This is a genomic window from Streptomyces sp. NPDC048383 (assembly GCF_040651775.1).
GTDB lineage: Bacteria > Actinomycetota > Actinomycetes > Streptomycetales > Streptomycetaceae > Streptomyces.
This window is the reverse complement of the sequence record NZ_JBEZKS010000055.1, coordinates 1-56,284: the sequence shown is the minus strand read 5'-3', so window position 1 is coordinate 56,284 and position 56,284 is coordinate 1. Positions and strand designations below refer to the sequence as shown.

At 73.4% G+C, this 56,284-nt stretch carries 52 protein-coding genes; 17 read left to right on the top strand and 35 right to left on the bottom strand.

From position 1 onward, the window contains the following. Positions 1-7 precede the first annotated feature (7 nt). The 4 genes from AB0D46_RS30295 to AB0D46_RS30280 form a co-directional block, all read right to left on the bottom strand. Positions 8-745 (bottom strand): ABC transporter permease, encoded by a 738-nt coding sequence (locus AB0D46_RS30295; protein WP_362882167.1) that lies wholly within the window; start codon positions 743-745, stop codon positions 8-10. Beyond that, positions 742-1,599, bottom strand: coding sequence for an ABC transporter ATP-binding protein (locus tag AB0D46_RS30290; RefSeq protein WP_362882166.1), 858 nt, complete (start codon positions 1,597-1,599; stop codon positions 742-744). The genes AB0D46_RS30295 and AB0D46_RS30290 overlap by 4 nt, the downstream gene beginning before the upstream one ends. An 82-nt stretch (positions 1,600-1,681) precedes the next feature. Further along, a complete protein-coding gene (locus AB0D46_RS30285; RefSeq protein WP_362882181.1) occupies positions 1,682-2,131 on the bottom strand; it encodes a hypothetical protein in 450 nt (149 codons plus the stop codon). A 305-nt stretch (positions 2,132-2,436) separates the two neighbouring features. Next, positions 2,437-2,739: a peptidase gene (locus AB0D46_RS30280; protein WP_362882164.1), complete on the bottom strand. Its 303-nt coding sequence runs from the start codon at positions 2,737-2,739 to the stop codon at positions 2,437-2,439. 106 nt (positions 2,740-2,845) lie between these two features. On the opposite strand from AB0D46_RS30280, the gene AB0D46_RS30275 reads away from it, so the two are divergent. Beyond that, positions 2,846-4,990: a serine/threonine-protein kinase gene (locus AB0D46_RS30275; protein WP_362882162.1), complete on the top strand. Its 2,145-nt coding sequence runs from the start codon at positions 2,846-2,848 to the stop codon at positions 4,988-4,990. Between the two features lie 31 nt (positions 4,991-5,021). Here the strand turns inward: AB0D46_RS30275 and ilvD are convergent, their stop codons facing one another. From ilvD to AB0D46_RS30255, 4 genes are all read right to left on the bottom strand, one after another. Beyond that, on the bottom strand, positions 5,022-6,872 hold the full coding sequence (gene ilvD / locus AB0D46_RS30270) for a dihydroxy-acid dehydratase (protein ID WP_362882160.1): 1,851 nt from the start codon (positions 6,870-6,872) through the stop codon (positions 5,022-5,024). Positions 6,873-6,999: 127 nt separating this feature from the next. Next, entirely contained in the window at positions 7,000-7,617 is a 618-nt protein-coding gene (locus AB0D46_RS30265) for a TetR family transcriptional regulator (protein ID WP_362882158.1), read from the bottom strand. Then, complete coding sequence (locus tag AB0D46_RS30260; protein WP_362882156.1) at positions 7,614-8,423, bottom strand: sugar phosphate isomerase/epimerase; 810 nt, start codon at positions 8,421-8,423, stop codon at positions 7,614-7,616. Before AB0D46_RS30260 ends, AB0D46_RS30265 begins: the two co-directional genes overlap by 4 nt. A gap of 202 nt (positions 8,424-8,625) precedes the next feature. Beyond that, on the bottom strand, positions 8,626-9,552 hold the full coding sequence (locus AB0D46_RS30255) for a Ppx/GppA phosphatase family protein (RefSeq protein ID WP_362882154.1): 927 nt from the start codon (positions 9,550-9,552) through the stop codon (positions 8,626-8,628). Positions 9,553-9,614: 62 nt separating this feature from the next. On the opposite strand from AB0D46_RS30255, the gene AB0D46_RS30250 reads away from it, so the two are divergent. Then, a complete protein-coding gene (locus tag AB0D46_RS30250) occupies positions 9,615-10,415 on the top strand; it encodes a hypothetical protein (protein WP_362882152.1) in 801 nt (266 codons plus the stop codon). A gap of 74 nt (positions 10,416-10,489) precedes the next feature. On the opposite strand, the gene AB0D46_RS30245 is transcribed toward AB0D46_RS30250, so the two are convergent. After that, positions 10,490-12,115, bottom strand: a complete 1,626-nt coding sequence (locus AB0D46_RS30245) for a hypothetical protein (RefSeq protein WP_362882179.1) — start codon at positions 12,113-12,115, stop codon at positions 10,490-10,492. A 478-nt stretch (positions 12,116-12,593) separates the two neighbouring features. Between AB0D46_RS30245 and radA the strand changes: the two genes are divergently transcribed. Together radA and disA are read left to right on the top strand one after the other, a co-directional pair. Further along, a complete protein-coding gene (radA, locus tag AB0D46_RS30240; RefSeq protein WP_362882150.1) occupies positions 12,594-14,009 on the top strand; it encodes a DNA repair protein RadA in 1,416 nt (471 codons plus the stop codon). Positions 14,010-14,275: 266 nt separating this feature from the next. Then, complete coding sequence (disA, locus tag AB0D46_RS30235) at positions 14,276-15,400, top strand: DNA integrity scanning diadenylate cyclase DisA (protein WP_362882148.1); 1,125 nt, start codon at positions 14,276-14,278, stop codon at positions 15,398-15,400. Positions 15,401-15,466: 66 nt separating this feature from the next. On the opposite strand, the gene AB0D46_RS30230 is transcribed toward disA, so the two are convergent. Next, positions 15,467-16,231, bottom strand: coding sequence for a hypothetical protein (locus AB0D46_RS30230; protein WP_362882147.1), 765 nt, complete (start codon positions 16,229-16,231; stop codon positions 15,467-15,469). Positions 16,232-16,454: 223 nt separating this feature from the next. On the opposite strand from AB0D46_RS30230, the gene AB0D46_RS30225 reads away from it, so the two are divergent. The 7 genes from AB0D46_RS30225 to AB0D46_RS30195 all read left to right on the top strand — a co-directional run bounded on the left by AB0D46_RS30225 (position 16,455) and on the right by AB0D46_RS30195 (position 22,896). Further along, the gene (locus AB0D46_RS30225; protein WP_362882145.1) at positions 16,455-17,060 is read left to right on the top strand and encodes a phosphatase PAP2 family protein; all 606 of its coding nucleotides are present in this window, start codon (positions 16,455-16,457) and stop codon (positions 17,058-17,060) included. 29 nt (positions 17,061-17,089) lie between these two features. Further along, a complete protein-coding gene (locus tag AB0D46_RS30220) occupies positions 17,090-17,995 on the top strand; it encodes an A/G-specific adenine glycosylase (RefSeq protein ID WP_362882143.1) in 906 nt (301 codons plus the stop codon). Between the two features lie 216 nt (positions 17,996-18,211). Continuing rightward, positions 18,212-18,772, top strand: a complete 561-nt coding sequence (locus tag AB0D46_RS30215; RefSeq protein ID WP_281209186.1) for a SigE family RNA polymerase sigma factor — start codon at positions 18,212-18,214, stop codon at positions 18,770-18,772. A 65-nt stretch (positions 18,773-18,837) separates the two neighbouring features. Beyond that, on the top strand, positions 18,838-19,491 hold the full coding sequence (locus AB0D46_RS30210) for a hypothetical protein (protein ID WP_362882141.1): 654 nt from the start codon (positions 18,838-18,840) through the stop codon (positions 19,489-19,491). A gap of 13 nt (positions 19,492-19,504) precedes the next feature. Next, positions 19,505-20,215 carry a two-component system response regulator CseB gene (gene cseB / locus AB0D46_RS30205; RefSeq protein WP_362882140.1) on the top strand — a complete coding sequence of 237 codons (711 nt, stop codon included), beginning with the start codon at positions 19,505-19,507 and terminating at the stop codon, positions 20,213-20,215. Continuing rightward, complete coding sequence (cseC, locus tag AB0D46_RS30200; protein ID WP_362882139.1) at positions 20,212-21,528, top strand: two-component system sensor histidine kinase CseC; 1,317 nt, start codon at positions 20,212-20,214, stop codon at positions 21,526-21,528. The genes cseB and cseC overlap by 4 nt, the downstream gene beginning before the upstream one ends. A gap of 108 nt (positions 21,529-21,636) precedes the next feature. Beyond that, positions 21,637-22,896 carry a LamG-like jellyroll fold domain-containing protein gene (locus tag AB0D46_RS30195; protein ID WP_362882137.1) on the top strand — a complete coding sequence of 420 codons (1,260 nt, stop codon included), beginning with the start codon at positions 21,637-21,639 and terminating at the stop codon, positions 22,894-22,896. Between the two features lie 87 nt (positions 22,897-22,983). Here the strand turns inward: AB0D46_RS30195 and AB0D46_RS30190 are convergent, their stop codons facing one another. After that, positions 22,984-23,604 carry a M23 family metallopeptidase gene (locus AB0D46_RS30190; protein WP_362882135.1) on the bottom strand — a complete coding sequence of 207 codons (621 nt, stop codon included), beginning with the start codon at positions 23,602-23,604 and terminating at the stop codon, positions 22,984-22,986. A gap of 1,104 nt (positions 23,605-24,708) precedes the next feature. After that, entirely contained in the window at positions 24,709-27,234 is a 2,526-nt protein-coding gene (locus AB0D46_RS30185; protein WP_362882134.1) for an ATP-dependent Clp protease ATP-binding subunit, read from the bottom strand. A 450-nt stretch (positions 27,235-27,684) separates the two neighbouring features. Here AB0D46_RS30185 and AB0D46_RS30180 point away from each other — a divergent pair, with 450 nt between their 5' ends. After that, positions 27,685-28,335, top strand: coding sequence for an SCO3374 family protein (locus AB0D46_RS30180; RefSeq protein ID WP_362882132.1), 651 nt, complete (start codon positions 27,685-27,687; stop codon positions 28,333-28,335). Here the strand turns inward: AB0D46_RS30180 and AB0D46_RS30175 are convergent. The 16 genes from AB0D46_RS30175 to AB0D46_RS30100 form a co-directional block, all read right to left on the bottom strand. After that, positions 28,317-28,652, bottom strand: coding sequence for an Lsr2 family protein (locus AB0D46_RS30175; RefSeq protein WP_281211103.1), 336 nt, complete (start codon positions 28,650-28,652; stop codon positions 28,317-28,319). The genes AB0D46_RS30180 and AB0D46_RS30175 overlap by 19 nt on opposite strands. A 165-nt stretch (positions 28,653-28,817) precedes the next feature. Beyond that, positions 28,818-29,348 (bottom strand): amino-acid N-acetyltransferase, encoded by a 531-nt coding sequence (locus AB0D46_RS30170; RefSeq protein WP_362882130.1) that lies wholly within the window; start codon positions 29,346-29,348, stop codon positions 28,818-28,820. A 9-nt stretch (positions 29,349-29,357) separates the two neighbouring features. Continuing rightward, complete coding sequence (locus AB0D46_RS30165; RefSeq protein WP_362882128.1) at positions 29,358-29,825, bottom strand: BlaI/MecI/CopY family transcriptional regulator; 468 nt, start codon at positions 29,823-29,825, stop codon at positions 29,358-29,360. Between the two features lie 135 nt (positions 29,826-29,960). After that, positions 29,961-30,128, bottom strand: coding sequence for a hypothetical protein (locus AB0D46_RS30160; RefSeq protein WP_362882126.1), 168 nt, complete (start codon positions 30,126-30,128; stop codon positions 29,961-29,963). Positions 30,129-30,233: 105 nt separating this feature from the next. Then, positions 30,234-30,869, bottom strand: coding sequence for a hypothetical protein (locus AB0D46_RS30155; protein ID WP_362882124.1), 636 nt, complete (start codon positions 30,867-30,869; stop codon positions 30,234-30,236). A gap of 191 nt (positions 30,870-31,060) precedes the next feature. Then, positions 31,061-31,255: a DUF397 domain-containing protein gene (locus tag AB0D46_RS30150; RefSeq protein WP_362882123.1), complete on the bottom strand. Its 195-nt coding sequence runs from the start codon at positions 31,253-31,255 to the stop codon at positions 31,061-31,063. 91 nt (positions 31,256-31,346) lie between these two features. Continuing rightward, complete coding sequence (locus AB0D46_RS30145) at positions 31,347-31,634, bottom strand: hypothetical protein (protein WP_362882121.1); 288 nt, start codon at positions 31,632-31,634, stop codon at positions 31,347-31,349. 156 nt (positions 31,635-31,790) lie between these two features. After that, positions 31,791-32,513: a GntR family transcriptional regulator gene (locus tag AB0D46_RS30140; RefSeq protein ID WP_362882120.1), complete on the bottom strand. Its 723-nt coding sequence runs from the start codon at positions 32,511-32,513 to the stop codon at positions 31,791-31,793. A 65-nt stretch (positions 32,514-32,578) separates the two neighbouring features. Continuing rightward, a complete protein-coding gene (locus AB0D46_RS30135) occupies positions 32,579-33,619 on the bottom strand; it encodes an ornithine cyclodeaminase family protein (protein WP_362882118.1) in 1,041 nt (346 codons plus the stop codon). Continuing rightward, on the bottom strand, positions 33,616-34,635 hold the full coding sequence (locus AB0D46_RS30130; RefSeq protein ID WP_362882116.1) for a proline racemase family protein: 1,020 nt from the start codon (positions 34,633-34,635) through the stop codon (positions 33,616-33,618). The genes AB0D46_RS30135 and AB0D46_RS30130 overlap by 4 nt, the downstream gene beginning before the upstream one ends. Then, entirely contained in the window at positions 34,632-35,636 is a 1,005-nt protein-coding gene (locus AB0D46_RS30125; protein ID WP_362882114.1) for a proline racemase family protein, read from the bottom strand. Before AB0D46_RS30125 ends, AB0D46_RS30130 begins: the two co-directional genes overlap by 4 nt. An 87-nt stretch (positions 35,637-35,723) precedes the next feature. Next, positions 35,724-36,650: a dihydrodipicolinate synthase family protein gene (locus AB0D46_RS30120; protein WP_362882112.1), complete on the bottom strand. Its 927-nt coding sequence runs from the start codon at positions 36,648-36,650 to the stop codon at positions 35,724-35,726. A gap of 89 nt (positions 36,651-36,739) precedes the next feature. After that, positions 36,740-38,209, bottom strand: a complete 1,470-nt coding sequence (locus tag AB0D46_RS30115) for an NAD(P)/FAD-dependent oxidoreductase (protein WP_362882177.1) — start codon at positions 38,207-38,209, stop codon at positions 36,740-36,742. 16 nt (positions 38,210-38,225) lie between these two features. Continuing rightward, the gene (locus tag AB0D46_RS30110) at positions 38,226-38,537 is read right to left on the bottom strand and encodes a (2Fe-2S)-binding protein (RefSeq protein ID WP_362882111.1); all 312 of its coding nucleotides are present in this window, start codon (positions 38,535-38,537) and stop codon (positions 38,226-38,228) included. Between the two features lie 256 nt (positions 38,538-38,793). Next, entirely contained in the window at positions 38,794-39,930 is a 1,137-nt protein-coding gene (locus tag AB0D46_RS30105; protein WP_362882109.1) for an FAD-dependent oxidoreductase, read from the bottom strand. A gap of 92 nt (positions 39,931-40,022) precedes the next feature. Next, entirely contained in the window at positions 40,023-42,437 is a 2,415-nt protein-coding gene (locus AB0D46_RS30100; RefSeq protein WP_362882107.1) for a collagenase, read from the bottom strand. Positions 42,438-42,605: 168 nt separating this feature from the next. Here AB0D46_RS30100 and AB0D46_RS30095 point away from each other — a divergent pair, with 168 nt between their 5' ends. Further along, positions 42,606-43,976, top strand: coding sequence for an aminopeptidase P family protein (locus tag AB0D46_RS30095; RefSeq protein ID WP_362882105.1), 1,371 nt, complete (start codon positions 42,606-42,608; stop codon positions 43,974-43,976). A gap of 45 nt (positions 43,977-44,021) precedes the next feature. Here AB0D46_RS30095 and AB0D46_RS30090 read toward each other — a convergent pair whose 3' ends face one another. Both AB0D46_RS30090 and AB0D46_RS30085 read right to left on the bottom strand, forming a co-directional pair. Further along, positions 44,022-44,420, bottom strand: coding sequence for a Rid family hydrolase (locus tag AB0D46_RS30090; protein ID WP_362882103.1), 399 nt, complete (start codon positions 44,418-44,420; stop codon positions 44,022-44,024). After that, the gene (locus AB0D46_RS30085; RefSeq protein WP_362882101.1) at positions 44,417-45,541 is read right to left on the bottom strand and encodes an acyl-CoA dehydrogenase family protein; all 1,125 of its coding nucleotides are present in this window, start codon (positions 45,539-45,541) and stop codon (positions 44,417-44,419) included. Before AB0D46_RS30085 ends, AB0D46_RS30090 begins: the two co-directional genes overlap by 4 nt. A gap of 127 nt (positions 45,542-45,668) precedes the next feature. Between AB0D46_RS30085 and AB0D46_RS30080 the strand changes: the two genes are divergently transcribed. The 3 genes from AB0D46_RS30080 (at position 45,669) to AB0D46_RS30070 (ending at position 49,018) form a co-directional block, all read left to right on the top strand. Then, on the top strand, positions 45,669-47,279 hold the full coding sequence (locus AB0D46_RS30080) for an AMP-binding protein (RefSeq protein ID WP_362882175.1): 1,611 nt from the start codon (positions 45,669-45,671) through the stop codon (positions 47,277-47,279). A gap of 4 nt (positions 47,280-47,283) precedes the next feature. Next, on the top strand, positions 47,284-48,084 hold the full coding sequence (locus AB0D46_RS30075; RefSeq protein ID WP_362882100.1) for a PaaX family transcriptional regulator C-terminal domain-containing protein: 801 nt from the start codon (positions 47,284-47,286) through the stop codon (positions 48,082-48,084). An 82-nt stretch (positions 48,085-48,166) separates the two neighbouring features. Continuing rightward, positions 48,167-49,018, top strand: a complete 852-nt coding sequence (locus tag AB0D46_RS30070) for a GNAT family N-acetyltransferase (RefSeq protein WP_362882098.1) — start codon at positions 48,167-48,169, stop codon at positions 49,016-49,018. A gap of 157 nt (positions 49,019-49,175) precedes the next feature. On the opposite strand, the gene AB0D46_RS30065 is transcribed toward AB0D46_RS30070, so the two are convergent. Next, complete coding sequence (locus AB0D46_RS30065) at positions 49,176-51,497, bottom strand: bifunctional salicylyl-CoA 5-hydroxylase/oxidoreductase (RefSeq protein ID WP_362882096.1); 2,322 nt, start codon at positions 51,495-51,497, stop codon at positions 49,176-49,178. Between the two features lie 4 nt (positions 51,498-51,501). Further along, positions 51,502-52,329: an enoyl-CoA hydratase family protein gene (locus AB0D46_RS30060; protein WP_362882094.1), complete on the bottom strand. Its 828-nt coding sequence runs from the start codon at positions 52,327-52,329 to the stop codon at positions 51,502-51,504. Positions 52,330-52,639: 310 nt separating this feature from the next. Between AB0D46_RS30060 and AB0D46_RS30055 the strand changes: the two genes are divergently transcribed. Then, a complete protein-coding gene (locus AB0D46_RS30055) occupies positions 52,640-53,089 on the top strand; it encodes an ATP-binding protein (protein ID WP_362882093.1) in 450 nt (149 codons plus the stop codon). On the opposite strand, the gene argF is transcribed toward AB0D46_RS30055, so the two are convergent. The 3 genes from argF to AB0D46_RS30040 all read right to left on the bottom strand — a co-directional run bounded on the left by argF (position 53,090) and on the right by AB0D46_RS30040 (position 55,954). Further along, positions 53,090-54,100 (bottom strand): ornithine carbamoyltransferase, encoded by a 1,011-nt coding sequence (gene argF / locus AB0D46_RS30050; protein WP_362882091.1) that lies wholly within the window; start codon positions 54,098-54,100, stop codon positions 53,090-53,092. Between the two features lie 104 nt (positions 54,101-54,204). After that, the gene (locus AB0D46_RS30045) at positions 54,205-55,431 is read right to left on the bottom strand and encodes an arginine deiminase (protein WP_362882089.1); all 1,227 of its coding nucleotides are present in this window, start codon (positions 55,429-55,431) and stop codon (positions 54,205-54,207) included. Positions 55,432-55,486: 55 nt separating this feature from the next. Beyond that, a complete protein-coding gene (locus AB0D46_RS30040; RefSeq protein WP_362882088.1) occupies positions 55,487-55,954 on the bottom strand; it encodes a hypothetical protein in 468 nt (155 codons plus the stop codon). Between the last annotated feature and the right edge of the window lie 330 nt (positions 55,955-56,284).

Below are 56,284 nucleotides of genomic sequence, written 5' to 3'. Positions count from 1 at the left end.
GGGCCGGTTACGGGGTGCGGCGGCGGAGGGTGGCCGCGCCGAGGGCGAGGACGAGCAGGGCGCAGCCGGCGACGACGAGGACGTCACGGACGAAGTCGGCGGTCATGTCGGTGTGGGTGAGGACCTGGGTCATGCCGTCGACGGCGTAGGACATGGGCAGGACGTCGGAGAGGCCTTCGAGGACGGGGTGCATGGTCTCGCGGGGTGCGAAGAGTCCGCACAGGAGCAGCTGCGGGAAGACGACTGCCGGCATGAATTGGACGGCCTGGAACTCGGAGGCGGCGAAGGCGGAGACGAACAGGCCGAGGGCGGTGCCGAGGAGCGCGTCGAGGAGGGCGACGAGGAGGAGCAGCCAGGGGCTGCCGATGACGTCGAGGTCGAGGGCCCAAAGGGCGAGTCCGGTGGCGAGGAGGGACTGGACGACGGCGACGGCGCCGAAGGCGAGGGCGTAGCCGGCGATGAGGTCGCCCTTGCCGAGGGGCATGGCGAGGAGGCGTTCCAGGGTGCCGGAGGTGCGTTCGCGGAGGGTGGCGATCGAGGTGATCAGGAACATGGTGATGAGGGGGAAGATCCCGAGGAGGCTCGCGCCGGTCGTGTCGAAGGTCTGCGGGCTGCCGTCGAAGACGAAGCGCAGCAGGGTCAGCATCAGGACGGGGACCAGCAGCATCAAGGCGATGGAGCGCGGGTCGTGGCGGAGCTGACGCAGGACGCGGGCGGCGGTGGCGAGGGTGCGGGCGCCGTTCATCGGAGGGTTCCTTCGGCGGTGGGGGCGGTCGCGGGGGCGGGGGCCGTCGCGGGGGCGGGGGCCGTCGCGGCGGCTTCGTCGACGAGGCGGAGGAAGGCCTCTTCCACGGTGGCGGAGCCGGTGCGGGTGCGCAGGGCTTCGGGGGTGTCCTGGGCGAGGATCCGGCCGTCGCGCATGAGGAGCAGGTCGTGGCAGCGCTCGGCCTCGTCCATGACGTGGGAGGAGACGAGGATGGTGGCGCCGCGGCGGGCGGTGAGGTCGTGGAAGAGGTTCCACAGGTCGCGGCGCAGGACCGGGTCGAGGCCGACGGTGGGTTCGTCCAGGACGAGGAGTTCGGGGGTGCCGAGGAGGGCGACGGCGAGGGAGACGCGGCTGCGCTGGCCTCCGGAGAGGTTGCCGGCGAGGGCGTCGGCGCGGGTGGTGAGGTCGACGTCGGCGATGGCGCGGGTGACGGTTTCGGCGCGGCGGCCGGCGGCGGCGCGGCCGGGGTCGAGGACGGCGGCGAAGTAGTCGAGGTTCTGCCGGACGGTGAGGTCGTCGTAGACGGAGGGCGCCTGGGTGACGTAGCCGATCCGGGCGCGGAGGTCCGGGTGGCCGGCGGGGCGGCCGAGGACGTCGAGGGTGCCGGTGACGTGGGCCTGGGTGCCGACGACGGCGCGCAGGAGGGTGGACTTTCCGCAGCCGGAGGGCCCGAGGAGGCCGGTGATGCGGCCGCGGGGGACGTCGAAGGCGAGGGCGTCGAGGACGGTACGGGGGGTGCGGCCGGTGCCGCGGCGGACGGTGAGGTCGCGGGCGTGGACGGCGGGGGTGTCGGTGGTGAGGGAGACCGTTCCCTCCGGCAGTTTATTCATCATGTGATGAATAATGCTCCTGGCGGTGCCGGGGCGTCAATCGGCCGGGCACCGCGGGTTCGGGCGGGCTGGTGGGGAGGTGCCGCTACTTCTTGCGCTTGGGGCGGCGGGCGGCGGGGTTGCCCGTACGGGAGCTGCGGCGCCGTGCGAACTCGGCGACGGCACGCTCGTACTCGGCCCGGTGCAGCTTCTCGCCGGGGGCCTCGATCAGGCAGCGCAGGAAGTACGCGATGAGGGAGCCGATGAAACCGATCGCTTTCAGCCCCTTGAGGGCGGCCTCGTCGGAGGACGGGGCGGCGCGGCGGCCGAAGGACTCCCAGGTCTTGGCGAAGGCGATGGAGCTGGCGATCGCGAAGAGGATGACGACGGAGATGCTGAGGAACGGACCGACGTTGCCGATTTCCAGGCCCTCGTAGGCCAGGCGCAGCAGGTAGGCGCCGGCGACGGCGGCGACGAGCGCGCCGACGGCGACGCCGGCGCGGCGCGCGGCGTAGCCGTTGTCGTGGTCCACCCAGGTGGTCCCGAAGAACCGGATCGGCTCGGGGCGGGGGCCGGGGGCGGGCTCGGCGGACGGGGTGGTCCGCCCCTGACCGTCGGTGCCGCCGTCGGTGCCGCCCTGGCCGGGCTCCTGGTGCTGGTCTCGCTGCTCGTCGTCGCTCACAGCGGCGATTATCCCCCGGCGGGCCGCGCCGGCCGGGGGCGTCTCGCGTGGCGGAACGGGTGACGGGACGTTCACGGGACGGGTGAACGGGACGCGTCGCGGGGCGCGGACCCCGGGGCGGGTCGGCCCGGTCGGTCGCCCAGTCGCTCCGTCGCCCAGTCGCCCAGTCGCTCCGTCGCTCAGTCGCAGCGGCCGGCGACGTAGCCGTCGGTGCCGGTCTTCACGTACGCGTCGGAGACGAACCGGTTGTTGCCGATGCAGTCCCACAGGTTCGTGGTGCCGTACGGGCCGCTGACCGTCGTTCCGGGGCACTGGCAGCGGATCGTCACGTACCCGCCGAGCGGCAGGGTCTCGACGACCGAGTAGTTGGTTCCGGGCCCGTTGCGCACGTTGACGCGGTGGCCGGGTGCGAGCGGGTACGTCGGGAGGCCGGAGGCGGCGGTGAGGCCCTGTGCCTGGCTTGAATCGTTCTCAACGGACATGTGGAACATCCCCCCTTGGATGTGTCCCCGCGCAACGCGCGCGGGGTGACGAGCCCTTGGATGTTCCCACGGACCATCGACTAGGCTCCGGCGGGGGTGGTGAGCGGTGCAGTCGCGGCGTACGGACTACGCGGGTTTTCCGGAGTACGCCGGTCAGTACCGGCTCGAATCCGTACTCGGCTCCGGGGGCATGGGCGTCGTCCACCTGGCCGCCTCAAGCTCCGGGCTGAAACTCGCCGTCAAGGTCGTGCACGCCCAGCACGCGGTGGATCCCGAGTTCCGGGCGCGGTTCCGGCAGGAGGTCGCCGCCGCGCGGCGGGTCAGCGGGGCGTTCACCGCTCCCGTCGTGGACGCGGACCCCGATGCCGAGCGGCCCTGGATGGCCACCCTGTTCGTCGACGCCCCGACGCTGTCCGAGCGGGTACGGGAACGGGTGCTGGACGCCGTCGAGTTGACCCGGCTCGCCGCCGGGCTGGCCGAGGCGCTGCGGGACATCCACCGGGCCGGGGTCGTGCACCGGGACCTGAAGCCGAGCAACGTCCTGATGGCCCCGGACGGGGTGCGCGTCATCGACTTCGGGATCTCCCGCCCCGCCGACAGCGACCTGCACACCGAGACCGGCAAGCTGATCGGGACGCCGCCGTTCATGGCGCCGGAGCAGTTCCAGCGGCCCCGTGACGTGGGGACGGCCGCCGACGTGTTCGCGCTGGGCGCGGTGCTCGTGCACGCGGCGACCGGGCGGGGACCCTTCGACTCCGACAGCCACTACCTGGTCGCGTACCAGGTGGTGCACAGCGAACCCGACCTGACGCAGCTCCCGGCGCGGCTCGTTCCCATCGTGGCCCGCTGCCTGGCCAAGGATCCCGACGAGCGGCCGACCGCCGACGCGCTGATCGCCGAGATCCGGACCGTGACCAGCCGGACGGCCGAGGACACGCACTCGTTCATACCGCAGCCGCGTCGACCGGTGCCCGAGGACGAGCTCACGCACCTGCGCGACCGCGACCCGGTCCCCCCGTCGGCGACGGAGCCGCCGGCGGAGCCGCCGGCGGAGCTGCCGCCCGCCCGGCGGTGGGGGCGCGGGCCGCTGGTCGGTGGGATCGGGCTGCTGCTCGTGGCCGGCGCGGCCGGCGTCCACCTGGGGTTCGGAGCCACGGCCGCGCCCGTGGAGCGGCCCGTACCGCCCCCTTCGGCGCCGGCCGGCAAGGCCTTCGCCCCCTGGGCGGTGTCCCCGGGCGGGCACACCGCCGCCTGCTCGGCCGGGGGCGGCGGGCTCTTCTGCTCCGGACGGGGTCTGACCGCCGCCCGGCTCGACCCCGCCGACGGCGCGGTCACCTGGTCGGTCCCGGCCGGTACGCCGGGGCAGTCGTCGGCGGCCGCCGCCGCTCCCGTGCACGCCGGGGGGCTGGTCCTCGTGGAACCGCCGGGCAGCGAACGCCTCAAGGCCCTCGACCCCGCGAGCGGGGCGGAACGCTGGCAGCACCGGCTCTCCGGCGGTACCCGGGTGGTGGCGGCGGGGCAGCACGTACTCCTCGTCGCCGTCGACGGGAGCCTCGTCGCCCTCGACGCGGCGACCGGCGAACAGCGCTGGACCCGGCGCGGCGCGCCGGGAGCCAGCTGGTGGGGCGCCCCGGCGACCGGGCCGGGCAGCGCCGCGTTCTACTCCGCGACACCCGACCCGGACGGCAGGTCGACGCAGGTCGCCGAGGTGGACGCGGGGAACGGGACCGTGCGCTGGCAGGTCCGCACCGGGGGCAGGCTGCTGCCCGTCGGCACGGCACGCGGATCGCTCCACCTGCTCGACAACGACGCGGGAGCCCGCACGGGCGGCATCGTGCGGGTGGACCTGACGAGCCGCGCCGTGCAACGGGTCCACCTGTCGACGCCGCTCTTCGAAGTCGAGGCGGGCCTCGCCGGCGACGGCACCGTGTACTGCTTCGGGGCGCAGGGCGGGCTGGTCGCCGTCGACGCGACCAGGGAACTGTGGCGGCTGGAGACCGGGGCGGCGAGCGCCTCCCGGCCCGTACCCGTCGACGGTCGGGTCTACCTGACGGCGTCGGACGGCCGCCTGTTGGCGGTCGACGCGGCGGCCGGGCGGATCACGGGCCAGACGCAGCCCCGGATGGCCGCCGGGCAGCGCACCGTCAGCTCGGGCCTGCCCGCCCCCGTCGTCGCCGACGGGCGGGTGTTCGCGTCCGCGCCCGACGGGAACGTGTTCGCCGTGGACGCGCGGAACCCCGCCGGGTGGTGACGCGCCCGGCGGGGTGCGGAGCGGGTGGGGCTCAGCCCAGGCGGGACACGTCGCGGACCGCGCCCTTGTCGGCGCTGGTGGCCATCGCGGCGTAGGCGCGCAGGGCCGCGGAGACCGTGCGCTCGCGGTCCTTCGGGGCGTAGACGCCGCCGAGGGCCTCGTGGCGGGCGGCGAGGGTGGCGTCGTCGACGAGGAGTTCGATCGAGCGGTTCGGGATGTCGATCCGGATCCGGTCGCCGTCCTCGACGACGGCGATGGTGCCGCCCGAGGCCGCCTCCGGGGAGGCGTGGCCGATGGACAGGCCCGAGGTGCCGCCGGAGAAGCGGCCGTCCGTGACGAGCGCGCAGACCTTGCCGAGGCCGCGGCCCTTGAGGAAGGACGTCGGGTAGAGCATCTCCTGCATGCCGGGGCCGCCGCGCGGGCCCTCGTAGCGGATGACGACGACGTCGCCCGCCTTGATCTCCTTGCGGAGGATCTTGTCGACGGCCTCGTCCTGCGACTCGCAGACGACGGCCGGGCCCTCGAAGGTCCAGATCGACTCGTCGACACCGGCCGTCTTCACGACGCAGCCGTCGGCCGCGATGTTGCCGCGCAGGACGGCGAGGCCGCCGTCCTTGGAGTACGCGTGCTCGACCGAGCGGATGCAGCCGCCCTCGGCGTCGAGGTCGAGGGTCTCCCAGCGCTCGGACTGCGAGAAGGCGGTCGCGGAGCGCTTGCAGCCGGGGGCGGCGTGCCACAGCTCCATCGCGACGTCGGAGGCGGTGCCGGAGCGGGCGTCCCACTCGGCGAGCCAGTCCTCCAGGTTGTCCGAGTGGACGGAGGTGACGTCCTTGTTGAGCAGCCCGCCGCGGTGCAGCTCGCCCAGGATGGCGGGGATGCCGCCGGCCCGGTGGATGTCCTCCATGTAGTACGTGCCGCCGGGCGCCACGTTCGGGGCGACCTTCGACAGGCACGGCACGCGGCGCGACACCTCGTCGATGTCGGTCAGGTCGTACTCCAGGCCCGCCTCCTGCGCCGCGGCCAGCAGGTGCAGGATCGTGTTGGTGGAGCCGCCCATCGCGATGTCGAGGGCCATGGCGTTCTCGAAGGCCTGCCGGTTGGCGATGTTGCGGGGCAGGACCGACTCGTCGTCGCCCTCGTAGTAGCGCTTGGTGATCTCCACGACCGTGCGGCCGGCGTCCTCGTACAGGGCGCGGCGGGCGGTGTGCGTGGCGAGGACCGAGCCGTTGCCCGGGAGGGCCAGGCCGATGGCCTCGGCGAGGCAGTTCATCGAGTTGGCGGTGAACATGCCCGAACACGAACCGCACGTCGGACAGGCGTTCTCCTCGATGCGCAGGACGTCCTCGTCGGAGACGTTCTCGTTGGAGGCGTCGACCATGGCGTCGATCAGGTCGAGCTTGCGGACGGTGCCGTCGACGAGGGTGGCCTGGCCGGCCTCCATCGGGCCGCCCGACACGAACACGACCGGGATGTTGAGGCGCATCGCGGCCATCAGCATGCCGGGGGTGATCTTGTCGCAGTTGGAGATGCAGATCAGCGCGTCGGCGCAGTGCGCCTCGACCATGTACTCCACCGAGTCGGCGATCAGGTCGCGCGAGGGCAGCGAGTACAGCATTCCGGCGTGGCCCATGGCGATGCCGTCGTCGACCGCGATGGTGTTGAACTCGCGCGGGATCGCACCGGCCTCGCGGATGGCGTCGGAGACGATCCGACCGACGGGCGCCAGGTGGGTGTGGCCCGGGACGAACTCGGTGAAGGAGTTGGCGACCGCGATGATCGGCTTGCCGATGTCCTCGCTCGCTACGCCCGACGCGCGCATCAGCGCACGCGCGCCTGCCATGTTGCGGCCGTGGGTGACGGTGCGGGACCTCAGCTCGGGCATCGGGTTCACTCCCCATGAGTGCGGCCGGCCCGACGGACTCGGCCGCGACTGTAGATATGAAACAGTTACGAGGCTACGCCTGTCGCCCGCGATACGGACAGGGCGTCCGGATGCCGGGACGGGCGGCTCATTCTTCGGTCAGGTACCGCTGGAGCGTCGGGGCCACGAGGGCCACGATGTCCTCCGGGTCCGCCGACGCCAGCGGCTCGACCTGGACGACGTAGCGCAGGATCGCGATCCCGACCATGTGCGAGGCGGCCAGCTCGGCCCGGAAGGTGGGCTCGGGCACGTCCAGATCGGCGGCGACCCGCTCCAGGACCCGGCGCAGGATCAACCCGCGCAGGACCTTCGCCGCCGCCTCGTGGGTGAGGGCCGACCGCATGACCGCGAGCATCGGGGCCCGGGTGACGGGGTTCTCCCAGACGCCGAGGAAGTAGCGGGCGAGCCGCTCCCCGATGCCGTCCGGGCCCTCGCCCAGCACCGCCGGGACGACCAGGGCGGGCTCCATGCTCAGCTCGATCGCGGCGGCGAACAGCTCGTCCTTGCTGCCGAAGTAGTGGTGCACCAGCGCCGGGTCCACGCCGGCCAGCTTCGCGACGCCGCGCACGGACGTCTTGTCGTAGCCGCGCTCCGCGAACACCTCCCGGGCCGCGAGCCGGATGACCTCCTGCGTACCGGGACCGTCCCCGACCTCGTCCTGCCGGGGCCGGCCGGGACCGCGACGCCGCTTCACGGGCTCGCTCATCGGCGCCGCGCCGGGTCCGCGAGGTGCAGCCGGGTGAAGGCCAGCGCCTCGGCGAGGTCGGCCTCGCGCTCGGCGGAGGACATCGCCCGCCGCGTGTTGACCTCGATGACGATGTGCCCGTCGAAGGACGTACGGGCCAGGCCGGCCAGCAGCTCCGCGCAGGGCTGGCTACCCCGGCCGGGCACCAGGTGCTCGTCCTTCGCCGATCCGTTGCCGTCGGCGAGGTGGATGTGGGCGAGCCGGTCGCCCATCCGGTCGATCATGGCGTTGGCGTCCGTACGGGCGGTCGCGGTGTGGGAGAGGTCGACGGTGAAGTGCCGGTAGTCGTCCTTGGTGACGTCCCACTCCGGGGCGTAGGCGAGCATCTCGCGGTCCCGGTAGCGCCACGGGTACATGTTCTCCACGGCGAACCGGACGTCCGTCTCGTCCGCCATCCGCCAGATCCCGCCGACGAACTCCCGCGAGTACTGCCGCTGCCACCGGAACGGCGGGTGCACGACCACGGTCGAGGCCCCGAGCCGCTCGGCCGCCGCCCGGGCCCGCTGGAGCTTGATCCACGGATCGGTCGACCACACCCGCTGGGTGATCAGCAGGCAGGGGGCGTGGATGGCCAGGATCGGTACGTGGTGCTGGTCGGAGAGCCGGCGCAGCGCGTCGACGTCCTGACTGACCGGGTCCGTCCAGACCATGACCTCGACGCCGTCGTACCCGAGGCGCGCGGCGATCTCGAAGGCGGTCGCCGTGGACTCCGGGTAGACGGAGGCCGTGGAGAGCGCGACTTTCGGGATCCGGACTGGTTCTGCCACGGGGACAGATTACGGGTCCCCCGCCGCCGGGGTCGGGGGGCGGGGGCCGGTGGCTTCGGGGTGGGGGTCACCGGGGTGGACGGGGTCGGGGGTGGGCGGTGCACCCCGCGTCCGGGTCGGTGGGGTCCGCGGGAAGCCCCCGAACCTCCCTGATCCGGGTCGAGGACACTCCGCCCGCCCCGGATCCCCGCCGCCCGACTCCCTACGGCAGGTGGTCCAGTCTGCGGAGGATGACGCCCTCGCGGAGAGCCCAGGGGCAGATTTCCAGTTCGTCCACGCCGAAGAGGTCCATCGTGGCTTCCGCCACCAGGGCGCCGGCCAGGAGTTGGGAGGCGCGGCCTTCGGAGACGCCCGGGAGGGCCGTGCGTTCCAGGGTGGTCATCGACGCGAGCCGCGGGACCCATTCGACCAGCGACTTCCGGGTCAGGTCGCGCTGGATGTAGAGGCCGTCGGCCTCCCGGGCCGCGCCCGCGATGCGGGCCAGCTGCTTGAAGGTCTTCGACGTGGCCACGACGTGGTCCGGCAGGCCGGAGCGGCTGAACTCGCCGACGGTACGGGCGATCTGGGCCCGGACGTGTCTGCGCAGCGCCTTCACGTCCGCCGGGTCCGGCGGGTCGCCGGGGAGCCAGGCGGACGTGAGCCGGCCGGCGCCGAGGGGGAGGGAGACGGCCTTGTCGGGGTCCTCGTCGATGCCGAAGGCGATCTCCAGCGAGCCGCCGCCGATGTCCAGCACCAGGAGCTTGCCGGCGGACCACCCGAACCAGCGCCGGACCGCCAGGAAGGTCAGCCGGGCCTCGTCCTCGCCGCTGAGGACGGGCAGGTCGAGGCCGGTCTCGGCCTGGACGCGGGCGAGGACCTCGTCCGCGTTGGTGGCCTCGCGCACCGCGCTGGTCGCGAAGGGCAGCAGGTCCTCGCAGCCCTTGTCCTCGGCGGCCTGCACGGCGTCGCCGATGACCGTGACGAGCCGGTCGATGCCCTCCGGGCCCACGGCGCCGTGCTCGTCGAGGAGCTCCGCCAGCCGCAGCTGCACCTTGTGCGAGTGCGCGGGCAGGGGGCGCGCGCCGGGGTGCGCGTCCACCACCAGCAGATGAATCGTGTTCGAACCCACGTCAAGGACACCGAGTCTCATACGAGAAACGCTACTGGGCGGGACGCGTAGGGGTGGAGTAAGGGGCGCTTAGGCTTGGGTTTGTGCCAAATACGAAGAAGGCCAACAAGACCCGCTCGAAGAAGGACAAGGGCAAGGAGCCTGACGAGAAGGGCCTGGACTTCCCCCGGGCCTGGGTGGAATTCCCCGATCCGGCGGACGACGAGCAGGTCTTCCGCTGCGATCTGACCTGGCTGACCTCGCGCTGGACCTGCATCTTCGGCAGCGGCTGCCAGGGCATCCAGCCGGGCCGCGCCTCCGACGGCTGCTGCACGCTCGGCGCGCACTTCTCGGACGAGGACGACGAGAAGCGCGTCGCGGAGCACGTCGCCCGGCTCACGCCCGAGGTGTGGCAGTTCCACGACGTCGGCAGCGAGGGCGGCTGGACGCAGTTCGACGACGACGGGGAGAAGCAGACCCGCCGCTGGGACGGCGCCTGCGTCTTCCTGAACCGGCCCGGGTTCCCGGCGGGCGCGGGCTGCTCCCTGCACATCCTGGCGCTCAAGAGCGGCCAGGAGCCGCTGGAGACGAAGCCGGACGTGTGCTGGCAGCTGCCCATCCGGCGCACGTACGACTGGATCGACCGGCCGGACGACACCCGGATCCTCCAGGTGTCGATCGGCGAGTACGACCGGCGCGGCTGGGGTCCGGGCGGCCACGACCTGCACTGGTGGTGCACGTCGGCGACGTCGGCGCACGGCGCGGGCGACCCGGTGTACGTGTCGTACCGACCGGAGCTGACGGAGCTGATGGGCAAGGAGGGGTACGAGGCCCTCGTCGCCCTCTGCGAGGCGCGGCTGGCGTCCCTACTGCCGATGGCCCCGCACCCGGCGGACCCGGCCTGACGCGGGAACCCGGCCGGGCGCGGAACCGGCCGGACGCGGGACGCGGCCCGACGCGGAGTTCGGGCCGCTTCCCCCTACCCCCCGACCGGCGTCGGGCCCGGGTCGGGGGAAACCGTTCCTCCTGAGGAGGGTTCCGGCGTCGGCGTCGGGGTGCCCGGATCCGTCGGGGTCGGGGTCGGTGTCGGCGTGGGGGTCGGCGTGGGCGTGGGCGTCGGGGTCGGCTTCGGGGTGGGCGTGGGGGTCGGGGCGGGCGCCGGCGGGGGCTCCGGGGCGGGGGCCGGGCGGCCCCGGCCCTGGATGGCGACGACCGCGCCGGCCGGGTCCACCCCGACCCGGGCACTCCAGGCGCCGACGGGTTGGGCGGCGGCGTCCACCGTGATCCGCAGGGTGACCGATTCTCCGGGCCGCATCGTGCCCGCCGTCCGGCTCGCCCGCAGCCACGGGGCGTCCGACCAGAGCCGCCAGTCGACGGGGCTGCCGCCCGAGGCGGTGAGGGTGAGCAGGGTGACGGATCCCCGGGTGGTGGCGGACGCGGTGAGCCGGCCGGGGCTGCCCGGACCGGCCGCTTCCGGGGTCGGGGGCTGGCCGACGCTGATGACCTCGACGGAGACGTCGGGGCCGGCGGCGCCCGGGGCGAAGCCCGGCTCGCCGGTGGTGTAGGCGGTGTTGCCGGTGTTCTCGTACGCGGTGAGCGTGCGGCCGTCGGCGTACGGCGGCGGGATGTCGGACTCGCCGGCGGAGATCCGGGTGCCCTCGCCCCCGACGGGTTCGCCGGTGCTGGGCGCACCCCGGTACGCGGCCCACAGCGCGATGACCGGCGCGGCGACGACGGTCGCGACGACGGTGGTGGTCACGACGCGGGCCCGGAGCCGGTCGCGGCGGGCGGCGCGGTCCTTGGGGTCCATGGGGAAGCCGGTCCGGTCGAAGCGCGGGCCGGGGCGACCGCCGCGGCGGCGTCCGGAGCGGAGCATGGCGGCGTGGACGGCGGGGCGGGGGGCCGGAACGAGCGGGAGCGCGGCGTTGACGCCACCGGTGCCGGGCCAGGGCGCGCCCGCACCGACGCGTTCGGCGGCGCGGCGACAGCGCGGGCAGTCGTCGACGTGGCGGACGAGTTCGGCGCGCAGGGAGCTGGACAGCAGCACGTTGCCGTCGCCCCCGTCCCCGTCGTCGCCGGTGAGGCGGGAGACGACCGGGCAGTTGCCGGTCTCGACGACGGCGAGCGCGGCGCGGGTGCGTTCCACCTCGCAGGCGGCCCCGGACAACAGTTCCCGGGCGGCCGCGGGGGCGGTGCCGAGGACGGAGGCGAGCTCGGGGACGCCGAGGCGGTGGCGGACGGCGAGTTCGAGGGCCTCGCGCTGCTCGGGGGTGGTGCCGGCGGCTTCGGGCCAGGCGAGCCGGGCCAGTTCCGTACGGCGGTAGGCGCTGACGTCGAGCCCGCGGCGCTCCTCCGGCGCACGGTCGGGATGCCCATGCTCCGGCGCACGCCGGGCGCAGTGCGCCCCTTGGCGCGCGCGCCGCTGCTCGGCGAGCCGGCGCAGGCAGGCCCAACGGGCGAGGGCGTACAGCCAGGCCCGCCGTTCCCCCTCGTCGGGGCAGCGCCCGGGGTGCCGTTCGGCGACGGCGAGGACGTCACCGAGTACGTCGGTGGCGGCGTCGTGGTCGCACAGCACCGACAGGCAGTACGTGAACAGGCCGTCCAGGTAGGGCTCGTGCCGGAAGGGCGGCGGCTGGTTCGGCTGCGGCGGTGAGGGCGCGGGGGTCGGCGGGTTCGGCTGCTCGCCGGCGGCGTCCGGGGCGCCGGCCGCGTCCGGGGCGCCGGCCGCGTCCGGGGCGCCGGCCGCGCCCGGCCGCCCGGCAGCCGTCCGTCCGGGCCCCGTCCCCTCGGGCCACGCGGCCCCCTCGGCAGCGCCGTCGGCAGGGGCGGGCGCGCTCCCCGTCGGTCCCGCGGTGGGTGTGCGCCCGTGCGCCCGGTGTGCGCCGGTGCGCGGTACGGGATGTCGCTGGTCGCTGCTGTTCACCTGGCGACCGTAGGCGGCGCGCCGGTGACGGCCCGGAAGCCTTCAGCAGTTTTAGTCCTTACGGGTGAACAGATCGCCACCGCGCTGACAGCCTCGCTGACAGCCTCCCTGACGACCGGCTCCGTCCAACGTTGTCGGTGCCGGCCGCTACCGTGGGCCCATGGCTGCCCGCACCGCTCGTTCATCCGCCAAGGACCGGCCGTCCTACCGCTGCACCGAGTGCGGCTACACGACCGCGAAATGGCTCGGGCGCTGCCCGGAGTGCCAGGCCTGGGGGACGGTCGAGGAGATGGGCGGCGCCCCCGCCGTGCGGACCACCGCGGCCGGGCGGGTGTCCGCGCCCGCGCTGCCGATCGGCCAGGTCGACGGACGGACGGCGACGGCCCGCAGCACCGGCGTCGACGAGCTGGACCGCGTCCTCGGCGGCGGCCTCGTCCCCGGGGCCGTCGTCCTGCTGGCCGGGGAGCCGGGCGTCGGCAAGTCGACGCTGCTGCTCGACGTCGCGGCCAAGGCCGCCAACGGCGACCACCGCACCCTGTACGTCACCGGCGAGGAGTCGGCGAGCCAGGTGCGGCTGCGGGCCGACCGGATCAACGCCCTCAGTGACCACCTCTACCTCGCCGCCGAGACCGACCTGTCCGCGGTGCTGGGCCACCTCGACGCCGTGAAGCCGGCCCTGCTGGTCCTGGACTCCGTACAGACCATCGCCTCCCCCGAGATCGACGGCGCGCCCGGCGGCATGGCCCAGGTGCGCGAGGTGGCCGGGGCGCTGATCCGGGCCTCCAAGGAGCGGGGCATGTCCACGATCCTCGTCGGCCACGTCACCAAGGACGGGGCCATCGCGGGCCCCCGCCTGCTGGAGCACCTGGTGGACGTGGTGCTGAGCTTCGAGGGCGACCGGCACGCGCGGCTGCGCCTGGTGCGCGGCGTGAAGAACCGGTACGGGGCCACCGACGAGGTCGGTTGCTTCGAGCTGCACGACGAGGGGATCACCGGGCTCGCCGACCCGAGCGGCCTCTTCCTGACCCGGCGCGCCGAGGCGGTGCCCGGGACCTGTCTGACGGTGACCCTGGAGGGCAAGCGCCCGCTGGTCGCCGAGGTGCAGGCGCTGACCGTGGACTCGCAGATCCCCTCGCCCCGTCGGACCACGTCCGGGCTGGAGACCTCGCGCGTCTCGATGATGCTGGCGGTGCTGGAGCAGCGCGGCCGGATCACGGCGCTGGGCAAGCGGGACATCTACAGCGCGACCGTCGGCGGGGTGAAGCTGACCGAGCCGGCCGCGGACCTGGCGATCGCGCTGGCGCTGGCCTCGGCGGCCAGTGACGTGCCGCTGCCGAAGAACCTGGTGGCGATCGGCGAGGTGGGCCTCGCCGGTGAGGTGCGGCGGGTGACCGGCGTGCAGCGGCGGCTCGCGGAGGCGCACCGGCTGGGCTTCACGCACGCGCTGGTGCCGGCGGACCCGGGCAAGGTTCCGGCGGGCATGAAGGTGACGGAGGTCGCGGACATGGGCGAGGCGCTGCGGGCGCTGCCGCGCGGCCGTTCCCGTACGCCGGCCAAGGAGCGCGCGGCGGAGTAGCGGACGGCGCGGGGAGAGCCACGCCGACGGGCGCAGGCCGCGCCGGCCGACGTCCCCGGAGCCCGGCCCGGAGCGGAATCGAAGGGTCCACCAACCGGCGGGGCAGCAGGTCAGGGGCCTCCCGAAACCGTCCGCTGCACGGGTACCGGCCGAGGAACGGCGGGGGCACAGCCCGCGCCGGTAGACTTTGCGCTGGTCCGCCCGGCCGTACGCACGCCCTCGTGCCCGTGGCGCGGGGCGGTACGACCCGCGACCGGAGGAGTGCAGTGGCAGCCAAGGACGGGGCAGCAGCATCCGGCAAGTCGGGCGCGAGCTCCAAGCAGGAGGCCATGATGCGCGCCTCGCTGAGCGCGGTCGCACCTGGTCAGCCCTTGCGTGACGGCCTGGAGCGGATCGTCCGCGGCAACACGGGCGGGCTCATCGTCCTCGGCATGGACAAGTCCGTCGAAGCGATGTGCACCGGCGGTTTCGTGCTGGACGTGGAGTTCACCGCGACGCGGCTGCGCGAGCTGTGCAAGCTCGACGGCGCGCTCATCCTGGACAAGGACATCACGAAGATCCTGCGGGCCGGCGTGCAGCTGGTGCCGGACGCGTCGATCCACACCGAGGAGACCGGCACCCGGCACCGCACGGCGGACCGCGTGTCCAAGCAGTGCGGCTTCCCCGTCGTGTCGGTGTCGCAGTCGATGCGGCTGATCGCGCTGTACGTGGACGGCGAGCGCCGCGTCCTGGAGGAGTCCGGGGCGATCCTGTCGCGGGCGAACCAGGCCCTGGCCACGCTGGAACGGTACAAACTGCGCCTCGACGAGGTCGCCGGAACGCTGTCCGCGCTGGAGATCGAGGACCTGGTGACGGTCCGCGACGTGACCGCGGTCGCCCAGCGGCTGGAAATGGTCCGCCGGATCGCGACCGAAATCGCCGAGTACGTGATCGAACTGGGCACGGACGGGCGACTGCTGTCGCTCCAGCTGGACGAGCTGACGGTCGGCATCGAGCAGGAGCGGGAGCTGGTGATCCGCGACTACGTCCCGGAGCCGACGGCGAAGCGTTCCCGCACGGTGGAGGAGGCGCTCCCCGCGCTGGACGCGCTGACGCACCCGGAGCTGCTGGAACTGGCGATCGTGGCGCGGGCCCTCGGCTACACGGGCTCCCCCGAGACCCTGGACTCGGCGGTCTCGCCGCGCGGGTACCGGCTGCTGGCGAAGGTGCCGCGGCTGCCGGGGGCGATCATCGAGCGGCTGGTGGAGCACTTCGGCGGACTGCAGAAGCTGCTCGCGGCGAGCGTCGACGACCTCCAGACGGTGGACGGCGTCGGCGAGGCCCGCGCCCGGAGCGTCCGCGAGGGCCTGTCGCGCCTCGCGGAGTCCTCCATCCTCGAACGCTACGTCTGACCCCGGACGGTCCCGGCGCCCCGGGCGCCCGGCTGCCCGGACGCCCCCGGCGTCGCCGCCGGAGCCTCAGTCCTGCTTCAGGACGAAGGACGCCTGCGCCACCGGCATGCCCGGGGCCTTGACCTCGACCGCGTAGGTGCCGGGGGCCGCGGTGCCCGGCGGCGGTGTCTGGCACTGGTCCGCGGCGCTGAACGTGCGGTCCCATTCCAGGGACTGCTTCGTCTCGCCCTGCGCCGGCACCCGGAAGAACACCTCGGCGGCGCCCGTCGGACAGTCGCCGGAGGACCAGACGACCTTGGCGCCGGTGGACTGGGTGACCGTCAGGACCGCCTGCTTCGGGCCGAGTCCGACCTTGCAGGTGCTGCCGGAGGTGTTGCGGACGAGCAGTTCGAGACGGGGCTTCTCGTTCGGCTCGTACTCGTTCTTGACGCTCTTGACCTCCCACCGCAGCGCACCGGCGGGGCACGTGGGCAGGGGGGAGTCCGCCGGCACCTGCGCCGCGCCGGCGCCGCCGCCCGAGCCCGCGGAGCCGGCCGCGCCGGCCGAACCGGCGCCGCCGCCCGAGCCGTTGCCGCCCCCGGGCTCGCCGTTCTTGCCGGCGCTGCCCGCGCCGCCGTCGGCGCCGGAGCCCGTTCCGCCGCCGCCGCTCGACTCGACCCGGCCGCCCGGGGCCTGACTGATCGCCGGCCCCGACGGGGACGGACCCGCCGTGATCGTGCCCTGCGGGCCGGAGCCGTCCCCGCCCTTGCCGTTCGTACTCGATTTGCCCGCGCCGGAACTGACGGTCCATACGGCGAGGAGGGCGAGGAGCGCCACAACGGACGCCAACACGGCCCTCCGTCGCCAGTAGATGGAAGAGGGGAGCGGCCCGACCGGATTGCGCATAGATCCCACGCACCGAACCTTACGAGAACTCCCGCCGCGATCAGTGCCCCCCATGCCGCACAACCGGCAGGTTTTGCCGATGATCAGCCTGCGGGAGCAGAGCGGATCGCAAAGTTCCGGCCAAGGGTCTGATGCGGCCATGATCCGGCCTTGAGTACGGTCTGTGACCATGGACAGTTCCGACCTCTATCGCGACATCACCGACTTGGCCCGAGACACGCCCCCCTGGGTGCAGTCGGCGTTCGAGGCCGAGACCAAATACGGGCTCCTGCTCTTCGGTGTGCTCTTCATAGCCGTCTGGTGGCGCTCGCGCGGGCACGACGACCGGGCCGTGGCCCTCGCCGTCCTGGCGCCGCTCGTCACCGCCCTCACCTACGTCGTCTCCGAGACGGTGAAGTCGACCGTCGACGAGGAACGGCCCTGCCGCGCCGTCGCCGGGGCGGCCGCCTCACTGATCGCCTGCCCGGCGTACGGCGACTGGTCCTTCCCCAGCAACCACTCCGCCATCGCGGGCGGCGCCGCCGTCGGCCTGGCCATGGCCGCGCGCCGGTTGGCCGTGTGGACGCTGCCGCTGGCCGCGCTGATGGCCTTCTCCCGGGTCTTCGTCGGGGTGCACTATCCGCACGACGTGGCGATGGGTCTGCTGCTGGGGGTCTCCCTCGGCGCCCTGCTGATGGTCGCCCTGGCCGGTGTGATGAGTCGGATCGTGGCCGCCGTACGGGCGAGCCGAGCCCCCGTGGCCGTCTGGTTCACCGGTCCGGGCCCGACGCGCTGAGCCCGAAACGTGCCAGGATGCCGTCTGCCATGACTGCATCCACCACTCCTTCCCCCGACGTCGCCCACGCGCTGCACTCCCCCGTCATCGCGTGGTTCGACGAGCACGCCCGCGACCTGCCCTGGCGCCGGCCCGAAGCCGGCCCCTGGGGGGTCATGGTCAGCGAGTTCATGCTCCAGCAGACCCCCGTCAGCCGGGTCCTGCCGGTGTACGAGCAGTGGCTCGCCCGGTGGCCCCGGCCGGCCGCGCTGGCCGCCGAGGCCCCCGGCGAGGCCGTCCGCGCCTGGGGGCGGCTCGGCTACCCCCGCCGCGCCCTGCGCCTGCACGGCGCGGCCGTCGCGATAACGGAACGGCACGGCGGCGACGTACCGCGCGAGCACGGGCAGTTGCTGGCGCTGCCCGGAATCGGCGAGTACACGGCCGCCGCCGTGGCCTCCTTCGCGTACGGGCAGCGGCACGCGGTGCTGGACACCAACGTGCGCCGGGTGTTCGCCCGCACCGCTACCGGGGTCGAATATCCGCCGAACGCCACCACCGCCGCCGAACGCCGCCTCGCCCGCGCCCTGCTGCCCCCGGACGAGGGGACGGCGGCCCGCTGGGCGGCCGCCTCCATGGAGCTGGGCGCCCTGGTGTGCACCGCCAGGAGCCCGGACTGCGTCCGCTGCCCGGTGGCGGGCCTGTGCGCGTGGCGGCTCGCCGGGAAGCCCGCGCACGACGGTCCGCCGCGCCGCGGGCAGACGTACGCCGGCACCGACCGACAGGTGCGCGGCAAGCTGCTGGCGGTCCTGCGCGAGGCGGTCGGCGCGGTTCCGCAAGCGGTCCTCGACACCGTCTGGGACGAACCGGTGCAGCGGGCCCGGGCGCTGGACGGGCTGGTCTCCGACGGACTGGTGGAACCGCTCGCGCAGGGCATGTACCGGTTGCCGCAGGGCTGAATCCGCGACGGTCGCGCACCCCTCGAACCCGGCTCGTAGCTGACTCAACCATTCCGCTTCGGGCCGGGAAACCGCAGCTCAACGGCACTGTTACACAACCTACGGCTGTCCGTGCGTCCACCGAAGGCTCACCCGCACAGGGCCGTGACAACCCCTCCGTACCTTCGGACCCGTAAGACGGCGGAGACGGTTGGACGGCAGCGGAGGCGGTCAGAGATGGCGCACGGCGAGGTGCTCGGTTTCGAGGAGTACGTACGCACCCGGCAGGACGCGCTGCTGCGCAGTGCCCGGCGCCTGGTCCCGGACCCCACGGACGCCCAGGACCTCCTCCAGACGGCCCTGGTGCGCACCTACGGCCGCTGGGACGGCATCGCCGACAAGTCCCTGGCCGACGCCTACCTGCGCCGCGTCATGATCAACACCCGGACCGAGTGGTGGCGGGCCCGCAAGCTCGACGAGGTCCCCACCGAGCAGCTCCCCGACGCGTCCGTCGAGGACGGCTCCGACCAGCGCGCCGACCGCGCCCTCCTCATGGACATCCTCAAGGTGCTCGCGCCCAAGCAGCGCAGTGTGGTGGTCCTGCGACACTGGGAGCAGATGAGCACCGAGGAGACGGCCGCGGCGCTCGGGATGTCGACGGGAACCGTGAAGAGCACCCTGCACCGCGCACTGGCCCGGCTCCGGCAGGAGCTGGAGAGCCGGGACCTGGACATGCGCGCGCTCGAACGCGGCGACCACACCAGCCGGTACGAGGGGCGGGAGCGGTGCGCGGCCTGAACGGCCCAGACCTGAATGACAGAGGCTCCCCCCCGGCCCGGGCCGGGAGGGGGCAGCTCGTACTGGTGTCGGCGGGGACGGTCGTCCTCGTCGGCACCGTGCTGTTCGCGGTCGGTTGCTCCACCGGCGGCAGCGGGCTGCGCGACGGCGGCCCCGCGCACACCGACCAGGTGGCCAGGACCTCCCGGCCCTCGGAGGGCGCGGACACCGCGCCCGTCCCGCCCGGCAACGCGCCCGCGTCGGCGTCCGGCAGCCCCCTCAAGAAGGTCGACGCGGTGGCCCTGCTCAAGGCGGACCCCAAGGTCAGCCCGGCCGTCAAACGCGACCTGAAGCCCTGCACGGGCAAGGAGTACCCGATCGACGTGAGCTACGGGAAGGTCACCGCCGGCGGCTCCGTGGACGTCGTCGTCAACGTCCTGTCGTGCGCGGACGCCCTCGGGCTCGGCTCGTACGTGTACCGGGCGGACGGCGGGAAGTACGAGAATGTGTTCACGGACGAACAGTCACCCGTCTACGCGGAGATCGACCGGGGCGACCTGATGCTCATCAAACAGGTCTACGGCAAGGGCGACGCCCTGGCCTACCCCTCCGGCGAGGACGTGATCACGTACCGCTGGAACGGGGAGCGGTTCACCGAACAGGACCGTGTGCACACGGAGTACAGCAACGTGGTCGACGGCGGCGGACAGCCCGCGCCGGCCCTGACGCAGAAGAACTGAAGTGAGGCTGGGCATGGCCGAGACCCATGTGCTGTTCGTGGAGGACGACGACGTCATCCGCGAGGCCACGACCCTGGCGCTGGAACGCGACGGCTTCGTGGTCACCGCCATGCCCGACGGGCTGTCCGGGCTGGAGTCCTTCCGGGCCGACCGGCCCGACATCGCCCTGCTGGACGTGATGGTCCCGGGGATGGACGGCGTCAGCCTGTGCCGCCGCATCCGCGACGAGTCCACCGTCCCCGTGATCATGCTGTCGGCGCGCGCCGACTCCATCGACGTCGTACTCGGTCTGGAGGCCGGCGCCGACGACTACGTCACCAAACCGTTCGACGGCTCCGTCCTCGTCGCCCGCATCCGCGCCGTGCTGCGCCGTTTCGGGCACGCCGGCGGACCGCGGAACGGCGGCCAGGGCGGCGGCGAGGGGCCCGACGGGGAACGCGGCGTGCTGTCCTTCGGCGACCTGGAGGTCGACACCGAGGGCATGGAGGTCCGCAGGGCGGGCGCCGCCGTGGCCCTGACGCCGACCGAGATGCGGCTGCTGCTGGAGTTCTCCTCCGCGCCCGGCACCGTGCTCTCCCGCGACCGACTGCTGGAACGCGTCTGGGACTACGACTGGGGCGGCGACACCCGTGTCGTGGACGTCCACGTCCAACGGCTGCGCACCAAGATCGGTCAGGACCGGATCGAGACGGTCCGGGGCTTCGGATACAAGCTGAAGGCATGAGGCGCTTCACCCTCCGCACGGGGATCCGCTGGAAGATCACACTCGCCATCGCCGCCGTGGGCGCCCTCACCGCGGTCGCGCTGAGCCTGGTCGTGCACAGTGCTGCCCGGGTGTCGATGCTGGAGAGCGCCCGCGACGCCGAACTGGAACGCGTCCAGTACATCGCCACCCGCAACGCCGACATGGGCCGCAAGCCCATCTGGGGGGCCAAGCTCAACGACCCCGAACTGCCCCCGCAGCTAAGGGAGAAGGCCCGTTCGGGCCGGCGCGGCACCTACGTGCAGGAACGTCCGCGCAAGGCGCCGGAGGTGTGGGCCGCCGTGCCGCTCGGCAACGGGCAGGTGCTCTCCCTGCACCACCCCTTCAGGGAGAGCGCCAACATGGTGCGCGACCTGGACCGGGCCCTGGTCATCGGCTCCCTCTCCGTCGTCATCGGCGGCTCGGCGCTCGGCGTGCTCATCGGCGGGCAGATCTCGCGCCGGCTGCGCAAGGCTGCCGCCGCCGCGCAGCGCGTCGCGCACGGGGACCCCGAGGTCCGGGTGCGGGACGCCGTCGGCGGCGTCGTACGGGACGAGACGGACGACCTGGCGCGGGCCGTGGACGCCATGGCGGACGCCCTCCAGCAACGACTGGAGGCCGAACGGCGGGTCACCGCGGACATCGCGCACGAGCTGCGGACCCCGGTGACGGGCCTGCTCACCGCGGCGGAATTGCTGCCTCCGGGCCGGCCGACGGAGCTGGTGCGGGACCGGGCGCAGGCGATGCGGGCGCTGGTCGAGGACGTGCTGGAGGTGGCCCGGCTGGACAGCGCGTCCGAACGGGCCGAGCTCCAGGACGTGGCGCTGGGCGAGTTCGTGAGCCGGCGGGTGACCTCGCTGATGCCGGAGGCGGGCGTGCGGATCGTCGCGGACGAGATCGTCAGCACCGACCCGCGCCGGCTGGAGCGGATCCTCGGCAACCTCCTGGCGAACGCCGCGCGGTACGGGCAACCGCCGATCCAGGTCGACGTCGAGGGCCGCGTCGTGCGCGTCCGGGACCACGGGCCGGGCTTCCCCGAGGCCCTGCTCCGGGAGGGCCCGAGCCGTTTCCGGACCGGGTCGACGGACCGGGCGGGCGTCGGGCACGGACTGGGCCTGACCATCGCGGAGGGCCAGGCACGGGTGTTGGGCGCCCGGCTGACGTTCCGCAACGTCGCGGCGCCGGGCGGCGCCGACGGCGAGGGCGCCTCGGCGGGCGCGGTGGCGGTGTTGTGGCTGCCGGAGCACGCGCCGACCGCGACGGGGAGCTTCCCGATCATCAAGCTGCCGGGGTGAGTTGGGGTACCGGAGCGGGCCGGGGCCCGGGCGGGGGCGGGCGGATCGCGACCGTATCGGAACCGTCGGCCGTTCGTTCGGTCGCCGCGATGTTTTAGCATCCGTGCCATGACTGACGGTACGGATCGCCCGCACAGCCCCCAGCCCGACCCCGCCGCCGGGAGCGGCGGTGGCTACGGATTCCCGCAGGGGATACCCGACGGGTACGGCGGCCGGCCGGGCGCGGGGCAGCCGGGAGCCGGCGCACCGGGGCCCGCGCAGCCGAATCCGTACCAGCAGGAGCCCCCGCCGGGGCAACCGCGGCCGGGGCGGCCCCTGGGGGTGTTCCCGCCGGCGGAACCGTTCGCGCCCGCGGAACCGTTCGCGCCCGCGGAACCGTTCGCGCCTGCGGAACCGTTCGGACCGGGGTCGGGACCGGGGTCGGCACCCGCGCCGGAGTCCTTCGCCCCGTCCGCGCCGCAGCCGGACTGGCAGGCGATGGCCGACCGCAGCGAGGCGCAGCGGCGCAAGCGGCGGCTGTTGACCGTCGGGATCGGATCGCTGGCCGTGGTGCTGGTCGCCGCGGGCACGGCGTTCTTCCTGCTCAAGGATTCCGGGGAGCCCTCCGGCACGCCGACGACGGCGGCCTCCGGCTCGGGCTCGCCCAGCCCTTCGGAGCAGTCCTCGGAGCCCCCCGAGTCGAAGGCGCCGGAGGACGACTCCCCCACCGTGGCGGGCGAGCCGAACCTGCTGCGCGACCGCAACGGTCGGATGGGCATCGCCCTGGGCCCCGGCGCCTCGCTGGGGGAACTCTCCAAGCGGACCGAGGTCAGGTTCAAGGGCACGGACGACTCGTACGCCCAGGGCGCCGAGGCGGCCGTGGACGTCACGAAGAGCTTCACCGTCTCGACCCGCGCCTACAACGTGGCCGAGACCGGCTCCCGGATGGCGGTGAGCCAGGGCGACGGGGTCTCGTACTCGTTCGAGCTGGGCTTCGAGGTCGTCAACGGCAAGAAGGCCTGGGTGTTCCGCGTGCAGACCGGCGACAAGGGCCAGGCGGCGACGGCGCAGCAGGTCGTGGCGGACAACGTCGAGACGGTCCGGAACTGGGCCCTGCTGACGGGCACGTACGACGCGGAGAAGAAGACGATCGCGCTCTGGGTGGACGACAGGATGGTCGGCCAGGCGCAGGTCTCGGGCATCTGGGCGGGCCCCGGGCCGCTCCAGCTGGGCCGGGCGCGCCACCACGGGATCTGGAGCGCGGCGTGGGACGGGCCGCTCGACCACATCCGGGTCTTCGGCCAGGCCCTGGGCCAGGAGCAGATCACGGGGCTGAAGAACAACAAGCTCGACAAGAAGACCAAGCCGACGCATTCGTGGCTGATCTGATCCCCTGCCGGCATGCGCCCCCCGGAGCCGTACGGCCCCAGGGGCGGGCGCGGCGTCGGCGATCCCTGGGGATCGCTCGGCGGATCCCTAGAGGCTGACGCCGGCGTTGCGCAGGAAGGCCACCGGGTTGATGGCCGAGCCGTAGTTCGGGGTGGTGCGGATCTCGAAGTGCAGGTGCGGGCCGCTGGAGTTGCCGGTGTTGCCGGACAGCGCGATCCGCTGGTCGGCGCCGACCTTCTGGCCGATCCTGACCTGGATCTTCGACAGGTGCGCGTACTGCGAGTACTTGTTGTTCGCGTGCTTGATCACGATGGCGTTGCCGTAGGCGGGGCCGTCGCCGCCACCGTTCGGGCCGGCCTTGACGACGGTGCCGGCGGCGGCGGCGGACACCGGGGTGCCGACGGGAACGGCGAAGTCCTGGCCGGAGTGCTTGTGCGACCACATGCTGCCGCCCTTGCCGTAGGTCGCGGAGAGCGTGTAGCGCTTGACCGGCTTCTTCCAGGTGGAGTTCTTGCCACCGGCGGCCTTGGTGGCGGCCTTGGCCTGCGCCTGGGCCTGGACGGCGACCAGTTCGGCGGTACCGGCGGCGGCCGGCGCGGTGTCGGCGAAGGCCGCGTTCGCTCCGGCCCCGAGAGCCAACACCGCACCGAGTCCGGTGGCGACGACGGCGATACGGGTACGACGGGTGCTGACGCGGTTCGCGGACATGCGGAGACCTCCGGGGCCGGGGACAAGGAAGTGGATCGGGCAAGAAAGGACCCGGCGCTGCGGCGTGAAGCCGTCGGTGCCGGGCTTGCTCAACCTTGGTAACCCGGGTCCCCGGACTTCCCCAAACGTCCCCGTTACTACCCGGACTCGTAGCGAACCGGAGGACAAGCTTCCTGTTGACGCCTTCCAGGCTGGGCCTGGAGGTGGACAAAAGGGACGTCAAAATCTACGAGAGGTCCTAGTAGGTCCGATTTGTTCTGTGCGGCTTGTCACCGGCCCCCACCCCCCACTGAGACCCGGGTCACCCCAACCAACACCCTTTCCCCCACGCCCCATCCACCCCCTCTGCCCACCCCCGGCCCCCGCATTCCCCGAGGCGGGGACCGGGGGCAGCGCGAGACGGTACGGGGCGGGGCACGAACCGCGTTCCCCTCCCACCCCGCCCGAAGCCCGGGGGGCGGCGGGCTGGGTGCTGGGTGCTGGAGGCCGGGTGCTGGGGGCCGGGTGCCTGGAGGCCGGGGGCCTGGGGCCGGGGCCTGGGGCTGGGAGCCTGGAGGCCGGGGGCCTGGGGCCTGAGGCCGGGAGCTGGAGGGCGGGAGCTGGGCTGGAGGCCGGCGCACAGGTGGGGGCAGCGCCGGGGCGCGGAGCCCGGACCGGGCAGGCTCCGGAGGCCCCGCCCCGGCCGTCACCCGTCGTCCCCCGGGGCCAAGGGGCGGACGGGCCCCGTACACCTCCCCCAGGCCTGGAGGCCCCGTACTCCTGCCCCGAAGGCGCCCACACCCCCGTCCCCGGGACGCGGGGGTTGGGCGGACCCCCGTACGCCCTCCCGAAGCCTGGAAGCCCCGTACTCCCGCCCGAAGGCGCCGCTCCCACCCGTCCCCAGCACCGGCCCCCTGGAGCTCGCCCCCCGCACCGGCCGTCCCGGGCCCCCGGCCCGCCCGGGGACGCGGGGCCCGGCCCCCGGGGCGCCCCAGAGACCCGGTCCGGAACCCGGGGCCCGGGCCGGACCGGGGGCCGGGCACCGCAGGCGCAGCGGAAAAGGGGCGGCCCCGGGACTGTGAAGTCCCGGGGCCGCCCCTTTTCCTGCCAACCAGCGGCTAGCGCCTACACACCCTTGGTGAGGTCCGGGCCCGAGCCCGTCGCCTCGATCGGGGGGAGGTCGGGCAGCGCCGACTTCTCCTCGCCGCGGAAGGTGAACTTGGCTGCCTCGCCCTCACCCTCCACGCCGACGACCACGATGTGACCGGGACGCAGCTCGCCGAAGAGGATCTTCTCCGACAGCAGGTCCTCGATCTCGCGCTGAATGGTCCGGCGCAGCGGGCGCGCACCCATGACCGGGTCGTAGCCGCGCTTGGCCAGGAGCATCTTCGCCTCACCGCTGAGCTCGATGCCCATGTCGCGGTCCTTGAGGCGCTCGTCCACCTTGGCGATCATCAGGTCGACGATCTGGATGATGTCTTCCTGCGTGAGCTGGTGGAAGACGACCGTGTCGTCGACGCGGTTGAGGAACTCGGGCCGGAAGTGCTGCTTGAGCTCTTCGTTGACCTTCGCCTTCATCCGGTCGTAACCGGTCTTGACGTCGCCCTGGGCGGCGAAGCCCAGGTTGAAGCCCTTCGAGATGTCCCGCGTACCCAGGTTGGTCGTCATGATGATGACCGTGTTCTTGAAGTCCACGACCCGGCCCTGGGAGTCGGTCAGACGACCGTCCTCCAGGATCTGGAGAAGGGAATTGAAGATATCCGGGTGCGCCTTCTCGACCTCGTCGAAGAGGACGACGGAGAACGGCTTCCGGCGGACCTTCTCGGTCAGCTGGCCGCCCTCTTCGTAGCCCACGTAGCCGGGGGGCGAACCGAAGAGACGCGAAACCGTGTGCTTCTCGCTGAACTCCGACATGTCGAGGGAGATCAGCGCGTCCTCGTCGCCGAAGAGGAATTCGGCGAGCGTCTTGGAGAGCTCGGTCTTACCGACACCGGACGGGCCGGCGAAGATGAACGAGCCACCGGGACGCTTCGGGTCCTTCAGACCCGCACGGGTACGGCGGATGGCCTGGGAGAGCGCCTTGATGGCGTCCTTCTGGCCGATGACGCGACGGTGGAGCTCGTCCTCCATGCGCAGGAGGCGGGAGGACTCCTCCTCCGTGAGCTTGAAGACGGGAATGCCGGTCGCGGTCGCGAGGACTTCGGCGATGAGCTCACCGTCGACCTCGGCGACGACGTCCATGTCGCCGGCCTTCCATTCCTTCTCGCGCTTGGCCTTCGCGGCGAGCAGCTGCTTCTCCGAATCACGGAGCGAAGCCGCCTTCTCGAAGTCCTGGGAGTCGATGGCCGACTCCTTGTCGCGGCGCACGCCCGCGATCTTCTCGTCGAACTCGCGGAGGTCCGGCGGCGCGGTCATCCGACGGATGCGCATCCGGGAGCCGGCCTCGTCGATCAGGTCGATCGCCTTGTCCGGCAGGAAGCGGTCCGAGATGTACCGGTCCGCCAGCGTCGCCGCCTGGACGAGGGCCTCGTCCGTGATGGAGACGCGGTGGTGGGCCTCGTAACGGTCGCGCAGGCCCTTGAGGATCTCGATCGTGTGGGGGAGGGAAGGCTCCGCCACCTGGATCGGCTGGAAGCGGCGCTCGAGGGCCGCGTCCTTCTCGAGGTGCTTGCGGTACTCGTCGAGCGTGGTGGCGCCGATGGTCTGGAGCTCACCACGGGCCAGCATGGGCTTCAGGATGCTCGCGGCGTCGATCGCGCCCTCGGCGGCGCCCGCACCCACGAGGGTGTGGAGCTCGTCGATGAACAGGATGATGTCGCCGCGGGTGCGGATCTCCTTGAGGACCTTCTTCAGGCGCTCCTCGAAGTCACCGCGGTAGCGGGAGCCCGCCACCAGCGCACCCAGGTCCAGGGTGTAGAGGTGCTTGTCCTTGAGGGTCTCGGGCACCTCGCCCTTGACGATCGCCTGGGCCAGGCCCTCGACGACGGCGGTCTTGCCGACACCGGGCTCGCCGATGAGGACCGGGTTGTTCTTCGTCCGGCGGGACAGCACCTGCATGACCCGCTCGATCTCCTTCTCGCGCCCGATGACCGGGTCGAGCTTGGATTCGCGAGCGGCCTGCGTGAGGTTGCGGCCGAACTGGTCGAGGACGAGCGAGGTCGAGGGGGTGCCCTCGGCCGGGCCGCCTGCCGTGGCCGACTCCTTGCCGCCTCCGGTGTAGCCGGAAAGCAGCTGGATGACCTGCTGCCGGACCCTGTTGAGATCGGCTCCCAGCTTCACGAGGACCTGGGCGGCGACGCCCTCGCCCTCGCGGATCAGGCCGAGCAGGATGTGCTCGGTGCCGATGTAGTTGTGGCCGAGCTGGAGGGCCTCGCGGAGCGAAAGCTCCAGGACCTTCTTCGCCCGCGGGGTGAAGGGGATGTGGCCGGACGGGGCCTGCTGCCCCTGACCGATGATCTCCTCAACCTGCTGGCGAACAGCCTCGAGCGAAATCCCGAGGCTCTCCAGGGCCTTAGCGGCGACACCCTCACCCTCGTGGATCAAGCCCAGGAGGATGTGCTCGGTGCCGATGTAGTTGTGGTTGAGCATCCGGGCTTCTTCCTGAGCCAGGACGACAACCCGCCGCGCGCGGTCGGTGAACCTCTCGAACATCGTTTATCGCTCCTCAGAGCGGTCGGGCAGTTCGGGGTCGGTCCCCGCCCTGTCCTTCCGCATGCTAGTCCCGTGAGGCGGGACAGCTCATTCCAACTGCCGACATCCGTCCACGGCTCACCCCCACATCGGTGAGGAAAACCGGCCGTAAGAGCCGACTACTGCTCCAACCCGATCCTGCGAGACGATGTTCCCGCAGGCCAGGCAGATACCCGTCACACGTGTACGCCGATGGCGAACGGAAGCCGCCCAAATCAGCGTGTCGCCCCGATCCACTAGGAATGTCTTACCCGTAAGGACGGACACTCCATGCCGGTGGGCACCGTTCCCTCCGCTACGGGCGAACACGCTTGTGTCCCGAATGTGGGACTCCACTCTGCGGATGTTTACGTTCCGCATTGTTTCCGCCGCACTGCGTAACCCCGGAGCGTTCCGCGCAGTTGCTCCGGCATGGCCGTCAGCTCCGCGAGCTCCGTCAGTTCCGCCGGCCCCGTCGGCCCGACCGGTCCCGCCGGTTCCGTCGGCTCCGTCGGCTCCGTCGTGGTGCCGCCGCCCCGTGTCCCGCGCGAGCGGGACGTGCGCGCCCCGTGGTCCCACTGGTACGAGGGCGTCCTCGGCTGGAAGCTCGCCGGCGGGTCTCCCGCACAACTCGTGACCGGGGTCCGGTTCGACGTGCTGGAGCTGCCGGCGGATGCCGGGGCCGAGGTGCTGCGCAGGCCCGTCCCCACCGGTCCGGTGGCGTTGGTGGGGCGCAGGATGCGCTTCCTGGTCGCTCCGGGCTCCGCCGAGGAGCTGGAGGGGCTGCTCGACTGGCTGGAGTGGGGCGGGGTGCCCCTCGACCTCGTCGCCGTGGGCGTCGGGGGCAGGATGACCGCTCCCGTGCCGCCGGGCCGGCCGCAAAGCCCTCGGGGGGCCGCCGTGTGGCTGCGGCCCCCCGAGCTGGGGTGCGAGGCATCGCTGCCGTCCCTGCCCGCTCCCGGGCGGGGCACCGGTTCCGGACGGAGCTCCGGTCCCGGTCTCGTACGACTGGTGGCCGCGGCGGCGACGGAATGCCACCGCGCCCGCCTGTGGCGGCGTACGCCTCAGCCCCTGGCTTCGTAGGCCTCTCGGATCTCGGCCGGAACGCGGCCCCGATCGTTCACGCTGAGACCCTGGGCCTTCGCCCACGCGCGGATCTCGGCGGTGTCCGGGCTGCCGGACGAAGCCGCGGCGCGGCCCTTCGTACGGCCGGCGGACGCGCGTCCGCCGGTGCGGCGGCCGCTCTTGGCGTACGGGTCGAGCAGCCCGCGGAGCTTTTCAGCGTTGGCGGTGGTGAGGTCGATCTCGTAGGTCTTGCCATCCAGAGCGAACGTCACGGTCTCGTCCGCCTCGCCACCGTCGAGGTCGTCGACAAGAAGGACCTGAACCTTCTGTGCCACCGGATTTCCTTTCATCGAAAATGCAGTACGCGGAAAGGAAACCGCTTTTGCCAGGAAAACACAAACCCCCGGTGAGAGGTTCAGGAGCTCAACAAGGCGGGAAACGTGCGCGATTCGGACATAGGCCACAGGGCGGCAGGGCCCTGAAAAAGCCGCTGTGATCGTTCACAGGTGGAGAAGCATCCGACTGTTGCCCAAGGTGTTCGGCTTCACTCGTTCGAGACCGAGGAACTCGGCGACACCCTCGTCATAGGAACGCAGGAGCTCCATGTAGACATCGGTCTCGACCGGGGTCTCGCCGATCTCGACGAAGCCGTGCTTCGTGAAGAAGTCCACTTCGAAGGTCAGGCAGAATACCCGGCTCACCCCGAGCCGACGGGCCGTCTCCAACAACTTGGCGAGCACCTGATGTCCTACGCCGACGCCCTTCAACTCGCGGTCGACGGCGAGTGTGCGTACTTCCGCGAGGTCTTCCCACATGACGTGGAGAGCCCCGCACCCCACGACCTGGCCGTCGTCGTCGCGTTCCGCGACCCAGAACTCCTGGATGTCCTCGTAAAGGACCACGGGGGCTTTGTCGAGGAGGATCCGCTGCTGCACGTACTGGTCGAGCAGGTGGCGCAACGCCGGAACATCACGGGTGCGCGCGCGGCGGATGGTCACTGTTTTCGCGTCTGCGGTGGAAAGCTCTCCCATACCCGGACGCTATCGCCCCGGCTCGGGTTCGTGCGCGCCGGACTCCCCTTCGGGATCGGCGGGTGCGGGCTCGGGTTCCGCGGGTGCGGGCTCGGGATCGGCGGGAGTGCCGGGATCGTCGTGCTGAACCACGCGCATGGCGTCGCGGAGGGCTTCGCGCTGTTCCTGGGACATCATGCCGAAGAAGGCGACGAGCGCGGCGGCCGGGCTGTCACTGGTCGACCAGGCTTCGTTCATCAGTGCGGCCGAGTAGGCGGCGCGGGTGGAGACCGCCGTATATCGATAGGCGCGGCCTTCGGCTTCCCGGCGGACCCAGCCCTTCTGATGGAGATTGTCCATAACCGTCATGACCGTGGTGTACGCGATGGACCGTTCCTGCTGGAGGTCTTCCAGTACTTCGCGAACGGTGACCGGGCGGTTCCACTGCCACACCCGCGTCATGACGGCGTCTTCGAGTTCTCCCAAGGGGCGAGGCACACCAGCACGATAGTGCGGAATCGACCGAATTGCCCGACCATTCGTCGGGCAACGCGCGACCAACCGGTTCGGCAACCGCGATCGGGGCGCCCGCCGCGGCCGCTCGCGCCGCCGGTCGCGCCGTTGGGCGCGGTGCTACTTCTGCGGCTGCTGGGCGGCCTCGGCGCGGGCGATCACGGCGTCGACGGCGGCGTCTTCCTTGTTCTTGTTGGCACCGCCCTGGCTCTTCACGATCGTCACGACGAGAGCGATGAAGAACGCGGCCATCACGACGGGGGGCACGAGCGCGGATACGTAGTCCATGCCCCCAGCGTAGCCAGTGCCGTGGCCGCGGAGGTGTGCCGGGTGGCGGTGTCCGGCGGGGCGCGTCGCGGGGCGGCGGGCGACGACCCCGCACCGGTCACGGCGTCAGCCGACGGCGCGTCCGGCCGCCGGGGGCGGGGTGGGCTTGCGGCGCGGCGGGAAGACCTCGCCGGGCGTCGGGACGGGCCGGGCCGGCTGCCCGGGGTGCGGCTCCTCGGGCTTGCGGTCCGGGGTCGGCTTCGGCTGCGGCTGCCCGGACGCGGGGGCGCCGGCGGGGCGGGCCCCGTCGCGGCCGCCGGCCAGGGCCAGCAGGCGGGTGCGGGGTGCGGGCGCGGCGGCCGACAGGCGGCGGCGTACGGAGCGCTCCGCGACGGTCCGGGCCCGGGCGAGGACCGCGGCCGCGACGGGGTTGCCACGCAGCGCGCGCAGGGCCGCGAGGTCGTCGGGGACCGGCTCGTACCCGGCGGCCAGGGCGTCCTGGAGCAGCTCCAGGTAGCCGGGGAGGCTGCCGGGGAGGGCGTCCCGGTAGCGGGCCAGATCGGCCAGCAGGAAGGCTCTGAGCCGGCCCGCCTCCGCGACCGCGTCGTCCACCGACGCCGCGAGGCGCAGGCAGTCCTGTACCTCGGCGGCCGTCAGGGGGGCCGAGGAGGGCTGGAGGGCGTGGGCGAGGAGGCGCCTGAGCACGTGCAGTTCGGCGGCGCCGAACGCCATGCCGCCGCGGGATCCGTAGGGCGTGGGCATGCGCCGAAGATACGCGCTAATCGGACAAAATCCCCCCAGGGTGGGGAATTCCGGCGCGGCGGGAACCGCGGCGGGGCGGCCCGCGGTCCGTCCTGGGCCCGCTCCCGAGCCGTTCTCCGTCCGCTGCCGTCCCGGTCCCGCTGCCGTCCCGGTCCCGCTCCCGTCCAAGTCCGGTCCGGTCCGGGGCGTCCTCAGTCGGTGGTCTTCACCGAGTGCAGGAAATCGGCCCAGGCGGCGTGGGTGGTGGCCATCACGAGGTGCGCCGGGTCGGCCCGGTCCGCTACCCGTACGAGCCTCCCCGGGGCGGCCGCGACGTAGACGCAGGCTTCCCCGTCTCCGCAATAGGTCGACTTCTGCCAGGCAGGCCGGGCGGCGTTCTCGGTCATGGTGTCTCCTCCGCCGTGGACGAGGGGTCGTGGGGTTCTCGACCGGCACGCTATCCCCGCTCGCGTCGCACTCCGGCCATTTCCGCCAAAATCACAGCGCAAAAATTACCAACGCCGTACGGAGGGCCGCGCCGCGGGTCGGCGCGGAATGCGAGAGCCGGCCCCGGCCGTCATTCCACGGGAAGGCGTACGCGATCTCGTAACGGGAGTCCGGGACGACCAGGTCGGCGGTTTCCACCGACCGGCCCTCACTGTCGAAGCAGGCGCGCTCGACCTCGGTGATCAGCGCGCCCAGGCTGATCCCGAGCAGATTGGCGCGGTCCGGGGTCGCCCGGGGCGACGGCCGGCCGGGCCGCGATGCGTTCGGGCGCCGGGACACGCGGGACGGTACGGGCGTCCCGGGAGGCGGCGAGGCCGTGCGCGGCCGCCTCGGTGCGGAGGGCGTTGCCTGCGCCGGGGACCCGTCGGCGGGTGCGGAGCATCCGTGACGCGCGACGGCCCCCGCCCCGCCCGGGCGGGGCGGGACCGCGGGTCGTCAGGCCGAGCCCGGGAGGCCGGAGCCGAGGCCGCCCGGGGTGCGGCCGACCGGTTCGTCGCGGCCCTGGGCCCAGAGGGAGCGGACGTGACCGAGGTGGCGTTGCATGCACTCCATGGCCGCTTCGGCGTCGCCCGTGAGCATCAGGTCGAGCAGTTCGATGTGCTCCTCGGCGGAGGAGACCAGTTTGCCCGCCTCGTCGAGGCCGGTCAGGCCGTACAGTCGGGAGCGCTTGCGCAGGTCGCCGACGGTTTCCACCAGCCGGTCGTTGCCGGCGAGGGCCAGCAGGCCGAGGTGGAAGCGCCGGTCGGCCTCCAGGTAGCCGATGAGGTTGTGCTCCCGCGCGTTGGTGACGATCTCCTCGGCGACGGGCCGCAGGGCCTGCAACTGATCGGCCGTGGCGATCTTCGTGATCCGGCCGATGGTCGGGACCTCGATCATCGTGCGCAGTTCGGTGTACTGGTCCAGATCGCGTTCGCTGACCTCGGTGATCCGGAAGCCCTTGTTGCGGACCGGCTCGACCAGGCCCTCGCGGGCCAGGTCCAGCATCGCCTCGCGGACGGGGGTGGCGGAGACGCCGAGTTCGGCGGCGAGGCCGGGGGCCGAGTAGACGCTGCCGGGGCGCAGCTCACCCGCTATCAGGGCCGCTCGGAGCGCGTGGCCGACCTGGTCCCGGAGCCTTTCCTGGGCCTTGATGAGACTGTGCTGCTTCAGGTCACCCATTGCATGTCCTCCGAAACCCCCGACACCATCACCACCACCGACGGGCAGAGGCACAGCGTACAATGTCACGTTTCGCCGCTCGCTCCGCCGGCGGCCTCGAACAACGCGACCGCCACGGCAAGATCCTCCCAGGCCATGCCCACGCTCTTGAAGAGCTGTGGACAACCCGCCCTCCCCCCGACCGCGATCCGTCCCCTGACCAGGTCAGCGAGGGTGCCGCTGATATGACCGGGTCCGATCGCCCCCTCCGCCTCCGGCACCAGCAGATCTCCCGCCTCGCGCAGGGCCGCCGCACGCGACTCCACGTACACGGCCGCCCGCCGTACGAGCGCGGTGTCGGTCTCGCGGGCGTCCGGCTCGTGCGAGCCGACGGCGACGACCACCGCGTCCGGCGACACCAGCCGTCCGTCGAAGAGGGGTTCGCGGGCCGTGGTGCAGCACAGCACCAGGTCCGCGCCCGCCACGTCCCCGGGCAGACCGGTACGGGCCGGCACGCCGAGGGCGTCGGCGTGCGCCACCAGGCGCGCGGCCCGCGCCGGGTCCCGGGCGACGACCACCAGATCGGACAACTCCCGCACCCCGAGCACCGCTTCGAGGTGGCCGTACGCCTGCGGTCCCGAGCCGAAGAGGACCAGCCGCAGCGGCCGCCCCGACGGGGCGAGGTGCCGCAGGGCCAGCGCGGAGACGGCCGGGGTGCGCAGGGTGGTGAGGGCCGCGCCGTCGAGGAGGGCGAGCGGGCGCAGGGTGGGCCCGTCCAGCAGCAGGTAGCTGCCGGTGATGCGGGGCAGACCCCGGGCGGGATTGCCCGGCGCGACTCCGGCGATCTTCACCCCCGCGTACGCCCCGGACGCGGCCGGCATCAGGAGCAGCTCCCCGCCGGGTACGGCGACGGCGGTGCGCCCGGGGCAGGTTTCCGGGTCGAGGCCCCCGAGCAGCACCGCGGCCAGGGCGTCGGCCGCCCGGGCGGGGGTGATGAGCCGGGCCATCTCCTCGGCCCCGAGCCGCAGGAGGGCGGGCGGGGCGGACCCGACCGGCTCCGGCCCCGGTCGCGCCGGCTCGGGCCGGCCGGCGTCCCCGGGCGCGCCGGGCTCGAAGCCCCCGCTCACAGGGTGAATCCCGCGCCGAGGGCGTCGTACGGGTCGATGGTGAAGGTGTGCTCGCCGGTGCGGTACGCCGTGCCGGTGACCTCGGTGACGCCGCCGTCCAGGACGCGCCCGGTGAACACGGAGCCGACGATCGACTCGTGCAGCAGGTCCTGCCCGGGGCCGAGCCGGCCGTCCTCCGCGAGCAGCGCGAGCCGGGCCGAGGTGCCGGAGCCGCAGGGCGAGCGGTCGATCTGCCCGTCGGCGAAGACGGTGACGTTGCGCTGGTGCGGGCCGAACGGGGTGTCGGGCAGCTCCTCGTGCAGGATCACCCCGTACACCCCGGACAGCAGGGGCCCGTCGGGGTGCCAGGTGGCGGGGTGCGTGGCCAGGGCCGCCCGGATCTCCCGCCCGACCCGGGTGAGCGCGGGCAGGGCGGCGCGGGTGACCTCCAGCCCGAGGTCCCGGGCGCGGACCGAGGCGTAGCAGGCCCCGGCGTGGGCGATGTCCGCCTCGGCGATGCCGAGGGTGGTGGCGACGGGAACCTTGCGGGCGCCCACCCGGGCGGGGACGTTGCGGAAGGTGATGCCGGTGGTGCGGCCGTCGGCGCGGTGGACGGTGGCGCGGACCCGGCCGGAGGGCACGTCGACGCGGACCTCGACGTAGCCGTCGGCCGGGGCCGGGACCCGGCCGGTGTCCACGGCCCAGGCTCCGAGGGCCATCGTGCCGTGGCCGCAGGCGGTGGAGTAGCCGTCCTTGTGCCAGAACAGCACCCCGAAATGGGCGCCGTCGTCGTCCGGGGGCACGACGAACCCCCCGTACATGCCGGCGTGTCCGCGCGGCTCGCGCACGAGCAGCCGGCGTACCTCGTCCAGCGGGCCGGGGCGCGGCGCGGTCCCGGAGCCGCCGGGTCCGATGGCGGTGGCGCAGCGCTCGGCGACGGTGTCGCCGGGCACGGGGGCGCTACCGGGGTCCGAGGTGTCGACGATCCGGAAGGGTTCGCCGGCGGCGTGGTAGTCGGTGGTCCGTACGGATCTCACAGCAGGAACCCTCCGGGGAAGGGGTCGGACGGGTCCAGGAAGTACTGGGCGGTGCCGGTGATCCAGGCCCGGCCGGTGATGGTGGGGATGACGGCGGGGACGCCGGCGACGCTGGTCCGCGCGGTCAGTCGGCCGGTGAACTCGGTGCCGATGAAGGACTCGTTGACGAAGTCGGTGTCGAGCGGCAGCAAGCCGCGGGCGTGCAGTTGGGCCATGCGCGCGCTGGTTCCGGTGCCGCAGGGCGAGCGGTCGAACCAGCCGGGGTGGATGGCCATGGCGTGGCGGGAGCGGCGGGCGTCGGAGCCGGGGGCGGCGAGGTAGACGTGCTTGAGGCCGGCGATCGCCGGGTCCTCGGGGTGGACGGGCCGCTCGGGCGAGGCGTTGACGGCGTCCATGACGGCGAGGCCCGCGGCGAGCAGGTCGTCCTTGCGGGCCCGGTCGAAGGGCAGCCCGAGGGAGTCGAGTTCGACGAAGGCGTAGAAGTTGCCGCCGTAGGCGAGGTCGTAGGTGACCGTGCCGAAGCCGGGGACCTCGGCCTTCAGGTCGAGGCCGACGCTGAAGGAGGGCACGTTGGTGAGGGTGACGGCGCCGGCCGCGCCGTCCTCGACGCGGACGTCCACGCGGACCAGGCCGGCCGGGGTGTCGAGCCGGACGGTGGTGACCGGTTCGACGACCGGGACCATGCCGGTCTCGACCAGGACGGTGGCCACCCCGATGGTGCCGTGGCCGCACATGGGCAGCAGGCCCGACACCTCGATGTAGAGGACGCCGAAGTCGGCGTCGGGCCGGGTCGGCGGTTGCAGGATCGCGCCGCTCATCGCCGCGTGGCCGCGCGGCTCGTACATCAGCAGGGTGCGGACCTGATCCGTGTGCGCCATGAAGTGGAGCCGTTTCTCGGCCATGGTGGCGCCGGGGATCACCCCGACCCCCCCGGTGATGACCCGGGTCGGCATCCCCTCGGTGTGCGAGTCCACCGCGTGGTAGACGTGGCGCGTGCGCATGGGTTCCCCTGGGGGCTGGGCCCGCCCGTCCGGGCGGGCGGGCAGGGCGGTGGCTGAGGTGGGGCGGGTGCGAAGCGGGCGCGGGTGCTAGGAGAGGCCTTCCGCGAGCGCCTTCTCGGTGGCGGCGCGGACGGCGGCCTCGATCTCGCCGGTGAGCGGGAGGCGGGGCGGGCGGGTGGCACCGCCGGGGCGGCCGGCCAGGTCCATGGAGAGCTTGATGGCCTGGACGAACTCGGTTTTGGAGTCCCAACGCAGCAGGGAGTGCAGGGACTTGTAGAGGGGGAGCGCGGTGGTGAGGTCGCCGGCGACGGCGGCCCGGTAGAGCGTGGAGCAGGTGGCCGGCAGGGCGTTGGGGTATCCGGCGATCCAGCCGACGGCCCCGGCGAGGGCGAGTTCGAGGAGTACGTCGTCGGCGCCGATGAGCAGGTCGAGGCCCGGGGCGAGTTCGGCGATCTCGTAGGCGCGCCGTACGTCCCCGCTGAACTCCTTGACGGCGACGACGGAGCCGTCCGCGTGCAGTCGGGCGAGGAGGGCCGGGACGAGGTCCACCTTGGTGTCGATGGGGTTGTTGTACGCGACGACGGGCAGGCCGGCGCGCGCCACCTCGGCGTAGTGGGCGCGTACGGCGGCCTCGTCGGCGCGGTAGGCGTTGGGGGGCAGGAGCAGGACGGAGCCCGCGCCGGCCTCGGCGGCCTGGTCGGCCCAGCGCCGGGCCTCGGCACTGCCGTAGGCGGCGACGCCGGGCATGACGCGGCTGCCGTCGCCGGCGGCCTCGACGGCGGTGCGTACGACGCGGGCGCGCTCCTCGTCGGTGAGGGTCTGGTACTCCCCGAGGGAACCGTTGGGGACCACGCCGTCGCAGCCGTTGGCGATCAGCCACTGGACGTGTTCGGCGTAGGCGTCGTAGTCGACGCCGAGGTCCTCGCGCAGGGGCAGGGTGGTGGCCACCATGATTCCGTGCCAGGGGCGGGTGCGGGTGTCGGTGCGGGGCGCGGGGGTGGGCGCGAAGTTCATGAGGTGACTCCCTAGTGTGGTGTGTGACATTTTACTAGTGGGTGTGACGTGGCCACAAGGGGCCGGCGGGGCCGGGTCCGGGGGTGGCCTCAGGGACCGTCGGCCGTGGGCCGCGCTCCGGAAGTCGGCTCGCCCGAGGAGCCGTTGGCCACGGCCCCGGTGGGCTCACGCGCCGGTAGCGCGGCCAGTTGGCCGAGCGGCACCGGGCAGGACAGCGGTCGGCGGTCGGGAGCCGGCTCCTCGCCCGCCAGGGCGGCCACGGCCGGACCGCACATCCGGCCCTGGCACCAGCCCATGCCGGCCCGGGTGAGGAGCTTGACCGTACGGGCGTCCCGCGCGCCGAGCTCGCCGACCGCCTCGCGGATCCGGCCCGCCGGGACCTCCTCGCAGCGGCACACGTCGGTTCCGTCGTCCAGCCAGTCGGTCCAGCCCGGACCGGGTCGATGGGCGGCCGCCATCGCCCCGGCGAAGGCCCGCAGTCGGGCGCGGCGGCGGGCGAGTACGGCCGGAGCGGGCCGGCCGGCGATCGCGTGGGCGGCGATCTCCCCCTCGGTCAGGGCGAGTTCGGCGCCGCCGATGCCGCCGGTCTCGCCGGCGGACCAGATCCCGGGGACGGACGTGCGCTGTTCCTCGTCCAGGTCGAGGGCGACGGTGCCGTCCGGGGAGCGGAGGGTGGCGCAGCCGAGGCCGGTCGCCAGTTCCAGTTGGGGCACCAGCCCGTGGCCGACGGCGACGGCGTCACAGGGGATTCGGTGCGAGGTGCCGGGCAGCGGGCGCCAGTCGCGGTCCAGGCGTGCGACGGTGACGGCCTCGACCCGGTCGCTCCCGTGCGCCTCGGTCACGGCGTGTCGGGTGCGCAACCGGACACGGTGGCGCAGCAGGGCGCCGCCGTACGTGGCGCCTTCGGCGAGTTTGCCGGTGTTGCGCAGCAGGGCGCCGGTGTGGACGGCGTACGCGGTGTACGCGCCGGCCTCGATGACCGCGGGCACGGTGGCTCCGGCCGCGGCGAGGGAGCCGGCCACCGCCAGCAGCAGGGGCCCGCTCCCGGCGACGACGATGCGCCGGCCGGGCAGGACGAGCCCGCCCTTGAGCATGGCCTGGGCCCCGCCGGCGCCGATGACCCCGGGCAGGGTCCAGCCGGGGAAGGGCAGTTGGCGCTCGTGGGCGCCGGTGGCCAGGAGCACGGCCCGGGCGTGGACGACCGCCGGCTCCTCCCCCGGGCCGGCCACCGCGTGCAGGGTCCAGGCCCCGGCGTCCGGGACCACCGTCCAGACGTGGTGGAAGGAGAGGTACGCGACGCGGCCGGCCGACTCGTGGGCGCGCAGGGCCGCTTCGCGCCCGGCGAAGGCGCGCCAGCCGTGGTGCAGGGCCTGGGGACGGGCGGCTCCGAGGCCGGGGGCGGGATGGCGGTAGAACTGGCCGCCGGGGCGTTCGGCGGCGTCGAGGACGGTGACGCGCAGGCCGAAGTCGGCGGCCGTCACGGCGGCGGCCAGGCCGGCGGGGCCGGCGCCGACGACGGCGAGGTCGGCGGGGGCCGGGCCGGTGGGGGGCTGGGGCAGGGCCCGGTCGGGGTGTTCAGACCGCGAGGTCGGCACGGCCGGTTCCTTCCTGGGTGGTGATGTTGTCGCCCGGGCGGGCGGGGACGAGGCAGGCGCGTTGGTTCGGGCGGCCGTTGATGGTGATGAGGCAGTCGTAGCAACTGCCGATGCCGCAGAACGCGCCCCGGGGGGCGCCGGCTTCCCGGGTGGTGCGCCAGGCGAGGATGCCGGCGGACCAGAGGACGGCCGCGACGCTCTGGCCGGCCTGTGCGGTGAGCTCGCGGCCGTCGAAGCGCAGGACGTACGTCGCCGTGGGGCTGCCGCCCACCAGTGAGCGGGGGGTGCGCATCAGGGGGGCTCCTCGGGTGGGCTTGGCGCGGCGGGGGCGGGAGGGCGGGGGCGCGGCGTGTGGGTGGGCTGCGGGGCCGGGGGCCGGGACGGGGTGGGGGGTCGCCCGGGGCGGGCATGATTTATGGCGCCCTGTGGGGGGCTGCGTTGCTGAGGGGGTTCCAGCGCCAACACATCACGTTGTGGCTTCGGGCGACCCCCCACCCCGTCCCGGCCCCCGGCCGGGTCGCAGCGCCCCTCACTTGCTTGGTTGGGGGTCATGGGAAGCGGTTCGGGCGGAAGGGGTGGGGGTTCAGGGGTGGGGGGGTGTTCGTGAGGGTGGCGGTGATGAGGGCGGCGGTGGCGGGGGCCAGGCCGATGCCGGCGCCCTCGTGGCCGCAGGCGTGGAGCAGGCCGGGGACGCGGGGGTCCGGGCCGATCGCGGGGAGGTGGTCGGGGAGGTAGGGGCGGAAGCCGTGGTAGCTGCGCAGGACGCGGACGTCGGTCAGGACCGGGAAGAGGGCCGCGGCCTGGCGGGCCAGTCGGCGCAGGGCTTCGGTGGACGGGCTCCGGTCGAAGCCGACGCGTTCGCGGGTCGCGCCGATGAGGACGGGGCCGGCCGGGGTGCCCTCCACGACGGCCGAGGACTGCAGGGCGGCGGATCCGCTGGCGACGTCGGCGATGTAGTCGGCGGCGTAGACCTTGTGCCGGACCACGCGGGGCAGGGGTTCGGTGACGAGGACGAAGCCGCGGCGGGGCAGGACCGGGAGGGTGGTTCCGGCGAGGGCGGCCACCTGGCCGCCCCAGGTGCCGGCGGCGTTGACCACCGCCGGGGTGTGCAGGGTGCGGCGGGTGGTGCGGATCCCGCGGACGGCGCCGTTCGTGAGGAGGATGTCGGTGACCTCCTCGCCCAGGTGGAGGGTGGCTCCCGAGGCGGCCAGGAGGTGGGCGGCGGCCCGGGCCGGCTGGACCTGGGCGTCCTGCGGGTAGTGGAAGCCGCCGGCGAGACCCCGAGCCAGGTGGGGTTCCAGGTCGTGCAGGGCGTCCGGGCCGATCTCGGTGGGGACGACCCCCGAGGCGCGCTGGCCGTCGGCGAAGTGGCGCAGGGCCTTCAGGGTGGTGTCGTCGGGGGCGACGACCAGGCCGCCCTTGGCCTCGTACTCCGTCTCCGGCGGGAGGACGGCGGCCAGTTCGCGCCACAGGGTGGTGGAGAGCAGGGCCAGGTCGAGTTCGGGGCCGGCCTCCTTGTCGGAGACCAGCAGGTTGCCCTCCCCGGCGCCGGTCGTGCCGCCCGCGACGGAACCGCGGTCGACGACCGCCACGGAGAGCCCGGAGCGCGCGGCGTAGTAGGCGCACGCGGCTCCGACGACGCCGGCGCCGATGATGACGACGTCCGGGGAGTGGGTCTGGGACACGGCAGTAATATGTCACATTCTTTAGAGGGTGCCTAGGATCCACGGGCCGGCCCCTCCCCCCCCCTTCGGATGAGGGGCCGGCCCGGGGCGGATCAGCTGCGGAGCGGGCCCTCACAGCTGTAGGGGGAGGTCCCCGCCGTCCTGTTGGTCCAGATCTCCACCGGGCCGAAGGAGCAGTTCATGTCGGCCAGGTTGGTGGAGGCCGCCCCGGCCCGGTCGAGGATGAAGTAGTCGACCGTCTCGGACATGTCCTTGAAGTTCTGGTCGTCGCTGCGCCAGTTCTTCAGGTTCGCGCTGATCCGACCCGTGCACGTGAAGCGGCGCTTGCCGGGGTCGCCGTTCTCCACGCAGTCCGGGGTGTTGTAGGTGGCGGTCGCGAACGTCGACTTCACCGACGCGAGCGCGGAGTCGCGCAGCCGGTCGTTCGGCGTGAAGGTGGTGTTCGGCACGTGCAGTTGGTCGACCTTGGCGATCTGGGCGTCCAGGAAGCGGGTGTAGTCGCGCTGGAGGTAGGTGTCCGCACCCGTCCGGTGGCGCCAGGAGTCGTACGCCGCCACGTCGTTGGCGCGCAGGTGGGTGTACATCTCGCGCAGCAGCGTGGGCTTCTCGGTCCAGAGGAACTCGAAGAAGGTCCCGGCGTAGCTGTAGAAGCGGAAGCCGTCGCCGTCGTAGGTGGCGTTCAGCAGCTGCTCGACGGTCATGCGCGGGCCGCCGTTCGCCGTGTCGGCGATGATGCTCTTGACGAGGGACTTGCGGACGGCGATGCCGTTGTCGCGGGTGGCCCCGTCGAAGAACTCGGCGGTGCCCTCGTCCATGGCGGTCGTACGGTCGCCCTCGTACCAGGGGCCTTCGCCGAAGAACCCGGGTACGGCGTAGCGGCCGTTGAGGTAGTGCGTGTACTCGTGGCGGAAGAGCTCTTCCAGGGTGAGGGAGGAGTCCTGCGGGACGCGGCGCTGGTAGGTGTAGAAGGTGGCGCCGTTCTCGATGTAGATGCCGCCGTTGTTGGTGTCGTAGCCCGTCAGGATCGGGTGGTAGTTCTCGTAGTCGGCGCGCGACCCGTACAGCACGATGTTCAGAGTGGAGTTGGGGTCACCGGCGAGCGGCTGGTCGGTGCCGAGGACGCGGTGGTACTGGGCCTTGACCTGCTTGCTCGCGTAGTACAGCTGGTCGACGGTGACCCGGTCGAGGCCGGTGCGGACCTTGATGGCGCCGTTGTCGTAGGTGTAGGTGTACGGGAAGATCTGCTTCTCGATGTCCTCCTTGCACACGCCGTACGGCTTGCAGGCGTCGTAGTAGTTGAGCCAGGAGACGAGCTTGGCCCACTGCTCGCTGCCGTTGCCGAAGTCCCGCTTGACCTGGTCCAGCATCGCGCCGAGGTCGGCGGCTATGCCGGCGCGCAGGCCGGCGATCTCGCCGAAGCGGGCGTACTCGCTGAGCGCGTCGCGCACCACCCAGGCGTTCGCGGTGCCCTTGAGGTGGGTGTGGGTCGCGAAGGTCTTGAACGCGGCGCGGTACGAGGGGTCGCCGGCCGCGGCCGCGTGGAAGGCGGCGTCCTGGTTGCCCGGGTAGACACCCAGGTAGTTGACGGAGAGCGCGGCCAGCGCGGCGCCCGCCCAGGCGGTGTCGAGGTGGGTGGCCGGATGGGCCGGGTCCATCGTCGCCAGGACCTTCTTGATCAGGCCGAGTTGGTGGTGGCGCAGGCCGGGGGCGCTGGCCGCGTAGAGGGCCTCGCGCAGGGTGTTGGCGTTGGTCCGGGTGACGTCGAAGGTGCGGGCGGCGGCGCCGAAGTCGGCGATGGCCTGCCGCATGGCGTTGACCGTCGGGGCGTCGGTGACGTCGATCTCGGAACGCGCGTGGTCGTGGTAGGCGACGGCGTGCAGATAGGTGAACATCTCCTCCAGGTGGGAGGAGTTGCGGCCGTCGTGGGCCGCGGAGAGGGTCGAGATCCGGCGGGAGACCGCCTGCACGTGGGCGTCGGACATGACGGACGTCAGGCGGGCGTCCCAGGTCCATATGAGGCCCCGCAGACAGCCGTCGGCGAGGACGGCCTGGTCGCCGAGGAAGTCGGCGAACTGCTCCGGGGTGAGGTTCGTGATCCCGTCGAGGGTGCAGGGGACGCCGGCCGCGACGCTCCGCGCCACGGGCGCGGCCTCGGCGGAGGCCTTGCGGCTCTTCTCGGAGCGTTCGGTGGCGGCGGCGGACACCGGCGCCGAAGCGGCCGGTGCGGCGCCGGGCACCTGACCGCCGACTGCGGCCTTGCCGCCGGGGGCCAGGGCGGGTGCCTCGACGGGCTCCTTGGCGTTGGCGAGGCGCTCGACCTCGTCGAAGGGGTTCGGCGTGGCGGCCGCGGCCCCCGGGCCGAAGGTGCCGGGCGCGGAGGCGCCGCTCACGGCGGCGGGGGTGCCCCGCTCGGACGCCTGGGTCACGGCCTGGCCGGCGGTGGCGAGGAGGGTGACCGCCACGGCGGCGGAGAGGAGGGACGTACGCACAGCTCTGTGCTGGGACACCGGTAACTCCTGTGGGCAGGGAGGTGGGGGAAGTGGTGGAACTGCCTTGCGTCACACGGCGTTTGACGGGGATTAACGTGCCGAGGTGTGAGCTGTAACATAGTAATGTGAAATTGCACTGACAAGACCTGTGCGCCCACCAGTTCGGTACTTCTTGAGGGAGCCTCCATGACCGACCACCCCTCCGGCCTCCACATCGGCAGTCACGACCTGCCGGTATCAGCCGAGTTGTCCCGCTTCATGGCGGCGGACTGGGCGGCCTCCCCGCTGCCCGCCACGGCCCGCGTCGCCGCCCACGACGTGACCCCCGCTCGCCGGGCCCGCCTCTCGGCGCTCTTCCCCGGCGAGCGGCTCGTCGTACCGGCGGGCGAGCTGAAGGTCCGCTCCAACGACTGCGACCACCGCTTCCGGCCGCACAGCGCGTACGCCTGGCTCACCGGCCTCACCGGCGAGGACCAGGTGGGACACGTCCTGGTTTTGGAGCCCGCCGGGCCGAGCGGCCACGAGGCGGTGTTGTACCTCCGACCGCGCTCGCCCCGGACCGGCGGCAACGAGGAGTTCTACCGCGACCGCCGCCACGGCGAGTTCTGGGTCGGCCGCCGCCCCGACCTGGCGGAGGCCGAACGGCTGACCGGCATCCGCTGCGCGCACCTGGACGCCCTCGGCTCCCCGCCCGCCCGCGACGCCGCCACCGACCACGAGCTGGCCGGCGCCCTGTCGGAACTGCGGCTGGTCAAGGACGCGTGGGAGGTCGACCAGCTCCAACGGGCCGTGGACCACACCACCGCCGGGTTCGAGGACGTCGTACGGGCCCTGCCGCGCGCCCTCGCCCACCCGCGCGGCGAGCGCTGGATCGAGGGCGTCTTCAACCTGCGCGCCCGGGCCGAGGGCAACGGCACCGGCTACGACACGATCGCCGCCTCCGGCGCCCACGCCTGCGTACTGCACTGGATCCGCAACGACGGCCGACTTAACGGCGACGACCTGCTGCTGCTCGACGCGGGCGTCGAGACGGACACCCTGTACACCGCCGACATCACCCGCACGCTCCCCCTGTCGGGACGCTTCTCACCTGTCCAACGGCAGGTGTACGAACTGGTGTTGGCCGCCCAGGACGCCGGCATGGCGGCGCTGCGCCCGGGCGCGAGCTTCCGCGACTTCCACCGGGCCGGGATGCGGGTCATCGCCGAGGGGCTGGCCGAGTGGGGCGTCCTGAAGGACGCGCGGGGCGACCTGCACCGGCGGTACACCCTGTGCAGCAGCGGCCACATGCTCGGGCTCGACGTCCACGACTGCGCGCGGGCGCGGGCCGACGCCTACCTGGACGGGGTCCTGGAGGAGGGCCAGGTCCTCACCGTGGAACCCGGCCTCTACCTCCAGCCCGACGACGAGACCCTCCCCGTAGAGCTCCGCGGCATCGGCGTGCGCATCGAGGACGACCTGGTCATCACCTCGGACGGCGCCCGCCTGATGTCCGGGGCCCTGCCGCGCACGGTCGCGGGCATCGAGGAGTGGATGGGCGCCCTCCTGGAGGGATAGCGCGCCGAGGGACGGCGCGCCGAGGGACAGCGCGCCGGGCCCCGATCAGGGCAGCACGGCGATGCCGTCGAGTTCGACCAGGGCCTCGGTGTCCCACAGTCGTACGATGCCGACCACGGCCATCGCCGGATACTCCCGACCCGCCAACGCCCGCCACACGCGCCCCAGTTCACTCGCGTGCTCCCGGTAGGCGGCCACGTCCGCCGCGTACACGGTGACCCGGGCCAGGTCGGCCGGGGTGCCGCCCGCGGCGGCGAGGGCGGCCAGCAGGTTGGTCAGGGCCCGCTCGAACTGCTCGGGCAGGGTCTGCCCGACCACCTTGCCGGCGCCGTCGAGGGCGGTCTGGCCCGCCAGGAACACGAGCCGGCCGCCGGTGGCGACGACCGCGTGCGAGAAGCCGGTCGCCGGGGACAGCTCCGGCGGGTTGACGCGTTCGAGGCTCATCGGGCCGCCACCTCCCGGTAGAGCTCCTTCGCGATGATCGTGCGCTGCACCTCGCTGGCGCCCTCGTAGATCCTGGGGGCCCGCACCTCCCGGTAGAGGTGCTCCAGGAGGTGGCCGCGGCGCAGGGCGACCGCCCCGTGCAGTTGGACGGCGTGGTCGACGACGTACTGGGCGGTCTCGGTGGCGAGCAGTTTGGCCATCGCCGCCCGGCGCGGGACGTCGGGCGCGCCCCGGTCGTGGGCTCCGGCGGCGGCGTAGACCAGCAGCCGGGCGGCCTCGGTGCGGGTGGCCATCTCGGCGACCCGGTGGGCGACGGCCTGGAGGTCGGCCAGGACCCCGCCGAACGCGGCACGTCCGGCGGTGTGCGCGAGGGTGGCGTCCAGGGCCGCCCGGGCCATGCCCACGGCGAACGCGCCGACGCTCGGCCGGAACAGGTTCAGCGTGCCCATCGCGACGCGGAAGCCCTGCCCGGGTTCCCCGAGCACGTCCTCGGGTCCGACGGCGACGGCGTCGAAGGCGAGGGAGCCGATCGGGTGCGGCGACAGCATGTCGAGGGCCTCGCCGGTGAGGCCCCCCCGGTCCCCCGGGACCAGGAAGGCGGTGATGCCCTTGGCGCCCGGCGCCTCACCCGTCCGGGCGAACACGGTGTAGAAGTCCGCTTCGGGGGCGTTGGAGATCCAGCACTTGGTGCCGGTCAGCCGCCAACCCGGCCCGTCCGGTTCGGCCGCCAGGGCCAGGGCCGCCGCGTCCGAGCCGGCGCCCGGCTCGCTGAGCGCGAAGGCCGCCACCGCCTTGCCCTCCCGTACGCCCGGCAGCCAGCGTTCCCGCTGCGCCGCGCTGCCGGCGGCGAGCACCGGGTGGGCGCCGAGGCCCTGGAGGGCCAGCGCGGTCTCCGCCTCGGTGCAACCGTAGGCCAGGGACTCCCGCAGCAGGCACAGCTCCAACGCCCCTGAGGTGAACACCTTTTCCAGCAGGCCCAGTTCACCGAGGGCCGCGAGCAGCGGCCGGTTCACCCGGCCGGGTTCGCCCTTCTCGGCGAGCGGCCTGAGCCGCTCCCCCGCCAGGGTGCGCAGCCGGGCGCACCCTTCCTCTTCTTCCGGCCCGAGCGCGAATCCGGTCATCCGAATGCCCCAGTTCTATCGCGTCCTGTTGACTGTCGTCACTGTCACGATACGCTCGTGACGCGACCGCACGGCCGGCTCCACCTCAATCCGGACGTTGCAAGGGGGCGAACCCGCCTTGGAGCTCATGCCTTCCGCCCACGCCGACACTTTTGCCCGGGACCACCTGCCGCCGGCGCACGCCTGGCCGCAGTTGCTGTTCGAACTGCCCGAACTGGCCTACCCCGACCGGTTGAACTGCGGGGCCGAGCTGCTCGACGCCACGATCGCCCGGTTCGGCCCGGACCGGCCGGCGTTCCGCAGCGGTGCGGGCGAGGTGTGGTCGTACGGGGAACTGCGCGAGCGCGTGGACCGGCTGGCCCACGTCCTCACCGTCGACCTGGGAGTGGTCCCCGGCAACCGGGTGCTGCTCCGCGGCCCCACCGGGCCCTGGCTCGCCGCGTGCTGGTTGGCGGTCATGAAGGCGGGCGCGGTGGCCGTGACCGTACTGGCCCAGCAGCGGGCGCAGGAGCTGGCCACGGTGTGCGCCATGGCCCGGGTGCGGCACGCCGTGTGTCATGTGAGCGCCCTCGACGACCTGGCGAAGGCCGAGGTTCCGGGCCTGCGGATCACCGCGTACGGCGGTGACGCCGCGGACGACCTGCTGCGGCTGGCCGAGGCGCATCCGGCGCCGTACGAGGCGGTGGAGACCTCGGCCGACGACGTGGCGCTGATCGCGTTCACCTCGGGGACCACCGGCCGCCCCAAGGGCTGCATGCACTTCCACCGGGACCTGCTCGCCGTCGCCGACACCTTCTCGGCCGGTGTGCTGCGACCCCGCCCCGACGACGTGTTCGCGGGCAGCCCCCCGCTGGGGTTCACCTTCGGGCTGGGCGGGCTGGTGGTGTTCCCGCTGCGGGCCGGTGCCTGCGCGCTGCTGCTGGAGCAGGCCGCGCCCCGGGTGCTGCTGCCCGCGCTCGCCGAGCACGGGGTGACCGTGCTGTTCACGGCGCCCACCGCCTACCGGTCGATGCTGGACACGCTCGGCCCGTACGACGCCGGCGCCTACGACCTGTCCGCGCTGCGCCGCTGCGTGTCGGCGGGCGAGAACCTGCCCGAGGCGACCTGGCGGGCCTGGTACGAGCGCACCGGCCTGCGGATCATCAACGGGATCGGGGCGACCGAGCTGCTGCACATCTTCATCTCGGCGGCGGACGAGGACATCCGGCCCGGGACGACCGGCCGGGTGGTGCCGGGGTGGCAGGCCCGGGTGGTGGACCCCTCGGGGCGGCCGGTGGCGGACAACGAGCCGGGGCTGCTGGCGGTGCGCGGGCCGGTGGGCTGCCGCTATCTGGCCGACCCCCGGCAGGGCGAGTACGTACGGGACGGCTGGAACCTGACCGGCGACACCTACGTCCGCGACCCGGAGGGCTACTTCCGGTACGTCGCCCGCGCCGACGACATGATCATCTCCTCGGGGTACAACATCGCCGGCCCGGAGGTCGAGGAGGCCGTGCTGCGCCACCCGGACGTGGTGGAGGTGGCCGTGGTCGGCCGGCCCGACGAGCGGCGCGGGCAGGTGGTGGTGGCGTACACGGTGCTGCGCGAGGGGGCGGTGCTCGGCGAGGAGGCGCTGCGGACCTTCGTGCGGGGCGAGCTGGTCCCGCACAAGTGCCCGCGCTCCTTCGTCTTCCTGCCGGCGCTGCCGCGGACCGCGACCGGCAAACTCCAACGGTTCCGGCTGCGCGATCTAGAGTGAACCCGTGGCCGAGCAGCACACTCCGCGTTCTTTGATCGTCACCTTCTACGGCGCCTACGGACGGTCCTTCGAGGGTCCCGTACCGGTGTCCGCCCTGGTCCGCCTGCTGGGCGCGGCCGGGGTCGACGCGCCCTCCGTCCGTTCCTCGGTGTCCCGCCTGAAACGGCGCGGCTTCCTGGAGCCCGCGCGGGCGGCGGACGGCGCCCCCGGCTACGTGCTGTCCGAGGAGGCCCGCCAACTGTTGGAGGACGGCGACCGGCGGATCTACGGCGCCGTGCCCGTCTCGGAGGAGTGGCTGGTCGCCGTCTTCTCCGTGCCCGAGCAGGAGCGGCACAAGCGGCACCTGCTGCGCTCGCGGCTGGCCCGGCTTGGCTTCGGGGCCGTGGCCCCCGGCGTGTGGATCGCCCCCGCGCACCTGGCCGGGGAGACCGGCCGCACGCTGGAGCGGCTGCACCTGACGGCGTACGTGGAGCTGTTCCGGGGCGGTCACCTCGGTTTCGCCCCGACGGCCGAGGCGGTGGCCCGCTGGTGGGACCTGGCGGCTCTGGCCAAGCAGCACGAGGAGTTCCTCGACCTGCACGAACCGGCCCTGCGGGCCCTGCAGTCGGGCTCCGAGCCGACGCCCGAGGAGGCGTACCGGACGTACCTGCCGGCTCTGGACACCTGGCGGCGGCTGCCGTACGCGGACCCCGGGCTACCGCGCGAGCTGCTGCCCGCCGACTGGCCGGGCGACCGGGCGGCGGCGGTCTTCGCCGAGCTCCACGCCCGGCTGCGGGAGACGGGCGCGCTGTTCGTACGGGAGTAGGGCGCTCGGGACGGCCCGAACGCCGGCCGGGGTCGGGCGGAAACTCCGGTGCGCGGGCCCCGCGGGCCGGGCACGATGGGTCATGACCTGGACCTTCAGCAATGATCTGGCGGCCTTCCTGGCCGTCGCGCGCCCGGCCGTGGCCGCGCAGCCCGTCGTCAACACCATCCTGCTGACCGTCGCCGACGCCCTGGAGCGGCGCGGCCCGCACGCCCACGGCCCCGGCGACCCCGTCTTCGGTTGGTGGACCGGCTCCGACGGGGTCGTCGCCGGTGGGCTGCTGCGCACGCCACCGTTTCCCCTGCTGCTCGGCGCGCTGCCCCCGGAGGCCTTACCGGCGCTGGGCGCCGCCCTCACCGCGGAGCCGCTGCTCGCGGACGTCGCCGGTTTCGACGCCCGCAGCGCGGACGCGCGGACCCTGGCCGGGGTGTGGGGGACGCCGGTCCGGGTCGTGGACGAGACCCGGCTGTACCGGCTGGGCACCCTGGCCGCCCCGCACCCGTTGCCGCCGGGGCGGGCCCGCCCCGCGCGGGAGGCGGACCTGCCGCTGCTGCTGGAGTGGGTCACGGAGTTCAACCGGGAGGTCGACAGCCCCGGCACGGCCTCCCCGACGGCCCTGCGCGACCGGATCTCGTACGGCGGGTTCCTGCTGTGGGAGCACGCGGGCACCCCGGTGTCCGTGGCCGGCTTCTCCCGCCCGATCGGCTCCGCCTCCCGGATCGGCCCCGTCTACACGCCGCCCGGGGAACGCGGCCGGGGATACGCGGCCGGGGTGACGCACGCCGCGACCGAGGGGGCGCGCGCGGCCGGCGCGACCGAGGTGCTGCTCTTCACCGACCTGGCCAACCCGACCAGCAACGGCGTCTACCAGCGCCTCGGCTACGTCCCGATCGACGACCGGCTCCACCTGGAAGCGGTGTCCGCGGCGGCCTAGTGCTGGGACCGGAAAGGTCCACCGGGTCGCGGCGCCCGGCACGGCACCTCGCCGCGTTGTCGGACCACGGAAGTACGTCCAGTACGAACCGCGGCCCGCCGCCTCGCGATGCACCGCACCGAACACCGCGACCCGGCAAACCCTTCCGGCCACAGCACTAGACCCGGCCCGTCGGCGGTTTCCGGCTGCCCGCGCGGTACGGCTCCGGCCAGGGGGCGGCCGGGCCCGCCCAGTCCTGGTCGGCGGCGGCGTGCAGGGTCCAGTTCGGGTCGTAGAGGTGGGGGCGGCCGACCGCGCACAGGTCGGCGCGGCCGGCGAGGAGCAGGGAGTTGACGTCGTCCCAGGAGGAGATGGCGCCGACCGCGATGACGGGGATGCCCAGGGCGTTGCGGATCCGGTCGGCGTGCGGGGTCTGGTAGGAGCGCCCGTACTCGGGTTGTTCGTCGGCCACGACCTGGCCCGTGGACACGTCGACGGCGTCGGCTCCGTGGGCGGCGAACGCGGCGGCGATCCGTTCGGCCTCCTCGGGCGTGGTGCCGCCGGGGGCCCAGTCGGTCGCGGAGAGCCGCACGGTCATCGGGCGGTCCTGCGGCCAGACCTCGCGGACCGCGTCGAAGACCTCCAACGGGAACCGCAGCCGGTTCTCCAGGGGGCCGCCGTAGACGTCGTCGCGGTGGTTGGTGAGCGGGGACAGGAAGCCGGACAGCAGGTAGCCGTGCGCGCAGTGCAGTTCCAGCAGGTCGAAGCCGCAGTCCGCGGCGCGTACGGCGGCCGCCGCGAAGTCGGAGCGGATCGCGCCGAGGTCGTCGGCGGCCAGGGCGCGCGGGACGGCGGACAGGCCCGGCTTGTACGGCAGGGCGGAGGCCGCGACGAGCGGCCAGTTGTCCTGCGGGAGGGGTTCGTCCATGCCCTCCCACATGACGCGCGTGGAGCCCTTGCGGCCGGAGTGGCCGAGTTGGACGCCGAGGGCAGCGCCGGGGGCGGAGGTGTGCACGAAGTCCACGATCCGCTTCCAGGCGGTGGCCTGGTCGGCCGTCCACAGGCCGGCGCAGGCGGGCGTGATGCGGCCCTCGGGGCTCACGCAGACCATCTCGGTCATGACGAGTCCGGCCCCGCCCAGGGCCCGCGCGCCCAGGTGCACGAGGTGGAAGTCCCCGGGCACCCCTTCCCGCGCGGAGTACATGTCCATGGGCGAGACGACGACGCGGTTGCGCAGGGTCAGCCCGCGCAGGGTGAACGGGGTGAACATCGGCGGCGTTCCCGTACCGCCGGCGTCGCCCGGGTCCCCCGCGTCCCCCGGGTCCCGCTGATCGGGCGCCTCCTGTTGCGGGCAGCCGAAGTCCCGTTCGACCGCGCGGGTGAAGCGGGGGTCGCGCAGCCGGAGGTTGTCGTGGGTGACGCGGCGGCTGCGGGTGAGCAGGTTGAAGGCGAACTGCCGGGCCGGTTGGCCGACGTACGAGTCGATCCCCTCGAACCAGCGCATGCTGGCGGCGGCCGCCCGCTGGGTGCTGGCCACCGCCGGGCGCCGGTCCCGCTCGTACGCCGCGAGGGCCTGCGGTACCCCGTGCCCGGCGGCCCGCGCCGCTTCCAGGGCCTCGGTGAGCGCGAGGGCGTCCTCGACGGCGAGTTTCGTGCCGGAGCCGATGGAGAAGTGCGCGGTGTGCGCGGCGTCGCCGACCAGGGCGACGTTCCCGTGCGACCACTGCCCGCACGTCACGGTCGGGAAGCGGGTCCAGGCCGAGCGGTTGCCGCGCAAGGGCCGGCCGCGCAGGGCGTCGGCGAAGATCTTGGCGCAGCGGGCCGCCGACTCGTCCGCGTCGCGGAGGTCGAACCCGGCCGCCCGCCACACCTCCTCGCGCATCTCGACGATCACGGTGGAGGCGTCGGCGGCGTACGGGTAGGCGTGCAGCTGCATGACGCCGTGCTCGGTCTCGGCGATCTCGAAGCGGAACGCTTCGAAGGCGAAGTCGGCGGCGAGCCAGATGTAGCGGCAGCGGCCTTCGGTGACGGTGGGTCGGAAGTGCGCGGCGCCGGCCGTACGGGTGGCGCTGTGCACCCCGTCGGCGGCGACGACCAGGTCGTGGCCGGCGGCGAGGGCGAAGGCGTCGGGGGCTTCGGTGCGGAAGCGGAGCCGGACCCCGAGGCCGGCGCAGCGCTCGTGCAGGATCTCCAGCAGTCGGCGCCTGCCGAGGGCGGCGAAGCCGTGGCCGCCGGAGGTGAGCAGTCGGCCGCGGTGGACGACGTCCACGTCGTCCCAGCGGACGAACTCGGCGCCGAGCGCGGCGTGGACGACGGTGTCGGCGCGTTCGATGCCGCCGAGGGTCTCGTCGGAGAGGACGACGCCGAAGCCGAAGGTGTCGTCGGGGGCCCGGCGCTCCCAGACCTCGACGAGGTGGCCCTGCCGGGCCAGGAGTGCGGCGGTGTAGAGGCCGCCGGGCCCCCCGCCGACGACGGCCACCCGAAGGGCGCTCGCGGTCATCCGGCTACCTGCCCTTCCACTGCGGCGGACGCTTCCCGGTGAAGGCGGCGTGGAACTCCGCGTAGTCCTGGCCGTGCATGAGGAGGGCCTGGGTGTTGGCGTCCAGCTCGACCGACGCGGCCAGCGGCATGTCGAGTTCCGCGGTCAGCAGGGCCTTGGTCTGGGCGTGGGCGAGGGCGGGTCCGGCGGCGAGGCGGGCGGCCAGTTCGGCGGCCCGGGCGTCCGCCTTGCCCTCGTCGACGAGTTCGCTGAGCAGTCCGATGCGCTCCGCCTCGGCGGCGCGTACGGGCTCTCCGAGCATGAGGAGCCGGGTGGCGTGGCCGAGGCCGACGACCCGGGGCAGCAGGTAGGCGGCGCCCATGTCGCCGCCGGAGAGGCCGACGCGGGTGAAGAGGAACGCGAAGCGGGCGGTGGGGTCGGCGATCCGGAAGTCGGCGGCGAGGGCGAGGACGGCGCCGGCCCCGGCGGCCACCCCGTGCACGGCGGCGATCACCGGGAAGGGGCATTCGCGGATCGCGCGGACGACCTGGCCGGTCATCCGGTTGAAGTCGAGGAGTTCGGCGGTGTCCATGGCGAGGGTGGCGCCGATGATCTCGTCCACGTCTCCGCCGGAGCAGAAGCCGCGCCCCTCGCCCGCCAGGACCAGGGCGCGCACGGAGCGTTCGCGGGACACTTCGGCGAGCAGGTCGCGCAGGTCGGCGTAGGCGCCGAAGGTGAGCGCGTTCAGCTTCTCGGGGCGGTCGAGGGTGACGGTGGCCACGCCGTCCTGCCGGGTCACCCGCAGGTGGCGCCACCGTTCGGTCGCTGGTGTGGAACCGGTGAAGGGGCTCACGAAACCGACGGTATCACCGAGTATTGACTGCCGTCACGAAAACGCGACAGGTGGGTTACGGGGCGGAGCACATGCGGGCGCGGGGCCGGGGCACACGCGGATGCGGGGCACGGTCCGGGGGGAACGACGAAGGTCCCGAGCGATCGGTGACCGTGGTTGCGTGCCGTTCGGACGGGGTGCCCTACGGGGCCGCGCCGACGGTTCGTATGGTTGAAACCGGGAGTTCCCTTTCCCGCGACCGGGCGGTCCCTCCCGCGCCGGGACGATCCGCCCCGCGCGTCATCGCACACCCACGGAACGGAGGCCTGTCGTGCCCGAGCCCGCCGCCTGGCGGATCGCCCTCCCGCACACGGCCGCCGCCGTGCCCCTCGCCCGGGCGCTGGTGCGGACCGCGCTCACGGAGGCCGAGCCGGCCGCCGACAGCGACACCGCGGAGCTGCTGACGGCCGAGCTGGTCGCCAACGCCGTGGAACACACCGTCGCGGGCGCGGGGATCGAGCTGGTCGTGGAGTTGCTGGCGAACGGCTGCCGGGTCGAGGTCCACGACGGGGACCCGTTCCCGCCGGGCGACCTGACCGCCCGGCCGGACGACACGCACCCGGACCCCTGGCAGGAGCACGGGCGGGGTCTGCTGCTGATCCGGACCCTGAGTTCCGCCTGCGGTCACCGCCGCACCGCACACGGCAAGGCCGTCTGGTTCACCCTCGCGGCGCGCGCCGCGGCGGGCGCGGACGCATGCGTTCCGCGCCCCCGCGCATGACTATGCGCGCGGCTTGGCCAGCGTGGCCACCAGTACGGCCTTGATCGTGTGGAGCCGGTTCTCGGCCTGGTCGAAGACAACGGAGTGCGCCGATTCGAACACCTCGTCCGTGACCTCCAGCGAGTCCAGGCCGTACCGCTCGTGCACGTCCCGCGCGACCTCGGTTCCGAGGTCGTGGTAGGCGGGCAGGCAGTGCAGGAACCTCACGTCCGGATTGCCCGTGGCCCGCAGCACGTCCGTGGTGACCGCGTACGGGGCCAGCGCCTCGATCCGCTCGGCCCAGACCTCCTTGGGCTCGCCCATCGACACCCACACGTCGGTGGCCACGAAGTCGGCCTGCGCCACGCCCTCGGCGACGTCCTCGGTGAGGGTGATCCGCGCCCCGGAGGCCGCGGCCAGCTCCCGGGCCCGGGTCACGACGGCCTCGGCGGGCCAGTACTCCTTCGGCGCGACGATCCGTACGTCCATGCCCAGCAGCGCGCCGGTCACCAGGTAGGAGTTGCCCATGTTGAAGCGGGCGTCGCCGAGGTAGGCGAAGGCGGTCCGCTCCAGGGGCTTGGTGCCGTGCTCGGTCATGGTGAGCACGTCGGCGAGCATCTGGGTGGGGTGCCAGTCGTTCGTCAGTCCGTTGAAGACGGGTACGCCGGCGTGGGCGGCGAGCTCCTCGACGGCGGCCTGGCTGTCGCCCCGGTACTCGATCCCGTCGAACATCCGGCCGAGGACGCGGGCGGTGTCGCGGACGGACTCCTTGTGCCCCATCTGGGAGCCGGAGGGGTCAAGGTAGACGGTGCCGGCGCCCTGGTCGGCGGCGGCCACCTCGAAGGCGCAGCGGGTGCGCGTGGAGGTCTTCTCGAAGATCAGCGCGATGTTCCTGCCCACCAGGCGCCGCTCCTCGATCCCGGCCTTCTTCGCCGCCTTGAGCTCGGCCGCCAGCTCGACCAGACCGCGGAACTCGGCGGCGGTGAAATCGAGCTCCTTGAGGAAACTGCGGCCGAAGAGGTCGGTGGCCATGGGGACTCTCCAGTGTGACGCTGACAGGGAATGATGGAAGTCTATACGACGCCCTGTATTGATATACATACCCCTGGGGCAGTCCGCCCGCCGGCCGGTGGAGTTCAGATCGCGTCCCGCTCGACCGGGCAGCTCATGCAGCGCGGCCCGCCGCGGCCGCGGCCCAGTTCGCTGCCGGGGATCTCGATCACCTCGATGCCCTCCCGACGCAGGTGGGTGTTGGTGGTCACGTTCCGCTCGTACGCGACGACCACCCCCGGCTCGACGGCCAGCACGTTGCAGCCGTCGTCCCACTGCTCGCGCTCCGCCGAGTGCACGTCCTGCGTGGCCGTCAGGACGCGGATCTTGCCGAGCCCGAGGGCGTCCGCGATCGCCTTGTGCATGTGCTCCGGAGCGTGGTCGCTGACCTGGAGTTCACGGCTCCCCTCCCCCGGCCGGATCGTGTAGGAGCGGAGCATGCCGAGGCCCGCGTACTGGGTGAAGGTGTCCGCGTCGACCATCGTCATCACCGTGTCGAGGTGCATGAAGGCCCGCCGCTTGGGCATGTCGAGCGCGACGATGACGGTCGCCGACCCGGCGGCGAACAGTCCGCGCGCGAGCATCTCCACCGCCTGCGGGGTGGTGCGCTCGCTCATCCCGATCAGCACGGCGCCGTTGCCGATGACCAGGACGTCCCCGCCCTCGATCGTCGACGGGTAGTCGGACTGCCCCTGCGACCAGTAGTGGAAGGCGCCGGAGCCGGTGAACAGCGGGTGGTGCCGGTAGATCGCCTCGAAGTGGACGGTCTCGCGCTGCCGGGCCGGCCAGCGCATCGCGTTGATCGACACCCCGTCGTAGATCCAGGCGGAGGTGTCCCGGGTGAAGAGGTGGTTGGGCAACGGCCCCAGCAGGAAGTCGTCGAGGTCCAGCGCGTGGAAGCGCACCGACACCGGTTCGGGGTGCCGCTCCAGGAACTCCCGCTTGGTCATGCCGCCGACGAGCGCCTCGGCCAGGTCGCCCGGGGAGAGCCCGTCGAACGCCGCTCGCAGGTGGTCGGTGGCGAGCGGCCCGTACTCCTTCTCGTCGAAGACCCGGTCCAGTACGAGGTGTCGCGCCTCGGTGATCCCGAGGGACTCCCGCAGCAGGTCGCCGAACAGGTGCACGGCGACGCCCCGGTCACGCAGGACGTCGGCGAAGCCGTCGTGTTCCTGACGGGCCCTGCGCACCCACAACACGTCGTCGAAGAGCAGTGCGTCCTTGTTGCTCGGTGTGAGCCGCTTCAGCTCCAGGTCGGGCCGGTGGAGGATGACGCGGCGAAGCCGCCCGGTCTCGGAGTCGACATGGAATCCCATGCCCTACACGTTCCCAGACCGGGCCGCCTTTCGAACGCGCTGCGGCCAAGCGGTCTCAGCGCAGTCCGAGAAGCGCGGTCGGGGCGCCGATCAACTCCGGGGTCGTCAGGCCCAACTTGGGCGTCGTCAGGTTCGGGATCCCGTAGTTGCCGCCGTCGGGCATCGACAGCGGGGCGCCGACGATCGCACCGGGGCTCCGGGCCAACAGGGTCGTAGCCGGGGACTTCAGGGACCCCTCGCCGTCCGTCTCGGGAGTGCCCGCCAGGTTCGGCACCGGCGAGGTGACGTTCGTGCCGCCGAGGTCGGTGCCGATGGGCACCACCGGGATCAGTGGGGTCGGGAGCAGGTCGCCGGTGTGGTGGCGGGGCGCCTCGGGGGCGCCGACGACCGGGACCGGCACCGAGGTGGCCACGCGCGGGGTGGCCACGCCCAGCGTGGTCTCCACGGCGTCCAACGGGACACCCACCGGAACCGACTGGGCGACGGCCGGTGAGGCCGCACCGGCCGCGGCCATGCAGGTCATGAGTGCCGCAAGGCTTCCGCGCGCGGTCATCTTCATAAGTGACGTTCCGTCCTTCCAGGGTCGCGGACATTCCGCTGCCCTGGATGAACGATCCCGCCGGGGGTTTCCCCGGCGTTCTCCCCACAAGTTCCCCCATACGGCCTACTTGGCGGGCATCGCGTGTACGGGGCCGGGCGCGGCCGCGTAAGGGAGCCGGCGCCAGGGGACCGCCCGTCGGTGCCGGGTCCGGCCGGCCGCGGGGGGGGGGGGGGGGGGGGGGGGGCCGCCCGGGGGGGGGCCGCGCGCGCGGGGCGCCGCGCGCCGGGGTGGGGCGAGGGGGCGGGCAGGGGC

What these genes read in the sequence shown, in the direction of transcription:
- AB0D46_RS30290 (WP_362882166.1), bottom strand. Translation starts at nt 1,599, where the DNA reads ATGATGAATAAACTGCCGGAGGGAACGGTCTCCCTCACCACCGACACC.
- AB0D46_RS30160 (WP_362882126.1), bottom strand. Translation starts at nt 30,128, where the DNA reads ATGGACTACGTATCCGCGCTCGTGCCCCCCGTCGTGATGGCCGCGTTC.
- AB0D46_RS30155 (WP_362882124.1), bottom strand. Translation starts at nt 30,869, where the DNA reads ATGCCCACGCCCTACGGATCCCGCGGCGGCATGGCGTTCGGCGCCGCC.
- AB0D46_RS30195 (WP_362882137.1), top strand. Translation starts at nt 21,637, where the DNA reads ATGACTGACGGTACGGATCGCCCGCACAGCCCCCAGCCCGACCCCGCC.
- AB0D46_RS30080 (WP_362882175.1), top strand. Translation starts at nt 45,669, where the DNA reads ATGCCTTCCGCCCACGCCGACACTTTTGCCCGGGACCACCTGCCGCCG.
- AB0D46_RS30170 (WP_362882130.1), bottom strand. Translation starts at nt 29,348, where the DNA reads ATGGGAGAGCTTTCCACCGCAGACGCGAAAACAGTGACCATCCGCCGC.
- AB0D46_RS30110 (WP_362882111.1), bottom strand. Translation starts at nt 38,537, where the DNA reads ATGCGCACCCCCCGCTCACTGGTGGGCGGCAGCCCCACGGCGACGTAC.
- AB0D46_RS30180 (WP_362882132.1), top strand. Translation starts at nt 27,685, where the DNA reads ATGGCCGTCAGCTCCGCGAGCTCCGTCAGTTCCGCCGGCCCCGTCGGC.
- argF (WP_362882091.1), bottom strand. Translation starts at nt 54,100, where the DNA reads ATGGCCACCGACCTCTTCGGCCGCAGTTTCCTCAAGGAGCTCGATTTC.
- AB0D46_RS30150 (WP_362882123.1), bottom strand. Translation starts at nt 31,255, where the DNA reads ATGACCGAGAACGCCGCCCGGCCTGCCTGGCAGAAGTCGACCTATTGC.
- AB0D46_RS30090 (WP_362882103.1), bottom strand. Translation starts at nt 44,420, where the DNA reads ATGAGCCTCGAACGCGTCAACCCGCCGGAGCTGTCCCCGGCGACCGGC.
- AB0D46_RS30220 (WP_362882143.1), top strand. Translation starts at nt 17,090, where the DNA reads ATGACTGCATCCACCACTCCTTCCCCCGACGTCGCCCACGCGCTGCAC.
- AB0D46_RS30190 (WP_362882135.1), bottom strand. Translation starts at nt 23,604, where the DNA reads ATGTCCGCGAACCGCGTCAGCACCCGTCGTACCCGTATCGCCGTCGTC.
- AB0D46_RS30065 (WP_362882096.1), bottom strand. Translation starts at nt 51,497, where the DNA reads ATGACCGCGAGCGCCCTTCGGGTGGCCGTCGTCGGCGGGGGGCCCGGC.
- AB0D46_RS30215 (WP_281209186.1), top strand. Translation starts at nt 18,212, where the DNA reads ATGGCGCACGGCGAGGTGCTCGGTTTCGAGGAGTACGTACGCACCCGG.
- AB0D46_RS30120 (WP_362882112.1), bottom strand. Translation starts at nt 36,650, where the DNA reads ATGAACTTCGCGCCCACCCCCGCGCCCCGCACCGACACCCGCACCCGC.
- ilvD (WP_362882160.1), bottom strand. Translation starts at nt 6,872, where the DNA reads ATGCCCGAGCTGAGGTCCCGCACCGTCACCCACGGCCGCAACATGGCA.
- AB0D46_RS30225 (WP_362882145.1), top strand. Translation starts at nt 16,455, where the DNA reads ATGGACAGTTCCGACCTCTATCGCGACATCACCGACTTGGCCCGAGAC.
- AB0D46_RS30265 (WP_362882158.1), bottom strand. Translation starts at nt 7,617, where the DNA reads ATGAGCGAGCCCGTGAAGCGGCGTCGCGGTCCCGGCCGGCCCCGGCAG.
- AB0D46_RS30185 (WP_362882134.1), bottom strand. Translation starts at nt 27,234, where the DNA reads ATGTTCGAGAGGTTCACCGACCGCGCGCGGCGGGTTGTCGTCCTGGCT.
- AB0D46_RS30095 (WP_362882105.1), top strand. Translation starts at nt 42,606, where the DNA reads ATGACCGACCACCCCTCCGGCCTCCACATCGGCAGTCACGACCTGCCG.
- cseB (WP_362882140.1), top strand. Translation starts at nt 19,505, where the DNA reads ATGGCCGAGACCCATGTGCTGTTCGTGGAGGACGACGACGTCATCCGC.
- AB0D46_RS30085 (WP_362882101.1), bottom strand. Translation starts at nt 45,541, where the DNA reads ATGACCGGATTCGCGCTCGGGCCGGAAGAAGAGGAAGGGTGCGCCCGG.
- AB0D46_RS30040 (WP_362882088.1), bottom strand. Translation starts at nt 55,954, where the DNA reads ATGACCTGCATGGCCGCGGCCGGTGCGGCCTCACCGGCCGTCGCCCAG.
- AB0D46_RS30280 (WP_362882164.1), bottom strand. Translation starts at nt 2,739, where the DNA reads ATGTCCGTTGAGAACGATTCAAGCCAGGCACAGGGCCTCACCGCCGCC.
- AB0D46_RS30255 (WP_362882154.1), bottom strand. Translation starts at nt 9,552, where the DNA reads ATGAGACTCGGTGTCCTTGACGTGGGTTCGAACACGATTCATCTGCTG.
- AB0D46_RS30125 (WP_362882114.1), bottom strand. Translation starts at nt 35,636, where the DNA reads ATGCGCACGCGCCACGTCTACCACGCGGTGGACTCGCACACCGAGGGG.
- AB0D46_RS30045 (WP_362882089.1), bottom strand. Translation starts at nt 55,431, where the DNA reads ATGGGATTCCATGTCGACTCCGAGACCGGGCGGCTTCGCCGCGTCATC.
- cseC (WP_362882139.1), top strand. Translation starts at nt 20,212, where the DNA reads ATGAGGCGCTTCACCCTCCGCACGGGGATCCGCTGGAAGATCACACTC.
- AB0D46_RS30295 (WP_362882167.1), bottom strand. Translation starts at nt 745, where the DNA reads ATGAACGGCGCCCGCACCCTCGCCACCGCCGCCCGCGTCCTGCGTCAG.
- AB0D46_RS30140 (WP_362882120.1), bottom strand. Translation starts at nt 32,513, where the DNA reads ATGGGTGACCTGAAGCAGCACAGTCTCATCAAGGCCCAGGAAAGGCTC.
- radA (WP_362882150.1), top strand. Translation starts at nt 12,594, where the DNA reads ATGGCTGCCCGCACCGCTCGTTCATCCGCCAAGGACCGGCCGTCCTAC.
- AB0D46_RS30070 (WP_362882098.1), top strand. Translation starts at nt 48,167, where the DNA reads ATGACCTGGACCTTCAGCAATGATCTGGCGGCCTTCCTGGCCGTCGCG.